Source organism: Clostridium thermopalmarium DSM 5974 (assembly GCF_002995795.1).
In the GTDB taxonomy this organism is placed as follows: Bacteria; Bacillota; Clostridia; order Clostridiales; family Clostridiaceae; genus Clostridium_H; species Clostridium_H thermopalmarium.
Genome location: NZ_PVXN01000011.1, coordinates 57,672 through 104,048 on the forward strand (window position 1 = coordinate 57,672; position 46,377 = coordinate 104,048).

Annotated in this window: 41 protein-coding genes (1 of these 41 cut by a window edge); 2 read left to right on the forward strand and 39 right to left on the reverse strand. The window is 29.5% G+C overall.

Going from position 1 to position 46,377, the window contains the following annotated elements; genetic code table 11:
• The 5 genes from CPAL_RS03075 to hflX form a co-directional block, all read right to left on the reverse strand.
• Positions 1 to 575: the 5' portion of a HEAT repeat domain-containing protein gene (locus CPAL_RS03075; RefSeq protein WP_106024079.1), read on the reverse strand. 103 nt of this gene lie to the left of the window's left edge; only the first 575 of its 678 coding nucleotides appear in the window; its start codon is at positions 573 to 575; its stop codon lies off the left edge, out of view.
• Between the two features lie 18 nt (positions 576 to 593).
• The gene (pdxR, locus tag CPAL_RS03080; protein ID WP_106024080.1) at positions 594 to 1,997 is read right to left on the reverse strand and encodes a MocR-like pyridoxine biosynthesis transcription factor PdxR; all 1,404 of its coding nucleotides are present in this window, start codon (positions 1,995 to 1,997) and stop codon (positions 594 to 596) included.
• Positions 1,998 to 2,071: 74 nt separating this feature from the next.
• A complete protein-coding gene (locus tag CPAL_RS03085; RefSeq protein ID WP_106024081.1) occupies positions 2,072 to 2,971 on the reverse strand; it encodes a nucleotidyltransferase domain-containing protein in 900 nt (299 codons plus the stop codon).
• A gap of 59 nt (positions 2,972 to 3,030) precedes the next feature.
• Positions 3,031 to 3,252 carry a hypothetical protein gene (locus tag CPAL_RS03090; protein ID WP_061857021.1) on the reverse strand — a complete coding sequence of 74 codons (222 nt, stop codon included), beginning with the start codon at positions 3,250 to 3,252 and terminating at the stop codon, positions 3,031 to 3,033.
• A 187-nt stretch (positions 3,253 to 3,439) separates the two neighbouring features.
• A complete protein-coding gene (hflX, locus tag CPAL_RS03095; protein WP_061857022.1) occupies positions 3,440 to 5,230 on the reverse strand; it encodes a GTPase HflX in 1,791 nt (596 codons plus the stop codon).
• 114 nt (positions 5,231 to 5,344) lie between these two features.
• Between hflX and hpt the strand changes: the two genes are divergently transcribed.
• Both hpt and CPAL_RS03105 read left to right on the forward strand, forming a co-directional pair.
• Positions 5,345 to 5,869, forward strand: coding sequence for a hypoxanthine phosphoribosyltransferase (hpt, locus tag CPAL_RS03100; RefSeq protein ID WP_061857023.1), 525 nt, complete (start codon positions 5,345 to 5,347; stop codon positions 5,867 to 5,869).
• A gap of 218 nt (positions 5,870 to 6,087) precedes the next feature.
• Positions 6,088 to 8,673 (forward strand): transglycosylase domain-containing protein, encoded by a 2,586-nt coding sequence (locus tag CPAL_RS03105; RefSeq protein WP_106024082.1) that lies wholly within the window; start codon positions 6,088 to 6,090, stop codon positions 8,671 to 8,673.
• Positions 8,674 to 8,711: 38 nt separating this feature from the next.
• Here CPAL_RS03105 and spoVAE read toward each other — a convergent pair whose 3' ends face one another.
• The 34 genes from spoVAE to CPAL_RS03275 form a co-directional block, all read right to left on the reverse strand.
• Positions 8,712 to 9,071 (reverse strand): stage V sporulation protein AE, encoded by a 360-nt coding sequence (gene spoVAE, locus CPAL_RS03110; protein WP_061857025.1) that lies wholly within the window; start codon positions 9,069 to 9,071, stop codon positions 8,712 to 8,714.
• A 1-nt stretch (position 9,072) separates the two neighbouring features.
• Positions 9,073 to 10,089, reverse strand: a complete 1,017-nt coding sequence (gene spoVAD / locus CPAL_RS03115) for a stage V sporulation protein AD (protein WP_061857026.1) — start codon at positions 10,087 to 10,089, stop codon at positions 9,073 to 9,075.
• Between the two features lie 131 nt (positions 10,090 to 10,220).
• Positions 10,221 to 10,676 (reverse strand): stage V sporulation protein AC, encoded by a 456-nt coding sequence (gene spoVAC, locus CPAL_RS03120; RefSeq protein ID WP_061857027.1) that lies wholly within the window; start codon positions 10,674 to 10,676, stop codon positions 10,221 to 10,223.
• A gap of 103 nt (positions 10,677 to 10,779) precedes the next feature.
• Positions 10,780 to 11,535, reverse strand: a complete 756-nt coding sequence (gene sigF / locus CPAL_RS03125; RefSeq protein WP_061857028.1) for an RNA polymerase sporulation sigma factor SigF — start codon at positions 11,533 to 11,535, stop codon at positions 10,780 to 10,782.
• 49 nt (positions 11,536 to 11,584) lie between these two features.
• Positions 11,585 to 12,013 (reverse strand): anti-sigma F factor, encoded by a 429-nt coding sequence (gene spoIIAB, locus CPAL_RS03130; RefSeq protein ID WP_061857029.1) that lies wholly within the window; start codon positions 12,011 to 12,013, stop codon positions 11,585 to 11,587.
• Positions 12,014 to 12,027: 14 nt separating this feature from the next.
• Positions 12,028 to 12,363 carry an anti-sigma F factor antagonist gene (gene spoIIAA / locus CPAL_RS03135; protein WP_061857030.1) on the reverse strand — a complete coding sequence of 112 codons (336 nt, stop codon included), beginning with the start codon at positions 12,361 to 12,363 and terminating at the stop codon, positions 12,028 to 12,030.
• Positions 12,364 to 12,530: 167 nt separating this feature from the next.
• A complete protein-coding gene (locus CPAL_RS03140) occupies positions 12,531 to 14,291 on the reverse strand; it encodes an N-6 DNA methylase family protein (RefSeq protein ID WP_061857031.1) in 1,761 nt (586 codons plus the stop codon).
• 50 nt (positions 14,292 to 14,341) lie between these two features.
• Positions 14,342 to 14,980 (reverse strand): cyclodeaminase/cyclohydrolase family protein, encoded by a 639-nt coding sequence (locus CPAL_RS03145; RefSeq protein WP_061857032.1) that lies wholly within the window; start codon positions 14,978 to 14,980, stop codon positions 14,342 to 14,344.
• Between the two features lie 115 nt (positions 14,981 to 15,095).
• The gene (locus tag CPAL_RS03150) at positions 15,096 to 15,674 is read right to left on the reverse strand and encodes a nitroreductase family protein (protein WP_061857033.1); all 579 of its coding nucleotides are present in this window, start codon (positions 15,672 to 15,674) and stop codon (positions 15,096 to 15,098) included.
• Between the two features lie 71 nt (positions 15,675 to 15,745).
• A complete protein-coding gene (locus CPAL_RS03155; protein WP_061857034.1) occupies positions 15,746 to 16,870 on the reverse strand; it encodes a glycosyltransferase family 4 protein in 1,125 nt (374 codons plus the stop codon).
• Positions 16,871 to 16,912: 42 nt separating this feature from the next.
• Positions 16,913 to 18,334 (reverse strand): flippase, encoded by a 1,422-nt coding sequence (locus CPAL_RS03160; protein WP_061857035.1) that lies wholly within the window; start codon positions 18,332 to 18,334, stop codon positions 16,913 to 16,915.
• A 64-nt stretch (positions 18,335 to 18,398) separates the two neighbouring features.
• Positions 18,399 to 19,109, reverse strand: coding sequence for a WecB/TagA/CpsF family glycosyltransferase (locus tag CPAL_RS03165; RefSeq protein WP_061857297.1), 711 nt, complete (start codon positions 19,107 to 19,109; stop codon positions 18,399 to 18,401).
• Positions 19,110 to 19,131: 22 nt separating this feature from the next.
• Positions 19,132 to 19,785 (reverse strand): sugar transferase, encoded by a 654-nt coding sequence (locus tag CPAL_RS03170; RefSeq protein WP_061857036.1) that lies wholly within the window; start codon positions 19,783 to 19,785, stop codon positions 19,132 to 19,134.
• Between the two features lie 53 nt (positions 19,786 to 19,838).
• Positions 19,839 to 21,095 carry an O-antigen ligase family protein gene (locus CPAL_RS03175; protein WP_061857037.1) on the reverse strand — a complete coding sequence of 419 codons (1,257 nt, stop codon included), beginning with the start codon at positions 21,093 to 21,095 and terminating at the stop codon, positions 19,839 to 19,841.
• Positions 21,096 to 21,201: 106 nt separating this feature from the next.
• Positions 21,202 to 22,419, reverse strand: coding sequence for a glycosyltransferase family 4 protein (locus tag CPAL_RS03180; protein ID WP_061857038.1), 1,218 nt, complete (start codon positions 22,417 to 22,419; stop codon positions 21,202 to 21,204).
• Positions 22,420 to 22,450: 31 nt separating this feature from the next.
• Entirely contained in the window at positions 22,451 to 23,515 is a 1,065-nt protein-coding gene (locus CPAL_RS03185; RefSeq protein WP_106024095.1) for a glycosyltransferase, read from the reverse strand.
• A 25-nt stretch (positions 23,516 to 23,540) separates the two neighbouring features.
• Positions 23,541 to 24,599: a non-hydrolyzing UDP-N-acetylglucosamine 2-epimerase gene (wecB, locus tag CPAL_RS03190; protein WP_061857039.1), complete on the reverse strand. Its 1,059-nt coding sequence runs from the start codon at positions 24,597 to 24,599 to the stop codon at positions 23,541 to 23,543.
• Positions 24,600 to 24,610: 11 nt separating this feature from the next.
• A complete protein-coding gene (locus tag CPAL_RS03195; protein ID WP_061857040.1) occupies positions 24,611 to 25,975 on the reverse strand; it encodes a glycosyltransferase family 4 protein in 1,365 nt (454 codons plus the stop codon).
• 1 nt (position 25,976) lies between these two features.
• On the reverse strand, positions 25,977 to 27,446 hold the full coding sequence (locus CPAL_RS03200; RefSeq protein WP_106024083.1) for an O-antigen ligase family protein: 1,470 nt from the start codon (positions 27,444 to 27,446) through the stop codon (positions 25,977 to 25,979).
• Positions 27,443 to 29,188, reverse strand: a complete 1,746-nt coding sequence (locus CPAL_RS03205; RefSeq protein WP_106024084.1) for a capsular polysaccharide export protein, LipB/KpsS family — start codon at positions 29,186 to 29,188, stop codon at positions 27,443 to 27,445. Before CPAL_RS03205 ends, CPAL_RS03200 begins: the two co-directional genes overlap by 4 nt.
• Positions 29,189 to 29,218: 30 nt before the next feature.
• Positions 29,219 to 30,625: a lipopolysaccharide biosynthesis protein gene (locus CPAL_RS03210; protein ID WP_061857043.1), complete on the reverse strand. Its 1,407-nt coding sequence runs from the start codon at positions 30,623 to 30,625 to the stop codon at positions 29,219 to 29,221.
• A 55-nt stretch (positions 30,626 to 30,680) separates the two neighbouring features.
• The gene (locus CPAL_RS03215) at positions 30,681 to 31,787 is read right to left on the reverse strand and encodes a LegC family aminotransferase (protein WP_061857044.1); all 1,107 of its coding nucleotides are present in this window, start codon (positions 31,785 to 31,787) and stop codon (positions 30,681 to 30,683) included.
• A gap of 148 nt (positions 31,788 to 31,935) precedes the next feature.
• The gene (locus tag CPAL_RS03220) at positions 31,936 to 32,931 is read right to left on the reverse strand and encodes an NAD-dependent 4,6-dehydratase LegB (RefSeq protein ID WP_106024085.1); all 996 of its coding nucleotides are present in this window, start codon (positions 32,929 to 32,931) and stop codon (positions 31,936 to 31,938) included.
• A 40-nt stretch (positions 32,932 to 32,971) separates the two neighbouring features.
• Positions 32,972 to 34,021: a nucleotidyltransferase family protein gene (locus tag CPAL_RS03225; RefSeq protein ID WP_106024086.1), complete on the reverse strand. Its 1,050-nt coding sequence runs from the start codon at positions 34,019 to 34,021 to the stop codon at positions 32,972 to 32,974.
• 4 nt (positions 34,022 to 34,025) lie between these two features.
• Positions 34,026 to 34,664, reverse strand: coding sequence for an acetyltransferase (locus CPAL_RS03230; RefSeq protein WP_106024087.1), 639 nt, complete (start codon positions 34,662 to 34,664; stop codon positions 34,026 to 34,028).
• 15 nt (positions 34,665 to 34,679) lie between these two features.
• Positions 34,680 to 35,828: a UDP-N-acetylglucosamine 2-epimerase gene (gene neuC, locus CPAL_RS03235; RefSeq protein WP_106024088.1), complete on the reverse strand. Its 1,149-nt coding sequence runs from the start codon at positions 35,826 to 35,828 to the stop codon at positions 34,680 to 34,682.
• Positions 35,829 to 35,846: 18 nt separating this feature from the next.
• Positions 35,847 to 36,893 (reverse strand): N-acetylneuraminate synthase, encoded by a 1,047-nt coding sequence (gene neuB, locus CPAL_RS03240; protein WP_061857049.1) that lies wholly within the window; start codon positions 36,891 to 36,893, stop codon positions 35,847 to 35,849.
• On the reverse strand, positions 36,886 to 37,590 hold the full coding sequence (locus CPAL_RS03245) for an acylneuraminate cytidylyltransferase family protein (protein WP_061857299.1): 705 nt from the start codon (positions 37,588 to 37,590) through the stop codon (positions 36,886 to 36,888). The genes neuB and CPAL_RS03245 overlap by 8 nt, the downstream gene beginning before the upstream one ends.
• Before the next feature lie 98 nt (positions 37,591 to 37,688).
• A complete protein-coding gene (locus CPAL_RS03250; protein WP_061857050.1) occupies positions 37,689 to 38,429 on the reverse strand; it encodes an acyltransferase in 741 nt (246 codons plus the stop codon).
• 20 nt (positions 38,430 to 38,449) lie between these two features.
• Positions 38,450 to 39,553: a Gfo/Idh/MocA family protein gene (locus tag CPAL_RS03255; protein ID WP_106024089.1), complete on the reverse strand. Its 1,104-nt coding sequence runs from the start codon at positions 39,551 to 39,553 to the stop codon at positions 38,450 to 38,452.
• Positions 39,554 to 39,624: 71 nt separating this feature from the next.
• Positions 39,625 to 40,941: a nucleotide sugar dehydrogenase gene (locus tag CPAL_RS03260; protein WP_061857052.1), complete on the reverse strand. Its 1,317-nt coding sequence runs from the start codon at positions 40,939 to 40,941 to the stop codon at positions 39,625 to 39,627.
• Between the two features lie 119 nt (positions 40,942 to 41,060).
• Positions 41,061 to 42,908 (reverse strand): polysaccharide biosynthesis protein, encoded by a 1,848-nt coding sequence (locus tag CPAL_RS03265; protein ID WP_061857053.1) that lies wholly within the window; start codon positions 42,906 to 42,908, stop codon positions 41,061 to 41,063.
• A 313-nt stretch (positions 42,909 to 43,221) separates the two neighbouring features.
• Positions 43,222 to 44,301: a tetratricopeptide repeat protein gene (locus CPAL_RS03270; RefSeq protein ID WP_106024090.1), complete on the reverse strand. Its 1,080-nt coding sequence runs from the start codon at positions 44,299 to 44,301 to the stop codon at positions 43,222 to 43,224.
• A gap of 128 nt (positions 44,302 to 44,429) precedes the next feature.
• Positions 44,430 to 46,166 (reverse strand): phospho-sugar mutase, encoded by a 1,737-nt coding sequence (locus CPAL_RS03275; RefSeq protein ID WP_106024091.1) that lies wholly within the window; start codon positions 46,164 to 46,166, stop codon positions 44,430 to 44,432.
• Positions 46,167 to 46,377: the final 211 nt, after the last annotated feature.

Consider the following 46,377-nt stretch of genomic DNA (forward strand, 5'->3'; position numbering starts at 1 on the left):
TTAGACTTTGCTTTTATGCTTTTAATCTTTTCTAAAGCCTTAATAGCGTACATAACTACTTGAGAATTTTCATCATCTAAAGCTCTTATTAAAGCTATTTCACACTTATTACTTCCTATTTTACCCATAGCAGATACTGCCATTCTCCTTATATTTACAAACTTATTCACGGATGCTTTAAGTATAATATCTATGCTTTCTATGTCTTTTAACTCACCTAATATCCAGACTGCAGCTTCTTTATCTTTAGGATACATATCAGCATAGTTATTCCTAATAAATTGTATTAACCTTTTCTTATTTCCTTCATCTATAGAATTTAAAACTTCAAGTTTATCCCTTTTCCCAGCAAGTTTTATTGCATCAAAAAATTCCTTAGTGTTGTTGCTTTTTGCTAAGAACCTATATTTTATTTTTCCTTCTATTATGTGGTTTTGTACAGTTGTTCTGTCCATATTTCTTATTCTACATATGGCATCTATACTTTTCCCCTCTGAAAATAGAAAATATGTAATATCTTCATCACTATAATCTTCTATTGCATTCCAATCAAATCTCATAAGCCCTTTTTTCATATTACATTGCTCATCCTTTTATTGTAACAATTTGTTTATTATTTTTATCCCATTTTCAATTTCATCCTTATCAGTTACAGAAAACCCCAATCTAAAGTGTTTTTCTCCTTCTATGCTGTTCTTATAAAATAAACCCCCAGGTGTTATTATTACTTTATTTCTTTTGCACTTATTAAATAGTTCAATGGAGCTTATATTTATTTTATCTTTTATCTTTAAGTAAAAACTCAGTCCTCCTCCTGGGCTGTGAAAATCTACTTTCGCACTAAGTATATCATTTATGCACTTTTCCATAACTAAATATCTGTTTTTATATGCCTCATTGAGAAATCTTATATGTTTTATCCAATATCCCTCATTTATATATAAATCCAATGCTCTCTGCATTAAACTTGAAGTTGTAATATCCGTATTGACTTTAGAATTCTGCATACTCTCACTAAATTTTATTGGAGGTAATAAATACCCAATTCTTATGCCTGGAAGAAAAATCTTTGAAAAACTTTTTATGTATATAACTCTATCATATATATCTAAACTTTTAAAACTCCTATATTCTATATTATCATCATATATAAGCTCTGACAAATAGTCATCCTCTATAATATAAAAATCATATTCTTCAGCTAAATTTAAAATCTCTTTTTTCTTTTCTATGCTATATGTGCTTCCCGTTGGATTTTGAAAATAACTCATTACATAAAAACATTTTACTTTATTCTTTTTTAATATTTTTTTTAACCTATTTATATCCGCTCCGTCTTCAAGCATATCTACTTCTAGGATGTTAGCTCTTCTGCTTTTAAAAACATTCAACGCTCCGCTATATGTAGGTTTTTCTACTAGCACGTTATCATTAATGTTGATTATTGCCTTTGCTGCTATATCTATACCTTGTTGTGCTCCAGAAACTATAAGTATATTATCACTATTAAGCTTATTTTTCCAAAAATACTTATTGATACTTTTTCTTAGGCCATCATAGCCTAAAGAATCTTGATAAGTAAAGGCTTCAGCACCATCTCTATCTAAAACCTTATTCAAGATTTTTTTAAAATTTTCTACTGGAAAAAACTTACTACAAGTCGCCTCTCCAGTAAAATCTATATAGCCTTTTAAAGTTCCTCCATTTATCTTTTTGTATATACTTGAATACTCCTTTAGTAAGTTCCTATTGGCTTCTCTTTCTTTTACATAGGTGCCACTTCCTATTTTTCTAACAGCCACACCCTCATGTTCCAATTTACTATAGGCATTAACTATAGTGACAGTGTTTACATTCAATATCTTTGACAAATCCCTAATAGATGGAAGTTTTTCTCCCTCTGCAATTTTTTTAATATGTATCAGTTTTTTTATATGATTTGCAACTTGAACGTACTTAGGCTCCTCTTCATCAAATTTAATATAATACTTATCCATAAATTCACTCCTCTATATTTAAAATAAATTTGGCATACCTTTTCTAGTTTCAGAAATGTGCATGCCAAGCGATTTTATATAAAATATACTTTTTCTTTAAATAATAAATTATTAAGCTCATCCTTATGTTCTCTGCTCTCCTTTTTAATAATGCCCTTTTCCCATAATTTCACTAAAATCCCCTCAAAGTCAATATCATATCCTTTAAAAAAATCATCTTTTCTAATATCCTCTGAGCTTAAAAAACAATCTTTTTCTTTCATATAATTTATTAATAGGCTTGCATATTTTTTTAAGTTTTCATCTATATTATCTTCAAAAAAAGTTAAAATGTTTTGTATAGCATCATAGCTTTCTTCTTTAGATGTGAAAAACAAATCATCTATAAGCCTTTTTAAATCATCATTTAAATTCATAGCCATAGTCACAACATCTTTGCCTATCATATATCCAGAAGAATTTATATATACCTTTGAGAATTCTTCAACACACTTTACTGCATAGCTGTATGCCATATAAATCCCATTATTATACAAATACTTTTTACATACACCAATACTTTTTATTAAATCTCCTAAATAAACCATATTCCATTTTTCCCTATCCACATCTGGATAATATCTCCCTAAATCATAATGGGCTGTAATCTCTTCATCCTTAGAAAATACTAATCTAGAAGATACGAATACTCTATGAATAAATCCTCCAATCAGCTCTTCTTTATGCATCTCTAGTAAACTCTTTTTGCTCATAAGCTTAATGTGTACTGGTATGCCTTTTTCTTCTGTATATATATTTCTTATATCTCTTATATTTTCTTTTGATATAACAAACAAATCTATGTCTGAACCTTCCCAAAGATCTCCTGTTACAATACTTCCAAACACCATAGCCGCAAGTATAGAATCATTAGATTTAAGTCTATCAACTAATGATTTAAAAGCTTTTTGATACTTCATAATAGTACTTAGCACTAAAATCTCCCCTTATTATTATTCTATTATAAACATAGGATGAGCCAAATACAACTTTCTTACATAATCACTCTTCTCACTAAAGTATCTTCCATAAAGTCACATTTACTGCATTTAAAAAGATGGAGGCAATAATCTCCAATATCATAGATAGGGTCATCTGCACTATAATCATTAAAATACTCTTGCTTCCTTCCCTTATCTACCATTTCACTTCCGCAATTTTTACATTTATACTTTATATCATTTATTTTATTGCACACCGGACAAACCTTTTCCATAATGATTCCTCCATATTAATAATCCAGAATATTTTTATTTTTTCTAACATTATCCCATAAACCTTACAAATTCAGTAGTAAAAATTATAATCTTTTTTGCAAAAAAGATTATAATAAAGATTATAATTTTTTATAGTGCATTATATATCTAGATATTTTCAATTTATTTGCTGCGATTTTATATATCTTAATATGATTTAATGTATTGTTTGCATTTATTGTAAATCTCTTCATCTACCATAGCTGTTATATGAGTTCCCATCTCTTCGTACTCCTCTTTCAAAACTTTAGCACTTCTATGAAGTAATGCTACTGCAGCGCTGTCAGTATAAGGAATTATATATTCTACTTTTCTTAATGGATTAGGAAGAACTTTTGATACACTATTAAGGAGTTCATCTAAATTAAAGCCTTCTTTAGCCGAAATTTTAACTATGTTTATATTATTATATTCATCTTCTAAGGCTTTTATATCTTCTTCTGATGCCATATCAATTTTATTTAATACTAGTATAGTGGGCTTATTATCAGCATGTAATTCTTTTAAAACTTCATTGACCGCATCTATTTGTTCTTTAGCTTTATGCGATGATGAATCTACAACATGAATAAGCAAATCTGAACTAACAACTTCTTCTAATGTGGATTTAAATGCTTCTATTAAATCATGAGGCAGTTTTCTTATAAATCCTACTGTATCAGTTAAAGTTATAAGTCTATTATCAGGTAGTACTAAAGCTCTAGTAGTTACATCTAAGGTTGCAAATAACATATCTGCCTCAAATACTTCATCCTTTTGAACTAAATCTTTTGGACATGCTATTTGACATAACTTATTTCTTAGTGTAGACTTTCCTGCATTAGTATACCCAACTAAAGAAACTCTAGGTATGTTTTCCCTGCTCCTTTTATCTCTTTGTATTTCTCTATTCTTTTTAATTTTAGCAAGTTCTCTGTTAAGATCATAAATTCTTTCTTTTATATGTCTCTTATCCGTTTCTAATTTTTTCTCTCCTGGTCCTCTAGTTCCAATTCCTCCACCAGTTCTAGATAATACTGTACCCATACCTGTAAGCCTTGGAAGCCTGTATTTTAATTGAGCAAGTTCAACTTGAATTTTTGCTTCTTTACTTCTTGCTCTGCGTGCAAATATTTCAAGAATTAAAGTAGTTCTATCTATTACTTTTGACCCAATAGCATCCTCTAAGTTTCTAATTTGTGCTGCAGATAATTCATCATCGAAAATTACTACATTAGCATTCCTTGCCTGCCTCTCCATAGCTACTTCATCTACTTTACCTTCTCCTATATAAAAAGCTGTATCTATTTTATTTCTTTTTTGAAGTATCTTACCTACAGTAGTTACATTGCATGCCTTTGCTAATTCCTCTAATTCCTCTAAACTTTCCTCATCTTCTATTCCGACTAAAATAGCTCTTTCACCTTTATCTTCATGAATTTCGTTTTCAATTATATTTTTCTCTATGTTTTCAATTACATTAAGAATATTAACCTTTAAAGCTTCTTCAATTTTTAATGGTTTTGTAACTTCAGCTATTAACTTATCGTCTTTTATTCCACAAAATCCTAAGGTTATTTCTTTAGCTTTTCCATTCTCTACCCCAATAGCAGCCATACAATCCAGTTTCAATTTCACCAGAGCTGAAATATCTAAACCTGACAGAGTCGAATATCCATTAGGATGAGTATGTAGTATCCTCACTCCTGATAATTTTTTATTTTTCAAATCTACTATAGGCATCTCAACAGTAGAACTATCTCCTATAGCTACATATTCCACATTTCCTTTTCTATCTATTGCAACACTTATCTCTTTATTTATATCTTCAGTGATGCTGCTTATAACCTCTATAATTTCAAGGTTAGATATCATGTCCTTATCTACTTTAAAATCGTATAATGAATCGAGTTTTCGTAAAATTGTTTTCTTTATTCCTTCAATATTTCCATATATCATTTTTTTCCCTCTTTTCTAGAGTTTTTTCTCATAATATAATATTCCCCTTGACAACTTTCATATTATTTTATACTATAAAACCAATGTTGTAAATACTGAGTGGAGAGGGTTTAAATGGAGAATGGAAAAAGAAATATACTAATAACTGAAGAACAAATTCAAAACAAGGTTAAAGAGTTAGGAGCTTTAATTTCAAAAGATTATGAAGGAAAAAATCTTTATGTACTTTCACTTCTTAGAGGTAGCTTTATATACACAGCTGACTTAGTAAGGCAAATAACTGTTCCTACTAAAATTGGTTTTATGACAACTTCAAGCTATGAACACAATGAAAGCTCTTCTGGTCATGTAAAAGTTGTAAATGATGTTCCAGATGATATTACTGGATATGATGTACTTATAGTTGATGACATTGTTGATACAGGTATAACAATGAAATTTGTAATAGAACATGTCAAATCTTTAGGTGCAAATAGCGTGAAAAGTTGTGTTCTACTAGATAAACCAGATAGAAGAAAGGTTGAAATTGAGCCTGACTATTGTTGTTTTAAAATTCCTGATGTATTTGTAGTTGGATATGGTTTAAACTATGGTGATTATTTCAGAAATGTACCATATGTATTTAATTGGGAAAAATAAAAATTACTATGTAATTACATAGTAATTTTTATTTTTTTATTCTATTTTGTCGGAATAAGTTACACCTTGTCGTATTTGCATACATAATTGTATTATCAAAAACATAAAAATAGTGTATAATTTCATTGTATACTATTTTTATATTTATGCTATTTAATTTGTGCTATTTAATATTTTATTTTCATAGCCTATCCATCAGTTTTTAAGGAGGAACATATATGATTGAAAATAAAAATAACACACCTTCTGCTAAACCGGAAAAGAGCAAAAAAAAGAAAAAGAAAAATGGATTTAAAGTTTTTAAAATTATATTATTATCATTATTAGTTATATGTGTGTTGATTGGAGTGGCCGCTGGAGGACTCGCACTTGCAGTCATAAAAACTGCGCCTGATTTAGACATAAATGAAATTATTGCTGCTAGTGAAGCCTCTAAGATTTATGATGACAAAGGTAATTATGTGGACAGCATAATTACTCCTCACAAAAAAACAGTAATTAAGTATGAAGATATGCCTAAAAATCTTATTAATGCTTTTGTAAGCATTGAAGATGAACGTTTTTTTAAGCACAAAGGTATAGATTTAAAAAGAATTGCTGGTGTTACATTAACACATATTAAAAATACACTTCAGGGGAAATCTGCTCTTGAAGGCGGTGGAGGTTCCACTATTACACAACAGCTATTAAAAACTACGCTTTATGAATTCCAGAATGAAACCTTTGCACAAAAAATAAAAAGAAAAGTTCAAGAATGGTATTTAGCTCCTAAGCTTGAAAAAAAGATAGGTAAAAAAGCTATATTAGAAGCTTATTTAAATACTATATTTTTAGGTGGTAGAGCCATAGGTGTTGAGGCCGCTGCTCAACAATATTTTGGAACTTCTGCTAAGAACTTAAATCTTATACAATGCGCCTTTATTGCTGGTTTAACTCAAAGTCCATCTGTATATTATCCATATTCTAAAACCTCAACAAAGGATCCTTCTAAATATATAAATAGAACAAAAACAGTTCTTAGCAAAATGAAAGAAAATGGTTATATTTCTGATAAGGAATATGAAGATGCCATAGCTGAATTAAATATAGAAAAGAGTTCAGTAACACAGGATAAAGATGTCCAAACTCTAGGAAAAACTGTACTTGGAAGAGCTACTTCTAAAGACGATAGATATAATTTTGAATGGTTCTCAAGAGCAGTTGTGAGTGATGTAAAAAAAGACTTAAAAGAAGTCTATAATTATACCGATGATGAAATTGAAAACTTATTAATGAATGGTAATTTGAAAATTTACAGTACAATGAATAAAGATCTTCAAACTAAAGCACAGCAGATTTTAGATGAAGATTCTAAGTTGAACAGTTTTTCTCGTACTGATAAAAACAATATAGTTCACCCTCAAGCTTCTTTAGTAATTACAGATTATCATACTGGTGAAGTCAAAGTAATAATAGGTGGTAGAGGAAAACAGCCTGCTATGTCTTATAATAGAGCATTAGACGCTAAGGTACCACCTGGTTCTAGTATAAAACCATTAACTGTTTATGCCCCTGCAATTGATACGAAACTTGCTACAGCTGCTACTGTAATAGAGGATTCACCTCTTTCACCGGAACTGGCAAACAAGTATGGCTCCAACGGAAAACCTTGGCAACCAAAGAACTCTAATGGAGTATATTCTGGGTACTTGAACATGAGAAACGCTATAAAGGATTCTGTGAATTTATATGCAATAAAATTGGAAGACATGATTGGCTTAGATACAGGTGTTAGATATGGAGAAAAATTTGGTATAAAATTTGATGATGCAGATAAACATAGTATAGCTGCTTTAGCTCTTGGCGAGCTAAGTTATGGTACAAATACTTTTACCATGGCTAATGCTTATGGAGTTTTTGGTAATAATGGTCTATATACAGAGCCTAGACTATATACACGAGTTGTAGATAGAACAGGTAATACTATACTGGAAACTAAAATTGAAACTCGAAAAGTAATATCTCCTCAAGCAGCTTATATAATGTATGACTTACTAAAAGAACCTGTAAGAGGTGGTACTGCTTATCGAGCTAATGACAGTTATACTAGTGATATACCACTAGCTGGAAAAACCGGTTCTTCTACTAATTTTAAGAATGTATGGTTTTCTGGACTTACTCCTTACTACTCAGGTTCTATATGGATAGAAAATAAATATCAACAGGCTATTTACAGCAGTCATGCAGCTTACTTATTTGGTAAAATAATGAACGAAGCAGTTAAAGACCTTCCTGTTAAGGATATTACTCCTCCTTCAGGTATAACAAGTTCAGCAGTAGATAGAGTATCTGGATTGCTCCCTTCTGAACTATCCTATAGAGATCCTAGAGGAAGTCAGGTTTATACTGAATTATTTATAAAAGGTACCGTTCCTACTACTGTAGATAATATTCACGTTGAGGCTCTAGTAAACAAATTTAATGGTAAATTAGCTACTCCTTTTACACCTTCAAGCTTAACTGAATCTAGAGTGTTTATAAGAAGAGATTATATTCCTAGTGTTCCATTAGCAGATCAACAATATGTACTGCCTAGGTCAGAAGATAATAGCACTCAATATTCTACAGATAAGCTAGAAAATGAAGTTCCTGATGATGATTTAATAGATGAAGATTTAGAGGATACAGATGATGAAGAAGACGAAAAAAATATAGGTGATGATACCGATAATTTTAAAGGTAATTCAAACAATGAAAAAAATGATAGACCTGTAAACAATACTAATGATTTTATTTCCAAATTTAAAAATAAAAATAATGATTAAAATTAAATGGAAACCAAAATTTTGGTTTCCATTTAATTTTATGTTTTTGATTTAGGATTAAAAATTAATGCCATTAAATATCCAAAAAGAATTGCTGCACTTATTCCAGCTGCAGTACCTTTTATTCCTCCTGTAAAAGCTCCTAAAAATCCTCTTTCATCTACTTCCTTTATTACAGATTTGGCTAGGTTATATCCGAAACCAGGAAGAGGTATACTAGCTCCTGCTTTCCCGTATTTTATTATAGGATCATATATTTTTAATGCTCCAAGTATTACACCACTTGTAACAAATATCACTAATATTCTTCCAGGCGTTAGCTTTGTCTTATCCATGAGAATCTGTGCTATAACACAAATTATTCCTCCTACTAGAAAAGCCATAATATAATCATTCATATTATTTACCTCCAAACTCTATGGATATTGCATGAGCAATACCTGGTATACTTTCACCTTGAAGTGATGTTGTAGGGCTCATCAATGCTCCTGTAGATACTAGCAATACTTTTTTGAAGTTCCCTTTTAGCATATTTTTATATATATAACCACAACTTACTACAGCAGAACAACCGCATCCACTTCCTCCACACTGGACATTCTGCCTTTCTTTATCAAATATTTCATCTCCGCAATCGATGTAATTTTCACTCAAATCATAATCATATTCTTTTATAAGTTCTATTGTGATTTTTTTACCTAGCATTCCTAAATCACCAGTAGCAATTAAATCATAATCTTGAGGACTTCTACCTGTATCTAAAAAGTGCTGTTTTAATGTATCTACTGCAGCTGGAGCCATAGCTGATCCCATATCATTAGCATCAGTTTGGCCATAGTCTTTTATCTTTCCTAAAGTCACATAAGTAATATAAGGAAAGTTTCCATTCTTCCCCAAAAGCATTGCTCCAGAACCAGTTACAGTCCATTGAGCTGTAGGTGTTCTTTGGCTTCCCATTTCTAATGGAAATCTAAACTGTCTTTCTGCAGATGAAAAATGTGATGAGGTTGCTGCAATTGTATAGTCAGCATAATCTGCATCTATTAATAAAGACGCAACAGCTAAAGACTCTGACATAGTAGAACATGCTCCATAAAGGCCTAAAAAAGGTATGTCTATGTCTCTAGCTGCAAAATTTGATGCAGCGGTTTGATTTAATAAGTCACCAGCCACTAAGTAATGAATATCCTGTTCTTTTAAACCAGCTTTCTTTATTGTTTCTTTTATTGCTTTATACATTATACTGCTTTCCGCCTTTTCAAAGCTATCCTCTCCATTTAAATCATCTTCCAGTATAATATCAAAATAATCTTTTAAAGGTCCATCACCTTCCTTAGGACCTACAATACTTGTTGTAGCAATTATTTTAGGCTTATTATCTAACCTTATTGTTTGACTTCCTGCCCTTTTTGTCATATAAACACCCCTTTTTTATAATAAGCAATATTCTTAAGTGTAAAATTATTTTGAAGTAAAAAAACTTAAATCAAACTTAGCTCAAATAGTTTAGTTTTTAAGTAAAATGGCTAAATTTTATCCTTTAATCATTAAAATAATGTCATAAAATAATAAATAATTCCCACTATAATTGATGAGCCAATGCCATATACAAGGACTGGACCTGCTATGGTAAACATTTTTGCTGCTACTCCAAAAACAAAACCTTCCTTTTTAAACTCCATAGCAGGAGCTACAATAGAGTTTGCAAATCCTGTTATTGGTACTACGGATCCTGCTCCTGCAAAATCTCCTATTTTATCATAGACACCAATTCCAGTTAGTAATGAGCCTAAAAAAATCATGGTAATAGATACAAAAGCTCCTGTTTCCTCTACTCCAAGACCAAGATTACCATAGATTTCATTAAATACTTGACCTATATCACAAATAAGTCCTCCTACTACAAAAGCTTTTATACAATCTTTTGCTAAGTTTGATTTAGGCATCTCTTTATTTGTTATGTCTTTAAATCTTTTCATTAAATGCTCTTCTTTAACCTTCATATCCATACCTTCCTATTATAATTTTTGTTTATACTTATTTTTCGCAATAAAAAATTTTTTAAACAAAAATTTATATAAAAAAATAGGATACACGTTTTGTATCCTATCCACTAAGCTTTTCTTTCATAATTTTAAGCACTTTTTTTTCTATTCGTGAAACCTGTACCTGACTTATTCCTAACATTTTTGCTACTTTCACTTGAGTTATATCTTTAAAATATCTAAGTATTATAATTTGTCTTGACCTTGTATCTAATTTACTTAAAGCCTCTTTTAAAGCTATTTTGTCCAAAGTTTCTGTGCCTTCATTTTCACATTGTTTTATTTTGTCAATAAGATAAACTGGTGAGCCATCATCTTGATGTATAGTATCATATAAATATTTAGGTTCGTTAACAGCTTCTATAGAAAAGACAACTTCTTCTGAAGTCATACCTGAAAACTTTGCCAGTTCTTCAACAGTAGGTTCTCTATTCAATTGCTTTGTAAGTTTTTCTTTATCATAATGCAATTTTCTTGCAGCGTATTTTATACTTCTACTAACTTTAATTAATCCATCATCTCTTAAAAAACGCTTTATTTCTCCCATAATCATTGGTACTGCATAGGTTGAAAACTGTACATTGTATTTTTCATCAAAATTATTTACTGCTTTTACTAGACCCATGCACCCTATCTGAAATATATCATCATATTCATATCCTCTATTTAAAAATTTTTTGCTTATGGAAGAAACCAAAGGAAGATTATTTTCAATGAGTTTGTCTAAAGCTTCTTTATCTCCAGACTTGGCTTTTTTTATCAAGTCTAAATTTTCCTCGTATTTGTATGTATTATTTTTAGCTATATCTTCACTCATAATTTATCCAAACCAAATTCAAGGTTTTTCCTCCTTCCTTTAAAGACATTTAATTCAGAGATTTAAACTTTTTCTTCATAGTAACCCTAGTCCCATTTCCTTCACTTGACTCAACCTGTAAATTATCCATGAATGTTTCCATTACAGTAAATCCCATTCCGGATCTTTCCAAGTCTGGCCTTGAAGTGTATAGAGGCTGCATGGCTAGTTCTAAATCTTTTATTCCTATTCCTTTATCTTCTATTTTTATAGTGATTTCATCGTCATTTATTTCTGATTCAATTGTAACTATTCCGTTTTCATGTCCATAGCCATGGATTATCGCATTAGTAACAGCTTCTGATACTGCAGTTTTCACATCTGAAAGCTCCTCTATTGTAGGGTCTAATTGAGATATAAAAGCTGCTACCGCTACTCTGGCAAAGCTTTCATTTTCTGACTTGCTTAAAAACTCTATTTTCATTTTATTATGACTCATTATTTCTCCCCCCACTACATATTATCCAAAGCTCGTTCTACACTGTCGTATAAAGGAATAATCTTAAACATCCCTGATAGTTCAAATACTCTCCTAACTGAACCAGTTACCCTTGTTATATATACTTTACCATTTTTTGACGATAATTTTCTGTATCTTCCTATGACAACACCTATGCCTGAGCTATCCATAAATGTTACTCCAGAAAAATCCATTATAAGCTTATTGCATCCTTCCCTTTCTAGTCTATCATCTACTTTATTTCTTACTTCTTCTGCACTATGATGATCTAATTCTCCCATCATATGCACAATTAGCTTATCCCCTTTGTTTTCAAAATTAAGATTCATTTTACCCCTCCCGTGATTATAAAAATAACTGTCTTTATAATTAATTCTATATTTTTTACTAATTTCCTTCATTATTACAAATATTTTTACTCATATTTGTATTATTTCCATATTTTTATTAATTATGCAAAAAATAAAGATATCCGCAAAAACTTTGCTAAATATCTTTATCTAGTATATTCTTCGATTATATTTATTTCTTCTTCACTTAAATTAAATATTATATGTAAATCTTCTTCCTCTAAACATTCTTTTTCACCCATGGTAGGTATACAAAGCTTCAATAAATTATTAGGATAATACTCATATAAATCATCTCCTAATTTTTTAGCAAAGCTTTGAAAATAAAATTGATATACTTTACTGTTTAATAATGAAATTAAATATTTATATGTAAATGGAACATTTTCACGTAATACTAAAGCATACACATCAGCACTAAAATAATTCCCTTTATCTAAGGCAAATCTATTGCTGCTGGACTTATATGGAAATATTATTTTTTCTCCATCAAAAATTTCTCTTTTTCTTCCCCACTGAAGTTCATACCACTTGCGCACCCCTCTTTTACACTCTCTTCTTTCCATAAGCTTGTGCTTTAGCCTTCCTATGTGCTTCATTACATTTTCATATTCCTGTGGATTTTCTATTAAATCGGAATAAATTAAATATGTATCTTGTTTGTCTACATTTCCTCTATTTATGTAACTGCTTTTTATCCAAGGTTTTATAATGTCTTTTTCTAAGTCTTCTTCATCTATTGTTTTTTTATCTACTATAAAAGCTTTATCACATCCTGTAATAATCCCTTGATAACTTTCACATATATTATATAAGTTAGTAAAACTTCTTTCTTCTATTTTAGATATTATATCCCTTTCTTTTTTATCTCTTAATATCCATCCCTTATTGTTTAAAAGATTTTTATTTATAAAAAATCTTTTATAATAATTCCCTTCATTCAAAAATAAAGACTCATAAAATTTATCCTTATTTTTTCTTCTACTGTCTATAGGCTTTATTATTTCTATATTCTCTTCTCTCTCTTGCTCATTGATTAAAAATATAATAACAGGGTCTATACCCACCTTTTTAAAAGGTCTTATCCCATAAAAATCAACTATTTTATATAAGGAGCAAACTTCTTTTAATACCTTTCTAAGTTCTTCTCCACTTGGAGCTTCTATAAAATATCTTGAAGTTATAAAAGACAATCTTCCTTTTTTATTAAGCCTATTTAAAGCTTCTTTAAAAAAACAATAAGATATATCTCCTTTATCCTTATAAATTTCCTTAAACTTTCTTTTTAATTTCTTACTATAATCTTTGTCTATAGACTTATGTCCAACATATGGTGGGTTTCCTATTATAATATCATATTTCTCTTCTATATCATCTATTAAAAAATCTAAATTTTTAAAATTACTGCTATTATAGTGTCCACTAATTGAAAACAAATCTACAGCCAAAATTTTAAGCGCTTTTCCATCTATATCAATACCAAACAAATTATTATCAATAATATGTTTAGGTATATCCTCTTTTGTTAGCATAATATTATTTCTTTTATTTATTTCTTCTAAATTATTCTCATATAAGTAATTCAACCTTCTATAGCATGATAGTAAAATATCTCCACACCCACAGGATGGGTCTATGACTTTGATAAAAGGGTTATTTATTAAATCTTCTTTTAATATTACTTCCCTTGCCATATAATCAGCTATTTCTTTTGGCGTGTATACAACTCCTTCAGCTTTTCCTCTTTCTTTTTCTATAAGCTTTATATACATAGTTGAAAAATTATCATCCCATATATTAAAAACTTTTTTCTGCTTTTCTATGGCCATTATTTTGAATACGTAGTCTATAGGTGCATTTATTATGTTGTATAGTTCATCTATTTCTTTTAAAAAAAGTTCAAGCATTTTCATCTCTCCAATTACAATAAGGCCTGTAATAAAATACAATTTAAGCATTATTTGATTTTTGAATACACTATATCTAGTATTTTTGATCTATAATCTGATGCTTCTTTTTTTATTTTTTCACATTCCTTTATTATTTGCTCTTTATAATTTTCATCTTTAATTCCAGCTAAATTTACATTTACGTTTAGAATAGAACTTTCAATAGCAGCATATAAAAGTATAGCTCCTACCCCTGCATCGGATACTACATTTGTATTTCCATACTCTGATGCTATATGTATATATTTATAAAGTTCTATACATGATTTTGCTAGATTAAGAGGAACCTCTAAGGCTCTTTTATATCCTTTCTGTATCTCCTCATTTCTTATTAATTTTTCCTCCTCTGTATGTTTAGGAAGCTTAAAAACCTCCATAAAGCTTCCAAAGGCCTCTTCATCTTTTTTCATAAATTGCAACAATATTTTATTATATTCTTCACATGCTCTTAACGCATATGTAATCTTGCCTTTTATTTCATCATTATAGTTTTCATATGCCTTTTTTCCTATGGTTAGGTTAAAGACCATAGATGTTAATGCGCTTGATAAACCTGCGCTTAACGCTGCTGCACTTCCTCCTCCCGGAGTAGGCTTACTTGAAGACAAATCATTAATGTAGCCTTCTATAGAAATATTTTTCTCCATATATTATCTCCTTTCCAACTGCACATAAATTTATTCTAAATATACATATTGTCTATGTCAAGAAAAAAAGCCATGTCAGAGCAATTCTTCCATGGCATAAAAAAGTATTGTTTTCTTAGTGATGTATTAAAACCTTCACATTCTGGTCCATATAAGATTTCTCCCACTTGTTTGCATAAAGATAATCTCTTATATCCTTCTTAGGTTTATGAGGTTTTTCTTCCTCTTCTTCAGCACTTTCTCCTATTGGAGTTAAAGCTACTACTTTATAGTTATCAGGTATTTCTAAGGCTTCTTTTATCTTTTTCTCATCAAAGGATGCTATCCAACATGTTCCATATCCTTCTTCTGTAGCTGCAAGTATCAAATGTTCCATTGCTATAGCACTGTCAACTAAGTATAAATCTTTTTCTTCAATGGAACCAGAAGCATTAGGATCTGCAACTATTATAATGGTAGCGGGAGCATTAGATACAGCCTCTGCCGTTTCATAAGATTTATTTATTATAGACCTTGCTATAATATCCTTTAAATCTTCTCTATCTACAAGAATAAATTTATACGGAGTTGAATTTTTCCATGATGGTGCTCTCATAGCTGCATCTATTATCTTTAATAACTTGTCTCTGTCCAATTGACCAGTCTTAAACTTTTTTATACTTTTTCTTTTTTTTACCACATCATAAAATTCCATGATATCGCCCTCCTTCTACCTTATTATTGCTAGTAGAAGGTTCTATTATACTAATAGTATAACGAATTTTATTATTGAGAAATCCTATTTAAATTATCATTTAAATATTTTATTATTTTGTTCCAATCAAAATTTTCTTTACATAATTCACAAGTTTTTAGGGAATATTCTTCCATATGGTTACTGGTCATAAATTTTTCCAACTGCACAGATAACTCTTCTGTGTCGTCTATATTAACCACTGCTCCATTTCCATCTGCTACAATCTCTTTTGCAATTCCTACATCTGTAGATACAATAACATTCCCTAAAGCTGCAGCTTCAATAAAAGCTATACCAAAACTTTCAAATTTTGAAGTAAGAGAAAATATTTTAGACTTTTCATATTCTTTAAACAACTCTTCTCTATTGCTTATTTCTCCCGTAAACTCTACTAGTTCCTTTATATTAGGATATTCTTTAAAAAATTTATCTATATATTCTTGAAATCCAACTTCTATAGGTCCAACTATTCTGAGTTTCCATCCTAAATCTTGTATATTTTTTATTTTAGCAAATGCATTTAAAAGCATCTGTGTGTTTTTTTCTTCCGCACCTACTCTAGCCACACTAAGAATTATGTTTCTTTTCTTACTATAATCATATTTTATATTTTTTTTAATTAAGTAATCATAGTCAATTCCATTAGGTATATTGATAATTTTATGTTTTTGTTTTGGTAAAAGTTCTTTTAATTTTTCAAATAGCACTTTTTGTTCTGCACTTATTAAATCAACTTTATCTAAATATTTATTTAATAACATATATTGTATCTTATTTAGAGATTCTATTCTCTCTATTAGTTTATGACTGCAGTCTAGTTTAAGATAAATCTTGCCTCTTGGATTTAGCTTTTTGAATCTAAAAGCATATAAGAGGGAATACAATGTTACATGAAATATTTGTAGAATATCTATATTTTTTGCTTCTCTATTTAAATATCTAAGTCCATCCAAGCTATAGTTATTATACTTTCTATCAATAAAATCTATTTTTAGTCCTTTAACTTCTTCATTTAAATATGTATATTTATCTAGATTGTAACAAGCAATCTTTGAATCATATCCAAAATTCTTATATAGTTTATAAGGAATCATTCCCATCTCTTTTACCAAATTTACATTCTTAGTATTGGGATACAAAACGCAATATCTCATATATCCCACCCTCCTTATGTTGGTTAGTGCATTATGCATTAGTTATTTCCTTTTCATTAACTCTACTATTTCATCCTTAGATATATATTTAAAACTCATCAATGATATAAAGTATATAATAACTGCAGTAATTATATTTATTATTACATTAATATGAGTATATTTAAATATAAGTATTTGAGCGCACATTAATATTATTGCAGGGGAAAGCTTTACAAAATACTTAAGATAAGACACTCTTATAACCTTTTCTGCTTCCTTTTTCATTAAAGCAAAGTTAATTATTTCCGATAAAACCGTAGTAATGGCCGCTGCATTAATTCCGTAAAAAGGAATTAAAATTAAATTAAGTATAGCATTTACTACAGCTGAAATAGTGACTATTTTTAAATATGATTTTTCTCTATCCCAGGCATTCAAGCTATATCCATAGTTTTCCCTTAAAAATAATATAAAAGCATATATTAATAGTATACAAAAAACAATATGCCCTTCTTTAAATTCCTCACCAAAAAGCAATATAATAATTTGCTTAGATAAAAGTATTCCTCCTACCAACATAGGATATGCTATCATCGTTATTATCTTCCATAGATCGTCAACAGTGTTTTTCAATTTTCTTAAATTATTATTGTGAAATAGTTCTATAAGTATAGGAAAAAATGGAGTAAATATTATAGCTATTAGATTAATTAAAAAGTATATAACTTTATAAGCTGATGAATATAAACCTAGTTCTCTATCAGTTCTCACAAATCCTATTATAATTGAATCAATATTTCCATTTATAAGAGATAATAGGGCTGAAAGTAAAAATGGTAATGAATTTAATATGAGAAATTTTACTTTATCTACAGTTATTGCAGGTTTGTATTTTAATTTTTTTACTTTATAAAATACATAGGCATGAAAAGCTGAAGCTGCTGCCATACCTATAACCATAAATGCAGGAATTAAATATATTTGATTCTTATTTTTCAAAAATATTATGGTCAAAATAAAAGGAAAGGCTGACTTTAATACATTGTATATTGCATTATACTGCATTTCCTTTGTGCCAAAATAAAACCAGTCAATATTAAAAGCTAAAGGAAAAAGAGTCAATCCGTATATAGCCATAAGACCTTTAAAATCTATTCCCTTATTAGTAAAACATCCTATTAGTACCATAATTAAAAAACCTATTAAAGCACAAATCAATCTGATAAATATTATATTCCCAGCTAAGTTTTCCTTGGATATTTGATTTTTAGATACTTCTTTAATTCCTAGGGTTTGAAATCCAAACAAAGTAAACATAGTGAAATAAGTTAATATAGATTGTGCTAAACTTATTTGCCCAAATTTATCTACACCTAGAATCCTTGCATAGTAAGCTATAACTAAAAAAGTTAGGAATTGTGATACTATGTTAGCTGTGCCTATGGATAAAAAGTTCTTAGCTATATTTTTTATTTCTTTCACCACCCTAAACTGATTTATGTATTTCACTGAAATCTATATTTACTGTCTTATTTTTATTTTTGTATTAATTTGTTGATCGAATAACTTTTATTAGGAACTTAGGTATAACCATCAATCTTTTAATTCTAAGAGGTTCTTTTACGACTCTGTAAAGCCATTCCAATCCTAAATTAATCATCCATCTTGGAGCCCTATTTACTTTTCCAGCAAAAACATCAAAGCTTCCTCCCACTCCCATGAATACTCTACATGGAAGAACATTAAAATATTTTTGTATAAATTTTTCTTGTCTTGGACACCCCATTGCTACAAATAAAGCAAAAGGCTTTTTTTCCTGTATATCTTGTATTATATCATTGCAATTATCTAAATCAAAATAACCATTATGACTTCCTACAATCTTTAATTCAGGATATTTTGATATTATATTTATAATGCATTCCTTCAAAATCTCTTCCTTTGCTCCAACCAAGTATATGCTTTTATTTTCTCTTTCGCATTTCTTAATTATGTCTTCCATAACCTCAATTCCCGGTATTTTCTCCTTTACTGGATCTTTTACAATTTTAGATGCTATGACAGTACCTATACCGTCAGGTATTATTACTGAGTTTGGATGAGTGTATAGTTTAAATAAAGCATCATCTTTAAGTCCACTATATAAAATCTCTGGATTCCCAGAGATAATGTTAATCTTTTCAAAGTTCTGTATATAACTCATAAATTCAGATTTTGACTTATTAAAAACATTATACCTTAGTATTTTTGTAAACATGTTTTCACCTACTATTCCTATTTTAGAAGGCACCTTCTCTTTTAAATACACTTAGTACTGTTTTAAATAATATCTTTATATCATATAAAATAGAAAAGTTCTTAATATAAGTTAAATCATAATATATAGTTTTCCCAAGCTCTATTTCTCCTCTTCCACTGATCTGAGCAAGACCAGTGATTCCTGGCAAAACTAATAATCTTTGTTTATATTCTTCTGGATAGAATTTTACTACATCTGGAATTTCAGGTCTTGGTCCTACTAAACTCATATTTCCAATAAGAACATTAAACAGTTGAGGTATTTCATCTAAACTTGTCTTTCTAAGAAAGCTTCCAACCCTTGTTATTCTATTATCACTTTTGCTTTGGAATATAAAATTCTCAATATTGTCGGCATCAATAGCAAGCTCTCTTTTCTTTTCAGCATCTGGAACCATGGTTCTGAACTTATATATTTTAAAAGGAACGTTATCTTTACCAACTCTTGTTTGTTTAAATATAACTGGACCTTTAGAATCCAACTTAATAGCTATAGCAATTAATATGTAAAATGGAATAAGAATGATAATTCCAATAAGAGATAAAACTATGTCCATAAATCTTTTTACAGCGAATTGAAATTTTTTTGCTTCTATATCCTTTTCTACATCTATTATTATATTTTTGGCATTCATCAAAATCCTCTCCTACTCTTACATTTAGAAATATTTTACACCATAAAATATTTTTAATGTACATTATTTTGACAGTTACTATTATAAATAATTCCTTCAAAAATAGCTACTAAAATCCAAAAATACATACTTACTTTTGGTACAAAGAATAAGTTATCAAATATATTCATAAATAGAAAAACTATGGCTGAAATAAAAAAACCTTTAAAAAATATTTTATGTTGCAACTCTTTTTCTATATATAAAAACTTTTTTAATTTAATAAAGATGGCTATAAGTATTATAATAAACAACATAGTTCCCAATATACCTAATTCACTCTGCACCTTTAGATAAGAATTATGAGAAGGAAATCTTGTATTATGGTTATACATTAGTTCAGGAAATCTGGATACATATTCACCGTATAAGCTGACGTAATTTCCATTTCCAACTCCTAAAATAGGGTGATCCTTTATCATTTTAATTGCAATTTTCCATGTACTAATCCTAGGATCTTGAAATATTATACTAAAATCTCCTAATCTGTTTCTAATAGCCGGAACTATTAAAGCTAATACTACACCTAATATTGGAAGTAATATAGCCTTCCAATTATAAAGTACAATTAAAAGAAAAGCTCCTAAAGCTAAGGCTAACCATGCGCTTCTAGAAAAACTTAATCCAATATTTATAAACATTAAAATTGAGGCTACTGAATATATAAGTTTATTTGATTTCTTTTCCGCATATATAGCTAACATTATCGTAGGAAATATAACTAAAATTAAAAATGCTCCTAGAGTATTTGGATTATCTAAAGTTGAAGTAATTCTTACGGGTACAGAGTATTTCTTAGGATCATATATAAATTTTTCATCTAGTCCTATCTTAGTAAAGTATTGCACTATTCCAAAAGCACTTATTATAGAAGATACTGCAATATAGACTTTTAAAATAGAATTAAATATAGATCTGCTTCTAGTTTCATATTTAATTATAAAATAAAGAATAATATAGTATAGAAATCTTAAGCTTTCACTGAAAGCAAGAGTTTTTTCTTTTGCATAACTTATAGATGAAAGCATTAATACTAATAATAAAAACATAGGTAGGCTTAAATAGTCATTGAAAAAGTCTCTTATCCCTTTAATAAACCTACCTCTGCTTTGTTTCTTGCTTATTATTAATAATAAATAGAATAATACTATAATGAAAAAAATAAAATCTCCTAATGAAAAACCTTTGATTTTTAAATTAACAGGAAGTAAAGGAAACATAATTACGTATATCAATATCATGCAGTTAAAAATTTTATTTAGTGCACTCATTTTCTCACCTTCTTAAAAATTCTATACATGCCTGTAGTTACACAAAATTAGCACGCAAATCAGCGTGCCAAATGTTAATTTTATTAGATATGGAGAGATCTATATATTATAAATTTAACAGTATCTTTTCCAGCTTTTTTGTTATACTTTCTCTTGAAAAATTCTCCATAACATACTTTCTTCCATTTCTACCCAACTCTTTTCTAAGCTCTATATCATTATATAATTTTAAAGCTGCTTCTGCAATAGCTTCTGGGTTTTCTGGCTCTACTACTATTCCAGCTTGTGCATCATTTATTAATTTTGCTGCTTCTCCTTCCACAGCAAGAATTATTGGAAGTTGTGAAGCTAAAGCCTCAAACATTTTTGAAGGTAAAGCTCCTTTAAATAAATCCAGCTTTTTTAAAGGAATAACTGTTGCATCCATAGATGCAATTATTCTAGGCATATTGGATTTTGGTTGTACAGGCAAAAATTTTACATTTTCTAAATTTTTCTCTTTACTCATGTTTATAAGTTTGCCTTTCTCAGGCCCATCTCCAATGAAAATAAACTGTATATCTTTATAATCTTTCAAAATCTCCGCAGCTTCTATTACCACTTCCAATCCTTGAGCAAGACCATGAATTCCTGCATAAACTATAGAAAACTTATTCTCTATACCTATCTCTTTTCTAAAGTTTTCATCTCTGTTTTCCTTCTTAAAGAATTCCGTATTTACACCATTGGTTATTAGATGAACCTTTGACTTATCAAATCCTCTATTTACTATATTATCAACAATCCCTTTAGTTTGTCCTGTTACTGCATCTGCTTTTCTATAGCAAAATTCTTCAAGCCATGTGGACATCTTAATAAACAATTTATTATTTAATACTCCCAGCTTTATTGCTGATTCAGGCCACAAGTCTGATACGTTAAATACAAATTTAGCACCCTTTAACTTCGATAGTACATATCCAGACCATCCTAAAAATAGTGGAGGAGATTCTGTTATTATTACATCTTGTTTTTCTATGTACTTAGCTCCTTGAAACACTGAGGAGAATGTAAATGAAAGGTAATTCCTCATTCTTTTAGTAAAGCTTTTTTCTTTAGTAGCATAAATACTAGTTCTAACTATTTTTATACCTTCTAGTTCTTCCTTTAAAACTTTTTTACCCTTATATTCATCAAAAATTTCTCCTTTAGGATAGTTTGGCATAGCAGTTAAAATAGTAATATCATGTCCCAATTTCTTTAGCTCTTTTGCAAATTCAAAAATTCTATTTTGTGGTGCTCCTACCTCTGGTGGGCAATACTGTGTTAAGAATAGAATCTTCATTCTTTCACCTCTAACCTTATTCAATTTTTATCTAAATGTATCTGCTGTAAACTTCTATCATAATTTTAGCATTATTCTTCCAATTATAATTTTCTTCCACATGCTTTCTAGCATTTTCACCTAACACAAGAAGGTTATTTTTATTTGAAAGCATAAATTTTAGCTTTTCCTTTATCATCTTACTATTTTCTTTTTCAACTAGATAACCATTATATCCTTCGATTATTACTTCTTTTAACCCACCTACATTAGATGCTAATACAGGTCTTTTACACGACCCAGCTTCAACTGCTGCAACTCCAAAGCTTTCACTTAAAGATGGAAAGCAAACTATATCCATTTGATTTAGATAATGTGGAATTTCTTCATTTCTTACTCTTCCTGTAAATGTAACCTTGGACTCTATGCCTTTATCCTTACAAAGCAATTTAAGATTTTCCTTTTCGCTGCCATCTCCTACAATGAGAAGTCTTATATTATCTTTTATCCATTCTTTACTTAGTTCTGAAAAAGCCTCTATTAGATAATTTATACCATATATTTTTTCTAGTCCTTTTGTTATACCAATAGTAATGTAATTATTAGCCAAAATAGGAGTAGTACATTTAAACTTTTCAATATCAACTCCAAAGGGAGTGAGTATTATTTCCCCTTCATAATATTTTTCTATTTCCCTTGCCATGTCCTTGCTAGTTGAACATACTACTCTAGCACTTTTTAGTATTTTTTCTAACAATACTTTGTTAAATATATTGCTTTTAGGAAATTCATATATATCACTTCCCCAAGCTGAAACAATATATGATTTATGTCTACATGCCATGCCTAGCATTCCATAGCTTGATGCATAAAAGCTATGCAAAATGTCTGGATTAATCTTCTTTACTAATTTTTTCACTTTAGGAATTAATAAAAAATAACTAAGTTTGGAACTAAAAGGAGGATTTAAAACATATAAACTTACATTGTTTGCATATTTATATTTAGTATCTCTTAAAGAAATTAAATGTATTTCATAGTTTAGTTCTGAAAAATAATCAATCCATTTCTTTGTATGAATGCTGTCAGCATCACCCAAAATACATATCCTCGTCATATTATACTCCTCTTTTATCCTTTTCTTAATTATTTTTCTCAAGTATTTCCACTATCTTATCTGACGCTCTTCCATCTCCAAAGCTATTGACTTTTTCCTTATCTGGAATGAATGTGATAATTGCATCCTTTATCTTATTTTTGTCAGCTCCCACAAGTACATTCCAACCATTTTCAACAGTTTCTACCCATTCTGTCTCATCTCTTAAGGTTATACATGGAACATCTAAAAAGAAAGCTTCTTTTTGAACTCCTCCGCTATCTGAAACTATTTTCTTGCTATTTGATTCTAGCATTACCATGTCAAGATATCCGACTGGATCAATTACCTTAACATTTTCCTCAAAAATAAGATTATAATCTTGCATATATTTCCTAGTTCTTGGGTGAAGAGGTAATATTATAAGCTCTTTACTTTCATTTAATGCTTCAACTATATTTTTTAATCTATTAATGTCATTAGTATTTTCAGCTCTATGTATAGTAGCTAGTATATATTCCTTTTTATTTACTCCAATTTTATATAATATATTGCTCTTTTCCTCTGCTATTTTTCTAAAATGTAAAATAGCATCAAACATAACATCTCCTACATTAAACACATTTTTATCTATACCTTCTTTATATAAATTTTTTACTGCGGTTTCAGTAGGTGCAAAGAGGTATTTTGAAATGTGATCAGTTAATATTCTATTCTGTTCTTCTGGCATAGCCATATTGAAACTTCTAAGTCCTGCTTCTACATGAGCTACAGGTACAAGCAGTTTGCTTGCAGCTAAAGCTCCTGCAATGGTAGAATTAGTATCTCCATATGTTAGTAAGCAATCTGGCTTTTCTTTTATAATTATCTCTTCAATTTTTTCAAGCATTCTTCCTGTTTGCGCTCCATGTCCACCTGAACCTACATTTAAGTTGTAATCAGGATAAGGTATATTCAGTTCTTCAAAAAAAATTTTTGACATATTATCATCATAGTGCTGTCCTGTATGAATTATTATCTCTTTATTATTTTTTCTTATCTTTCTAGATACTGCTGCCGCTTTGATAAATTGCGGTCTTGCTCCTATAACTGTAACTATTTTCATATTGTTCACCTCTAGTCTTTTATTTCAGACATTACTCTAATAAGTTCCTTTGTTAAATTTTCTCGGCTATACTTTTTTACCTGTTCCCAATTAGGACTTATAGGATTTACATGATTTATATAATTATTATAGACTTTATACAATACTTTTTCTATCTCACCTAAATCAGAGGGATGTGCAACATATCCTGTGTTAGTTTCTAGTATTAGTTCTTTTGCAACTCCATCTGGCACAATTCCTATTATAGGTTTTCCAGCTCTTATATATTCAAACAACTTCCCCGTATATATGCCCTCTACTCCTTTCATATCACTTAATATGAGTAAAAGAGCATCGCAATCTGAGAATTGTTTGATACTTTCACTGTGTGGAAGATATTTTTTCTGCTCTATAATTCCTCTATATTTTGCTTCATATTTATCTAATATTTTCTGCTGTTCATATCCTACATTTCCAGTAAACTTAAATAAAATTTTATTCTTATCTATTTTTCCTTCTTTAATCAATTTATCTAGAGCCTTTAGTAAACTTTCTGGCGATTCTATTCCATATAAAGTTCCATTATAAAGTATTATTAACCTATCTTGATTTTTTCTATTAGCCAAGTCTAAATTTGTAAAATCATCTTCATCATATCCATTTGGAATTACAATAAATTTATTTTTATTTTCTTCAGGATACCTATTAATAAAATCATTAATAATAGGTTTACTTACACTAATAATTCTATCTGAATTTTTTACTATCTTCTTTTCAAAATATTTATATATAACCTTTAGAAAAGTACCATGATCTGCAAAGGCATTACTAACCCATGGATCTCTAAAATCTGCTATCCATTTAATATTATATTTTTTTGATAGTTTTTCTGCAATAATATGACAAGAATAAGGGGCAGAGCTGGAAATAATCATATCTATTTTGTCATTTTCGATAATCTTAGAACCTTCGGTTACAGCATATTTAATCCATCCCTTTTTGTCATCTGGAATATTTATAAGATTATAATATTGTAAAAATATTTTTTTTGCTATTTGAATTAACTTGCTTTTAAATTTTGAAAGCTTTGTTGGAACCTGTATAGCAACAGTACTATCCTTAGTATCATTATCCTTACTGCTACTTCCTTCACGTCTAAAGCTTAAAAGCTTCTCCAATACATTTACTTCTTTTATATAGGTTCTATAAACCTTTATAGAACCATTTATATCTCTTTTTAAGGACTTATCCACAATTCCTGACGCTTCTTCTTTTACAGTTAATACGCTTACATTGTATCCTTCCTTACTTAGATACTTAGCGAATTTAGAAACTCTCTGAACTCCTGCTCCACCTTTAGGCGGATAATAATAGGCTATAATTAAAATATTTTTCATATTATTCCCTTTCCTTATGTTTTATAACCTTTACCATTATACTTATTATTACTACAAATACAAAAGCTGGAGTAATGCTTATTGGATATGTAGATGTAAAGAAAGCTTGTCCCGTGATATTTCCATATATAAACAAAGTCATTATTCCTATGATAGCAGGACATAGAATTTGTATATACCTTCTATTTTTTACACAGCATATTATTGATTTTATTACCAATATAAGGATTGATATAAAAAATACAGCAGTGAAAATCAGTCCTACTTCAGTGGCTATATCAAATATTATATTATGGGCATCCATATATATTTTTTTGGGACTTCCTCCATAAGTAACATAGAAATTTTTAAATTGCCCTAACCCTACACCAAAATAAGGGTGATCAAAAATTATTGCAAGAGCTACATTCCATATAGGTCTTCTGCTTTTAGCCTGTTCTATAAATCTACCTATCAAACCGCCATTATCTAATAAAGCTTCAGAACCTTTTATCTCTATTTCTTCCTTTATCTCATTAAATTCCCATCTATGACTTACGTTATAACCTAAACATGCAAAAATAATTAGTGAAATAAATAGGTACTTCTTATAATTTTTTATATCTAAAATTGTTACAAGTATTATGCAAAAGGCTACTGCTACTAATATTCCTCTAGACTTTTGAGTAGATAAATTAACTATTTGTATCACCATAAGAATCTTATACACCCAATTATATCTAGGAAGAATATCCTTGTTTACCGAAAACATGAGTATGTATGGTAATACTATGATAGTATATCCCAACATAAAATTACTTCCTAATGCTCCATAGAGGTGTTGGTTAACTCCTCTAAAAACTAGGTTAAATATGGCTACAACAATATCTGGTATTGAGGATATTGTAACTCCAATTGCTAAATAAGTTATAATTTTTTCTATAAACATTCTATCTAATTTTTTATAACTTAGTATGGTTAAACTAAGTAAAATCATTGAAATTAGCACCATAAACATTAGCTTTAAGGACTCTAATCTATTATAACTAAATATAGTAGATATTAAAGCTAAAACTATAAGGATAATATAAACAAAAATCAACCCTTTATATTTTCCCTTTACGCTAACTTTAAATAAATCTATTTCATTTCTATTTTTATATACATTTATTATGAATATGGCAAAATATATAAAGTATATTGGAGTCCCTATAAATTTTAGTCCTAATCTAGCTAATATATACAAGCTTAGTGGTATTAATGGTACTCCTGCTAAGTAAACTATCAAATTAGTTTCAAAATCCTTAAACATCAAAAACATGCTGCATATTACAAATAAAGTAACAAAGAAGCTGCTTGCAAAGGTAAATATATTGGTTGTTCCTATTTTTAAAAAGATAGCTATCTCTATTAAGACATACAACGCTATTATTAAAAACTTATATTTTTTTAAATAATCTACATACCCCTTCATTTCTTCAATAAATGTCATGTTTTTTCACCGCCCATATTATCATTCTTTAGTATAATGCTCACTATCCTATCTGTTACCTTTCCATCTACTTTATAAAAGTTATTTTTTATATATTCTGAAAATCTATTTTCAAAGCTCATATTTTTAATGCCTTCTAAGTAATTTTTTAAATCATATTCATCCTTAGCACCAAGAGATACACCATCTCTAACAAATCCTCCAGCATCATTATACTTAGGAAGAAGAATACATATGGAAGGTTTGTCTAATAAAGCTCCCTCAATAACTACCGTAGAATGAACACTAACTACTACATCACACCAATTTATAATCTCATATATATCTCCATCCTCAAGAATTTTTACATTTTTAATATTATACTGCTCTATAAGAGATTCATAAATATGATAATATTTATCTGCTGGATGAAGTTTTATGATTAGTTCATATTCCTTTTCCATTAAACACAATGCTTTAAACAAAATATTTGTCGCAGGCTCTAGTATATCTTTATAGTACTGAGTTGCATATAATATCTTAATTTTACTATCTTCTTTTTTTTCTTTATTAATATATTGCTGAAGCAAATCTGTTCTACTCTGGCCTACAACTTTTACATTATCATCATCATATATATTTGTGTTTTCAGTTAATATCTTCTTATATTTTTCTCCCCATACAAAAGTACAATTTGGTATTATTTTATCTTTATATCTTGAGTTCATAATATAAGCTGGAGACATAGGACTTATTATGCCATGCTGCAAAGCATAGGTCCTTACGTTTTCCATGTTGGCAGCCATTATAAATTCTCTAGGTCTGTCACCTTCATCTACAACAATACAATTTTTTATATTAAATTTTTTTATTACATTTCTAGCACAAACCAGCTCTTTTATATCATCTAAATATCTATTTTTAATATCTTTAAATATGTATTTATTAATAATGCTCCTCAAATCATACTGTTTATATGTATAATTTATAAAATTTAATTTTTCTAAATTATCTTCTATTAATTTTTTGTCTATATATTTATTCCCAACTAGCTTTTTGTATAAAACAAAAAGTTCAAAAGTTACATAATCTTTCTTATATTTTAAAGATTTGTCAATTGCATTAAAATTATATAGGGCCTGAAAATTAAACATATTATACTTTTTACTTAATGCATCTATAGTAATACCTAATTGAGTATCAACTAATTCACTACGTCCTTCAATATTTATCATATTTATATTCATAACATTAGATATGGATAGGAAATTATATCTATCCTTTTTATTATTAATTAAAAACTTAAGATAGCCCTTTATCCCAATAATATTCCTTAAAATCAGTTTAAGCCCTACTTTAATTTTCAACTTTTTCTGTGCTTTTAAAGGCTGTGCATAAAAGCATTGTTCTCCTTCTTTAAGATTGAATATATCTGTGCATATACTCAACATTATTATCTGATCTGTATGAACTATTATTTCATCTCCAAATTCTTTTTTTATACGTTCTATTACAAAAAAACAGTAAAAAATATTTTTTAATTTCTCATATATTGCATGCCTTTCAAAGCAGTACATTCCTACATGATTATACAAGAAAAAATCTTCTAATCTTAATCCTTCAATCTCTTGATTTTCAAGAAATTGAAGATAATTAAAGACCTCTTTATCAATATCTATATCTTTAATATAGCTATCTATACTAATTTCTACATTACCTGCAATAACACACTTTTTAGAATTAGTATAAATCAGTTTAGTCATAATTATCTTCTCCTAAATTACTTTTATTATTTATTTTTTACTCAAAATTCCTTTAACTTTATATGCTAATATAATTAACACGCCCATAACACAGATATATCGAACTAAAAAACTTTCTTTATAGAAATAGAAAATTCCGCTTGTAGCAAACATAAATGCTGAACCATATAAAAAGTATTTAAATTTAAATACTCTTACATTAGATATCTTAATAGATATAATATAATGGTATAAAAACAATAGCATATAAGATATTACTGTTGTCCAAGCTGCTGCAATAGCTCCATATATAGGAATCAATATATAATTAAGTATAACATTGGTAGCGGCTGCCATAAATGTACCTGCAGATATATATTGAGTTTTCTTAGTGTAAAACTCTAAATTACTAGGTATACTGTATAAAAATACAAAATAATAACCTAACATTATTAAAGGTACGAGTCCAAGCCCTTTTAGGAATCCCTTGCTTCCCATGACTTTACCTATCTCTGGTGATATGAAAACCAGCATAAACGCAATTAAAGAAAATAGTATTATATAATATTTTACTTTTTCCTCAATTTCTTCGTAATTTTCCTTGTTCATATTTTCGAAAAACCAAGGGACCCATGCCTTATTGGTAGCAACCCAAATTATCTGCAAAATCATTCCTATTTTATAAGCAAAACTATAAATTCCCGCTGCACTGGCATCTACAAATTTTTTTATCATAATTGTATCTGCAGAAGTTAATAGTATAGATGATAATGTGTGAAGTATTAAAGGTAATGAAATTGTAAGAGCATATTTCCAATACTTCTTAGAAATAAGCTTCTTGCCATTAATCATAGTGATTATATATAGTACAACTCCATAAGCTATAGTAACTATAGCTCCTCCCTCTATTCTACCATAATATCTATTACTGCTTAATCTGTTTACCATTATAATAGATAACACTATATTTAAAATAGCACTGCTTATAGATACAGATAAAAACTTCTTATACTCATACTTTGTAGTGAATTTTTGATTAGAATATTCTACTACAAAATTAAAAAAGCACTGTACAATTAGCAAAATTACTAAACTTTCACTTATTCCAAGAAGGTTTCCTATAGACTTCTTAAAAATAATAACAATTAAAAACCATATCCCAGATGAAATTGTGCCGAGAAAAAGGACTGAGGATAAGTATTGATCATAATCCTCCTTAAAATCAAATTTTGCTCTCTGCACAGAGGAAATAAGCCCCAAAGTTACAATAGTCATGAAAATTGAAAGGTAATTTGCATAAATTGAAACAATACCAAAATCACTTTCATTCAAAAGTCTTGTAAATATTGGTGTACTGATAAAGGAAATTCCCTGAAGAAACAAAGTTCCAACAGTATACCAAATCCCACTTCTTACTAGCTTATTTCCATATATCCTTTTTATAAAAGCCTTACTCATATCTTCCCTCTTTTTAAACAATAAAATCTATATTAAAACTTATAAAAGTTTTATTTTACTGTTTACTGCACCTTTTTATAATGTGGCATACCTTTTCTATTTCACTTTTCTTTATTCCAACTGAGCTCGGAAGGTTAATTCCCTTTTTACAAATTTCATCAGTTACACTCATATCTCCATGTTTACAATCTTTATATGGAGGCATTTCATGCACAGCCATAAAGAATGGTCTAGACTCTACTCCTTCTTCTTTAAGCACATTTATAAGTTCATCTCTTGTTATTCCATAATCATCTTCAATTAATATAGAGTATAGCCAATAGCAGTTTTCTGCCCATTCTTTTTCTGTTGGAAGAGTTACTCCCTTTACATCCTTTAAAAGCTCATTATAATATTTCGCATTTTCTCTTTTTATGTTTAAAAATTCTTCTACTTTCTCAAGTTGGGCAACTCCAAATGCTGCTAAAAGGTTAGGCATTCTAAAATTATATCCTACCTCTGGATGATAAAATGCCTTATTGTCTAAAATAACCTTAGTCTGAGTTGATAAAAACTTAGCCCTTTCTCCAAGCTTTTTATCGTTAGTTACAAGCATTCCACCAGCTCCAGTTGTTATAAGCTTGTTTCCATTAAAACTAAAAGCTCCTATATGTCCAATAGTCCCTGTCATTTTTCCATTATACTTAGAACCTAAAGCTTCAGTTGCATCTTCTATAATATATAGATTATACTTTTTTGCTATCTCCATTATTTTATTCATATCTACAGGATGACCATAAATATGTACAGGCATTATAGCCTTAGTTTTTGGAGTCACTAATTCCTCTACTTTGTCTGCATCCATAACAAAAGTATCTCTGCACACATCGCAAAATACAGGTTCTGCTCCTACATATCTTATAGTGTTCACAGGAGATATAAAAGTCATAGAAGGCACAATAACTTCATCTCCATGCCCAATTCCTAGAGTTATAAGAGCTAATTGAAGCGCTGCTGTGCCATTCATCGTTACAACTGCTGAACTTGCCTTAACATATTCAGCAAATCTTTTTTCAAATAAATCTACATAGCTTCCCACAGAAGAAACCCAGTTTGTATCTATACATTCTTTAACATACTTCCACTCATTACCACCCATTTCTGGTATACATAAAGGTATCATAAAACTCACTCCCATTAAATTTTTAATTGGAGGAATGAATAGCTTACATACGCTTTCACTCCCCAATTATGTTTATTTATTTTATCTAAAACTACGGTACATTGATGTAATGTTACGCACAATAAAAATACACAGCATTTTTATTGTATTACACATTATAAATGTCTGTTTTAAAGTACTGCATATTATTTTTGATCCATTCAATTGTTTCCTTTAGTCCCTCATCAAGAGTATACCTAGGCGCCCAATTCGTCAACTTCTTAATTTTCGTATTATCGGCCCATAATCTATTAACTTCGCTCTTTTCTGGCCTTATCCTTTCCTCATCACAAACTATTTTAACATCCGCCCCTATAATATCTATTATTTTTTGTGCTGTATCTCCTATACTTATTTCATAATTTGAACCTGCATTTATAACTTCTCCAATAGTTTTATCACTTTCTGCAACCTTTATAAAAGCTTCAGCTGTATCTTTAACATAGTTAAAATCTCTTGTTGGAGTTAGACTACCTAATTTGATTTCTTTCTTTCCAGCAAGCACTTGAGAAATTATTGTTGGAATTACTGCTCTTGCAGATTGTCTAGGACCATAAGTATTAAAAGGCCTTAATGTAACTATTGGTAAATTAAAAGACCTATAAAAACTTTCCGCCATCTTATCAGCACCTATTTTTGACGCAGAATAAGGTGACTGGCCCTGCATTGGATGCTTTTCATCTATTGGAACATAAAGAGCAGTTCCATAAGTTTCACTAGTAGAAGTATGTACTATTCTCTCAATATTATCTTCTTCTCTACAAGCTTCTAATATATTTGTAGTTCCTTCTACATTAGTTCTTACATATGCCATTGGAGATAGATATGAATAAGGTATTGCTATTAAAGCAGCTAAATGCATTATAACTTGTTGCCCTTTAACCATTCTCTTAACATTGTCGTATTCTCTTATATCTCCTGTTATAACATTTATACTATCCTTCACATTTTTATCAAAGGTATCAATCCATCCCCAATTATTAAAGGAATTATACTGTACAAGAGCTGTAACATTAGCACCTAACTCTACTAATCTTTCAGTTAAATGGCTTCCTATAAATCCTTCTGCTCCTGTTACTAAAACTTTTTTTCCTTTCCAATTCATGCTTTTACACTCCTTATGTTAATTTAGTCTTGTAGTACATTTAGAAAAATTTCTTTATATCTTCATTTGCCTTTTTAAAGTCATCCATTTGACCTATATCGGACCAATATTCTGTAATCTTATAAATTCCTGCTCTTCCATTATTTCGTACGACATCTTCTATAAGATCTGTCATATTATACATTTCGTTTTCTGGAATATATTTAGTGACTCTTTCACTTACAACATAAACTCCACTATTTATATGAAAGCTGTATGTAGGCTTTTCCTCTAAAGAAGTTATAAGATTTTCTTTTGTAACCATAACCCCATAAGGTACCTTTATCTCGTAATTTCTTGCACCTACAGTAATATCAAAATCATTGATCATGTGATGACTTAAAAGAGCATCAAAATCTATGCTTGTAAGTATATCACCATTTATCACAATAAAAGGCTTAGTTAATTTATTTTTAGCAAGGGCAATAGAACCAGCAGTACCTAATTTCTTAGTTTCTTTCACATATTCAATTTTTACATCAAACTCTTTTCCATCTCCAAAGTAGTCTTCTATAATGTCACCCTTATAGTTTAATGAAATAATGAAATTCCTATATCCATACTCTTTAAATTGTTCTATTATATGTTCTAATATAGGCTTTTCTCCTACTTTTAACATTGGCTTAGGCATATTTTCTGTAAGTGGTCTTAATCTGGTTCCAAGTCCACCAGCAAGAATAAATACATAATTATCTTTTTTATCGTAAGATAATATATCATCTAAAAAATATAAATCTATAATTCGTCCCTCATCATCTAAAACTGGAACCTGTCTTATTTTATATTTTAACATCATTTCTTTTACTTTTTTCTTACTTACAAATTTATTAACATATTTGTAATTTTCATTATATATTCCATGAATGCTATCATTTAAATTATGTCCTTTTAATAGAGCCCTTCTTATATTTCCATCTGTTATTACTCCTTTAACTTTGGTATTTTCATCAACAACAAAGGCTCCACCTATTAAATTTCTGTCTATGGCTTCCATTGCCTCTTTAATAGTTTCATTTTCACTTATACAGTATTTATCTAATGAAAACTTCATCAAATCACCTACGTTTTATTATTTTTCCAGGAATCCCTACTGCCGTTACGTTGCTTTCTATATCATTTAAAATAACAGCTCCTGCTCCTATGACTGCGTTATTTCCTACAGTTATTCCTTGAATAACTGAACTTCCTATGCCTATGTGACAATTATATCCTATCTTAACTCCACCTGCTATAGAGCTCCTTGGAGAAATATGAGTATTCCTTCCTATTATACAATCATGTTCTATTACACTTGATGTATTTATTATGCAATTTTCACCAATAACTGCTCCTGGATTTACAACTGCTCCTGCCATAACACAAGTTCCATCTTTAATCTCTGCATATGGTGATACTATTGCTTTGTTATGTATTAATTTAGGAATCTTAAATCCAATATTTTTTAATTTAAAATAGATTTTATCTCTAATTTCTATATTATCTAATGCTCCTATAGATACAAAAGCATTTTTCACTCCGCTCTCATATAGACTTTCTAATATGCTGTCATCTCCTATGACAGGTATATCAAGAATCTTTTTTTCTGCTCCTTCCTTATCCGTAACCCCTACAATTTCATATTTTTTTATGCTATTCAATATATCTATTATAACTTTGCAGTGGCCTCCGCCGCCTACGAGTACAATCTTTTCCACTAAAAACACCTTCTTTTAATAGGTTATTCTCTTTTGAATAAGATCTCTATTAATTTCTACTTTACTGAGAACATCAGCTATTTTTTCTCCTGCTTTTCCATCTCCGTATGGATTAATGCATTTTTTAAGTTTTTCTCTATATTCCTCATCATATAATGCTATTTTAATTCCTTTAAGTATTTCTTCCTTTTCATATCCTACATCTATTACATTTACAGCTCTAAGTCTGCCTTCCTGCCTAGTACCTATATTTATAACAGGCAATTTAAAGCTAGGAGCTTCTATTATACCTGAAGATGAGTTTCCAATCATAGCGTCTGCCACGTTTAAAAGGCTTAAATACTCAACCTGACTCAGATTTTTAAACACCTTAAGAAAATCATATTTATTTCTATACTCTTCTATGGCTCTGATTATTTCCCTTCCTCCATTGTCGCTATTAGGATAAGAAATAACTGTTTGAACTCCTGTTTCTACTATGGCTTCTAAAGTCTGACGTATTTGCCATTCTACTAACTCTCTCTCCGTAGTTACTGGATGTTGAGTCATTATAAAAATTTTATCATCTTTTAGATTAAATCTATTTAATATTTCTTCTCTAGACAAATACTCAGTATTTTTTATGTAGTCAATTCCTGGTGCTCCTACTACATAAATGTTTTCTTCTTTTTCACCCATTTTTATTATCCTTTTTTTGCTATCCTCTGTAGCTGGAAGATGTATGTGAGAAAGTTTAGTTATAGCATGTCTTATTGATTCATCTACAGTTCCAGTAACCTCTCCACCATGGATATGAGCCACTGGAATATTCATATGGATAGCTGCAAGAGCACCTGCTATCATCTCTCCTCTGTCTCCTAAAATTACCAATATATCTGGTTTTATTCTTTCTAGGCTCTGAGTTAAACTTATAAGAGTTATACCTATAGATTTTGCCATAGAAGCCCCTGTATCTGAGGCTAGTATGGTGTCTAACTTATCTTCAATGCGAAATCCATCTTTTTCAATTTCATTCACTGTCATACCAAACTCTGGGCAAAGATGCATTCCACAAACTATTAAGCTCAAATCTAAATCTGGATGATTTTCTATGGCTCTAAGCACTGAATAATATATTCCGTAGTCTGCTCTAGTTCCTGTAATTACAGCAATTTTTCTTTTCAAAGCTATTCAATCCTTCCACTAATCTTCTAGTAAGGTTAAATTTATCTGTTCATCTCTTTTTATATCTACTTTTGCCCGTTTTCCAACAAGCTCTTTATAATATTTAGGCGATAGACCATTACCAGGTCTTTTATAATCTAAGTCTTTAATTTGTATTATTTCTCCTCTTTTTATATCTCTTGATGCTACTATACTTTTTCTAGCTACTTTCATAGTATCCATTTCACTTCTAGTAAACATCTTAATTCCTGTGCCCATGGAAATTTCAACTTTCCTAACTTCTTCTACCATTCTTTTTAATTCATGAGGTTCTAATGAAGCCTTATGATCTGGTCCTTCCATGTTCTTATCTAACGTAAAATGTTTCTCTATTATATCAGCTCCTAGAGCTGCAGCAGCAATAGGAATAGTTATTCCATTTGTATGATCAGAATAACCTCCTACTACTTTAAAAGTATTTTTAATAGTGTTCATAGCCTTTAAGTTTACTGAGTCCAATGGTGCAGGATAGTTAGATGTACAGTGAAGCACAGCTATATCCTCTAATCCTAAATTTCTTAAAGCCATAACAGCGTCTTCGATTTCTCCTAAAACTGCCATTCCAGAGGATAATATAATAGGTTTATTAAACTTAGCTATATGTTCTAGCATAGGTATATTAGTCAAATCTCCAGAACTTATTTTAAATGCTTCCATACCTATAGAATTTAAAAAATCTGCGCTTTCAAAATCAAATGGAGTTGACATGAATATTATACCTTTCATGTCACAATACTCTTTTAAATCAGCAAATTCATCATAAGATAATTCAAGCTTTTTTAACATACTAAACTGGCTATCTTCTATTCCCATATTATCCTTTTGATACTTTGCCATTGCTGCATATTTTGTAACTAATTTTTCACTTTTAAAAGTCTGAAATTTTATAGCATCTGCACCTGCTTCAACGGCTTTATCCACCATTTTTTTTGCAAGATTTATATCTCCATTATGATTTACTCCACCCTCTGCAATTATAAAGCAAGGGTTACCATTGCCTAAGACTTTTTCTTTTATCTTAATCATCCATATTCTCCTCTAATATATATTCTGCTATTTTTACATCCAACATATTATCAATATCCACAGATTTATGTCTTTCCATAATATAAGGTATGGTATGCTCATCTACAAAGGTTCTATTTTCTATTAACATATCTACTGTATTTATATATATAGCTCCATTAAATATATAAAACTCCGGAAGATCCTGCCTCCTTAAATTGTCTCCATCAAATTTCAAGATAGGCTTAAGTTTTCCATATTCAATAGTCCTCATTAAAATCGGATTTTCATCTACCTTGCAGAGACTTACTAGTGATCTTCCTTCTTTTTCTATTATAGTTTCTATAGCAGCATCAATATCCTTCTCTGTTCTAAGAGGTGACGTTGGTTGAAGAAGTATTACATAGTCAAAAATCTCATCATTATCTTTAAGATAATTTATGCTATGAAGAACCACATCTATAGATTTAGACTTATCATCCGATATTTCTTTTGGTCTTAAAAATGGGGCTTTAGCTCCATATCTTAAGGAAACCCCTTGTATTTCTCTATCATCCGTCGATACTAATATATAATCTATATATTTTGATTTTTTAGCTGCTTCTATAGAATATGCTATAAGCGGCTTACCACAAAAGTTTATTATATTTTTATGTGGTATGCCTTTAGAACCACCTCGTGCAGGAATTACCGCTAAAATCCTCTTATTTTTATACATGTTTATCACCACGCCCTCTTATTAATAGCCAGTAACCAGATTATTTTATGCACTTATGTTTAAAGTATAAAGTTTTAATAATCTTTTTAAATTACTTATTATTGATTTTTTAGAAGTTGATCTTCTGGAACTTTTCTAAATATTTTTGCTGGATTTCCTGCAACTATTAGGGCTTCTTCTACATCTTTTGTTACAACACTGCCTGCTGCTGCAAAGCCATCTTCATTTATGGTTTTTCCAGGAAGAACTACTGCTCCTGCTCCTAGTCTACCACCTTTTTTTATAGTCACACCTTTAAACTTGCCAAAACGTTCTTTAGAACGAGCAGCATAATTATCATTAGAAGTTACAACACAAGGAGCAATAAATACATTATCCTCCACATTAGAATAAGCTGTAAGATATACATTAGTTTGGATTTTACAATTAGAACCTACTTTGCAGAAGTTTTCAATAGTAGCTCCCCTTCCAATTATGGTTGCAGTTCCTATAGTTACATCCTCTCTTATAGTAGCTAAATCTGCAATCAAAGTTTTTTCTCCAATCTCACACCCACAATATATAATCGCTCCTGCCCCTATTAAGCATTCGTCAGCTATTCTGCAAGGTTTATATTCTTTATCATCTTTAAATATACTGTTTACAGCTCTCATAGGAGTTTTACCAATTACGGTATTATCATCTATTCTTACATTATTTCCAATTATACTTCCTTCATGTATAACTACATTATGGCCTATTATGCAATTATCTCCTATCTGTACATTATTTTCTATAACTGCAAAGTGACCAATCTTTATATTGCTTCCTAACTTTGCACTATCAGAAATATAATTCATAAGTTTATCCTCTCTTATATTTATTTTTTTAAATAATATTTTTCCATATCTAAAGTTGAAAAATCCTCCATAGGGAATTTCACTGGCATTCCTGTTAATCTTGACTTATATGCTGCAAGAATTATTGACATAGCCTTTTTACCTTCTTCTCCATTTATTAGGGGCTCACTATTATTATTTATAGCATCTATAACGTTTTTAAATAAAGGAGTATGCCCTTTACCGTATACTGAATCTGGATCTTCTTCTTGAGCTTTTAGTATATCATCTTCATTATCCTTATTATCTGCAAATCTCCAAGTCTCAATTCTATTTACAGCAAGCCCTCCTATACAAGCAGTTCCATTTTCTCCGAAAATACTTAAAGTTTCTTCTAGATTTTTAGGATATACGCAAGCACTTCCTTCAATTATACCTATTGCACCATTTTTAAATCTTATTAATACTGCACCAAAATCCTCTGCTTCTATATCTCTTAAGAAAGTATCACACTGCGCATATACAGTATCTACTTCTCCCCCCATCATCCATTGAAGCAAATCTATATTGTGAATACATTGATTCATTAAAGTACCACCATCTTGTCTCCAAGTACCTCTCCATGGTGCTTGCTTATAGTATTCCATATTTCTATTCCATAGTATCCTTGCAGTACCATTTACAAGTTTTCCAAATCTGTTTTCGTCTATAGCCTTTCTTAGTTGTTGTATAGACTTATTAAATCTGTTTTGATGACAGATTGATAACTTTACATTATTTTCTTTAGCAACCTTTATCATTTCGTCAGCATCTTTAATTGATAAAGCCATAGGTTTTTCAACCATTGTATGTTTTCCTTTTTTCATGCAATAAATAGCTATTTCTGGATGATATCCACTTTCCGTAGCTATTGTTACTACATCTATATCTTCTTTCTCTAACATTTCCTTGTAATCGCTGTATGTATTTACTGTAAGATTTTCTCCCATCTTCTCTATATATTCATTTTTCTTATCAATAGCCTTATTTAAATTTACATCGCAAGTAGCCACCAAAATGGCCTCTTCTCTATTATTTACAAGTCCTTCAACGTGTTTATATGATATTCTTCCGCATCCTATTATAGCAAACTTTAATTTTTTCATATTTCATCACTCCTTAATCTTAATAAAGGATAAACCCTAAAGTCTTTATTTTAGGGTCTATCCTGCAATTTTTATAATTTGTGTATTTTTTCTCTATTGTTTTTAACTTCTTTTGAAGCATTTCTTGTGTCATAGAATATTTTAGCTCTATCAACTATAGCTTGATAGTCATAGCAGCTGTGATCTGTTGTTATTATAACAATGTCTGCTTCATCAATTGCTTTCTCCCACTCTACAGACACATATTCTTTCCCATTATGTTTAAATTTAGGGATATATGGGTCATTATACATTACTTCTGCTCCATTTTTTTCTAGATGTTCAATAACTTTTAATGCTGGAGATTCTCTCATATCGTCAATATCCTTTTTATAGGCAACTCCCATTAAAAGAACTTTGGAGCCATTTAAGGCTTTTTTCTCTTCATTTAAAAGTTTCATAGCATTTTCTACAACGAACTCTGGCATAAAATCATTTATTTCTCCTGCAGTTTCAATAAGTCTTGTGTGATAATCAAATTCTCTAGCCTTATATGTTAGATAGAAAGGATCTAGAGGTATGCAATGTCCACCAAGACCTGGACCTGGATAAAATGCCATATATCCATATGGTTTTGTTTTGGCTGCATCAATAACTTCCCAAATATCTATACCCATTTTTTTGCATAGTATAGCCATTTCATTTACAAGGCCTATATTTATATGTCTAAAAGTATTCTCAAGTATTTTTTCCATTTCAGCTACAGCTGGTGATGAAACCTTGTGAATATCACCTTCTAATACACTACCATATAGAGCTGCTGCAACTTCTGTGCAATCTGGAGTCACTCCTCCAACAACCTTTGGAGTGTTCTTAGTTTTAAACTGCTTATTACCCGGGTCAACTCTTTCTGGTGAAAAAGCTAAGAAGAAATCTTCTCCACATTTTAAACCTGATTCTTCTAAAATAGGCTTAACTATTTCTTCTGTAGTTCCTGGATAAGTTGTACTCTCTAAAACTACAAGCATTCCTCTATGAATGTACTTTGCAACATCTTTAGTTGAGTTTACAACGTAAGATACATCTGGCTGTTTAAATTTATCAAGTGGAGTTGGAACAGCTATTGCTACTGCATCTACATCCTTTACGAAAGAAAAGTCAGTAGTCGCCTTTAACTTGCCTTCCTTTACTAAATTAGCTAGATCTTCATCTAATATATCTCCAATATAATTATGACCTTCATTAACTAGTTGTACTTTTTTTTCTTGAACATCAAATCCTATTACATTATACCCTGCTTTAGCCTTTTCTACCGCAAGAGGTAATCCTACATATCCAAGTCCTACAACTCCTAATTTTGCAGTTTTGTTTTTTAGTTTTAATAATAATTCTTCTTTTAATGTTGCCATTATAATTCCTCCTAAATATTAAGGTTTTCTAAATTTACTCTTTCAGTGTATCTATATAACTTTATTTATAGTCTTTTCCACACCTAACAGGCATATACATAAACTATAATTGATTAAACCTACATATATTGTTTTGTTTTATACGTAGGAACTTTTTCTTGAAGAAGTTTAATTATGTCTTCCTTGTCTTTATAGATAACCTCTTTAAACTCTTCTATAGACTTTTCTACATAATCTATATCAAATTCCATAGGCTTTTCTACAAATATCTTTTCATGTTCTGTAGAGGTTAAAGCTACCTCATCCATTAAAAGCTCCTCATATAGTTTTTCTCCCGGCCTTAATCCAGTATATTCTATTTTTATATCTTCATCAGGTTTTAACCCTGATAATCTTATTAAATCTCTTGCTAAGTCTACTATTTTAACTGGTTCACCCATATCAAGAACAAATATTTCTCCCCCTTTAGCCATAGCTCCTGCTTGGATTACAAGCTGTGCTGCTTCTGGAATAGTCATAAAGAATCTGTTTATCTCAGGATGAGTAACAGTTACCGGTCCTCCTTCTTTTATTTGCTTTTTGAAAAGAGGGATTACAGAACCGTTACTTCCAAGAACATTTCCAAATCTAACTGCTACATATTCTGTTTCACTTGCCTTGTCAAAAGCTTGAATAATTTTTTCACAAAATCTTTTTGTGGCTCCCATGACATTTGTAGGATTTACAGCCTTATCCGTACTTATTTGTACAAACCTCTTAACTTTATAAATATTACTGCATTTTACTACATTATAGGTTCCAATTATATTATTTTTTATGGCCTCTGCTGGATTACTCTCCATAAGAGGCACATGTTTATGAGCTGCTGCATGGAATACCACATAAGGATTGTATTCACCAAATATATCCTTTAATCTATTAAAATCTCTAATAGATGCTATAACTACCTCTAAATCTAACTCTGGATACTTAGATTTTAGCTCCATTTGTAGCTCATATGCATTATTTTCATATATGTCCAATATTATTAATTTTTTTGGATTGAATTTAACTATTTGTCTACAGAGTTCAGAACCGATAGAGCCTCCTCCACCTGTAACCAATACAACCTTATCATTTATATACTTATTTATATTTTCATTATTAAGTTTTATTGGATCCCTTCCTAACAAATCGTTAATGTCCACATCTCTCAGTTGACTTATACTTACATTCCCATTGATTATTTCATAAATCCCTGGAAGAGTTTTTAATTTGCATCCTGTTTTTTTACATATATTATATATCTCTTTTCTCTCTTGGAAGCTAGCAGAAGGAAGAGCTATAAATATTTCTTCTACTTTACTATCTTTACATATTTTAAGAATATCATTTCTTGTTCCGATGATTCTAATTCCATTTATAACCTGACCTATCTTTGATAAATCATCATCGATAAGTCCAATTATATCATAATTTAAAGTTCTATGCTTTTTAATCTCTTTTATGAGCATAGAGCCAGCATCTCCTGCTCCTACTATTAAAACCCTAGATTTTTTATTATCATTATCACCTATAGCATTGGTACTTCTTCCAATAATTCTGTAAATAAATCTGGTTCCACCTAAAGCTCCTATAGATAACAGCCAAAAGATAATATGCACAGTAGCAGGAAATCTATAGTACATATTTTCTATCAATTTATAATTTACAAAATAACTGTATACTATAAAAATGACATTAGATAAAGATACCGAATATACAATAGAAATTAATTCATCCACAGAAGCATACTTCCATATATAATCATATAGATGAAATATTTTATTACAAAGCAAAGTTATTAAAATAACAGGAACAATAGACACTTTAAAAAATACTATATATTCCTTAGGTATATTAAAATCAAACCTCAATAACAGAGCAAAGTATAAAAATATAGTCACTAGTATAATGTCATAAACTACGAATTTCTTATTGTCCTTCAAGTTACCACTTCCTTAACGCTCTTTATTTACTCTAAATCATTTTACATCCCTAAATCATTTTACATCATTTTTTAAATTATTCAATGTTTTTATATAATATTTAGATTATGTGTATTAAAAAAACATGTTTTACGCATAAATATAACATTATGCATAAGACATGTTTATTATATCATAAATAGAGATTTAAAATATGTTAAATTTTATCTATTTCTTCATATAATTGAACAAATTTTAGATTATTTTTTATTAATATTACATATTATTATATATTTTATAAATTCACTTCTTAAATCTTTGTTTTTCAATTTATTTATACATTATTTAACATAACTTCTAGTTCCTTAACTATTTCATCATCTTTATTTATCTTTTTTGCAATTTCAAGATGAAGTTTAGCCTGCTTATAATCTCCCATATTTATATAACACATTATTAAATTAGTGCATACCTCAATAGACTTAGTAGCTTCAAATACTTTTCTTAAATATTTTACTGCTGTTTCAAAATCTCCAAGAGAAGCATAATTAATTCCCATTTCATTAAAAACTTCAGGATAGGAATTATCTATTTCAAGAGAACTTTGCAAATAATAAATAGCCTTTTCAAAATTTTTTAACACTCTATATGCAATAGCTATATAATAATAAATTTCCGCACTATCACCTAACTGATCAAGCATAGGTAGCAGTATCTTAAGTGCCTCTTTAGGTTCTTCATATACAAGCTTTTTAGCTTTATCATATTCATTTATTATCTTTAATGATTCTTTAAATTCAAGGATTTCTGCTGTTTCTTCTCCTCCTCTAGAAATGTAGTTATTTATAGAAAATAAGGCCCCATAATAGTCTCCTTTATCTCTTTCTATCATTGCTTCATATAAATACGGAAGTGCATAACCTTCTATAGATTTAGCTTTATCAATTATCTCTAATTCCTCTTCCAAATACATATCGCTAGAAGCTCTTAAATTATCTGAAAGCATTATTAACTTATCAAAAACTTCCTTACTTTTATCGATTTGCAAAAATCCTTTTAACATAATATAAGCTTCTTCATATTTTTTACTTTTTACCTTCTCTGCTATCTTTCCCTTTATAAACTCTGAGGATTTAGGAATACTATTTATGAGCTTTTTATAAATATTATTAAATCTAAAACCCTCGTCAGCTCCTAGTACATATATCATACCTTCAACAAAAAATGCTATAGGTATACTTTCTACGTTTTTCCCTTCCTTTACTTTATTTATTATATCTTCTGTGGCTATTGGCATATAGATTTCTTCATTTTCTTCAAATTTAGTATTAAATATAGACTCAACTCTTTCTTTTTTCATTTCTAAGAATAATAGCTTTGATAGTTTATCCTTAAAATGAGCTTTTATATCCATTAATTTTCACCAACCTAATCTAGTTTATAATTATGTATTTTATCAGTATCATTATAATATTAAATGGCTTTATTTGCAAAATATCATAAAAATAGATTAACTGCGAAAAATATCGCAGTTAATTGAAATTATTGATTGCAAGAATTATTGATTATTTCCATAACAGACTCTTTTAAAGTATTCATTTTTATCTTAGCATCTGTTATACTGTTTCCCTTAACCGATAAATATATTTTCATCTTTGGTTCTGTTCCAGAAGGTCTTACTACAAAAGATGAATCATCTTCTAAAATGAACTTAAGAACGTTAGATTCTGGCAAATCTATAACATATTCTGCTAATGTTATTAAATTCTTTTCTATTCTTTTTTTGTAATCTAGCTTTCTTACTATTTTTGTACCATTTAAATCTGATTTCATAGAATGTCTTAGATGTTCTAAAATTTTCCATATCTTTTCTTGTCCATCTTTTCCTTCTAGCTTTATTGATACTAACTCCTCTTTAAAGAAGCCGTACTTATCATATAAATTCATAAGACCGTCATAAAGACTCATTCCCTTTTGCTTATAATATAATGCCATTTCGCATATAAGCATTGATGCTATTACTGCATCCTTATCTCTTACGAAGGTTCCTGCTAAATAGCCATAGCTTTCTTCAAACCCAAATATATAGGACTTCTCCCCAGTCCTCTCAAATTCTTTTATTTTTTCACCTATGTATTTAAATCCAGTTAATACATCTATGACTTCTACATTAAAAGACTTTGCAATCTCAGCTGTCATATCAGTAGTAACAATGGTCTTTATTACTACTCCGTTTTTAGGAAGACTTCCTTTTTCTTTTAAAGAGGATAATATATACTCAGTTAATAGAGCTCCCATCATATTACCTGTTAAAACTTTATATTCTCCTCTATTATCTTTAACAACTGCTCCTATCCTATCACAGTCAGGATCTGTTCCAAATATAATATCCGGCTCAATCTCTTCTGCCATCTTTAATGCCAAATTAAACACCTTTGATTCTTCCGGATTAGGATATTCTGCTGTAGGGAAGTTTCCATCAGGCATTTCCTGTTCTTTTACAACATGAACATTTTCATAACCTAATTCTTTTAACACTCTTCTAACAGGTATATTTCCAGTACCATGAAGAGGAGTGTATATTATCTTTAATTCTTTAGCTTTTTCCTTGACCAAGTCTTTTCTTATGCTTAAATTTTTTACCTTATCTATATATGCATTATCAACTTCCTCTCCTATAATTCTTAGAAGGCCACTTTTTTTAGCTTCATCCATATCTATAAATTTAATTTTAGAAAAATCATCGATATTATTTATAAATGATAAAATTTCTTTAGCTGTATCATCAGTTACTTGTCCACCATCTTCTCCATATACCTTATATCCATTATATTCCTTAGGATTGTGAGATGCTGTTATAACAATTCCTGCCTTACTTTTTAAATACCTCACTGTGTAAGATAAAATTGGCGTAGGTCTTAGAGATTCAAACAAATTAACTTTTATTCCATTTGCACATAAAGTTAACGCTGCAAACTCTGCAAATTCTTTGGACATATTTCTAGAATCATAGGCTATACTTACTGATATATCCTCATCATAATACTTATTTAGTAGATATTCGGCTAAGCCTTGAGTTGCTTTTCCTACAGTATAAACATTCATTCTATTAGAACCTGCACCTATAATTCCTCTAAGTCCTCCAGTACCAAATTCTAAATCCTTATAGAATCTATCTTCTAATTCCTTTTCTTCACTTATATTTCTTAATTCTTCTTTAGTTTTTTCATCAATTATTTTTGAATTTAGCCATGTGTTATATTTCTCTAAATAATCCATTTTATACCTCCCAATGTTACATACTAAAATAATTATACAATAAAATAATAAATTAGCAAAAGATTTTTTACAAAAAAAGTAAAACTTAAATTGCAATATTAAATGCAACACCCCTGTGAAAAAATCATGTAGAATAGGACTGACAATAGTCAAAATCAGCCTTAAGCCCATCTTAATAATAACAGGAGATGGCGTACATGGGTTTGTCAAG

Excerpts from the sequence above, each read along its gene's own strand:
- pdxR (WP_106024080.1), bottom strand. The coding sequence starts at position 1,997 with ATGGATAAGTATTATATTAAATTTGATGAAGAGGAGCCTAAGTACGTT.
- CPAL_RS03090 (WP_061857021.1), bottom strand. The coding sequence starts at position 3,252 with ATGGAAAAGGTTTGTCCGGTGTGCAATAAAATAAATGATATAAAGTAT.
- hflX (WP_061857022.1), bottom strand. The coding sequence starts at position 5,230 with ATGATATATGGAAATATTGAAGGAATAAAGAAAACAATTTTACGAAAA.
- hpt (WP_061857023.1), top strand. The coding sequence starts at position 5,345 with ATGGAGAATGGAAAAAGAAATATACTAATAACTGAAGAACAAATTCAA.
- CPAL_RS03105 (WP_106024082.1), top strand. The coding sequence starts at position 6,088 with ATGATTGAAAATAAAAATAACACACCTTCTGCTAAACCGGAAAAGAGC.
- spoVAE (WP_061857025.1), bottom strand. The coding sequence starts at position 9,071 with ATGAATGATTATATTATGGCTTTTCTAGTAGGAGGAATAATTTGTGTT.
- spoVAD (WP_061857026.1), bottom strand. The coding sequence starts at position 10,089 with ATGACAAAAAGGGCAGGAAGTCAAACAATAAGGTTAGATAATAAGCCT.
- spoVAC (WP_061857027.1), bottom strand. The coding sequence starts at position 10,676 with ATGAAGGTTAAAGAAGAGCATTTAATGAAAAGATTTAAAGACATAACA.
- sigF (WP_061857028.1), bottom strand. The coding sequence starts at position 11,535 with ATGAGTGAAGATATAGCTAAAAATAATACATACAAATACGAGGAAAAT.
- spoIIAB (WP_061857029.1), bottom strand. The coding sequence starts at position 12,013 with ATGAGTCATAATAAAATGAAAATAGAGTTTTTAAGCAAGTCAGAAAAT.
- spoIIAA (WP_061857030.1), bottom strand. The coding sequence starts at position 12,363 with ATGAATCTTAATTTTGAAAACAAAGGGGATAAGCTAATTGTGCATATG.
- CPAL_RS03140 (WP_061857031.1), bottom strand. The coding sequence starts at position 14,291 with ATGCTTGAACTTTTTTTAAAAGAAATAGATGAACTATACAACATAATA.
- CPAL_RS03145 (WP_061857032.1), bottom strand. The coding sequence starts at position 14,980 with ATGGAGAAAAATATTTCTATAGAAGGCTACATTAATGATTTGTCTTCA.
- CPAL_RS03150 (WP_061857033.1), bottom strand. The coding sequence starts at position 15,674 with ATGGAATTTTATGATGTGGTAAAAAAAAGAAAAAGTATAAAAAAGTTT.
- CPAL_RS03155 (WP_061857034.1), bottom strand. The coding sequence starts at position 16,870 with ATGAGATATTGCGTTTTGTATCCCAATACTAAGAATGTAAATTTGGTA.
- CPAL_RS03165 (WP_061857297.1), bottom strand. The coding sequence starts at position 19,109 with ATGTTTACAAAAATACTAAGGTATAATGTTTTTAATAAGTCAAAATCT.
- CPAL_RS03170 (WP_061857036.1), bottom strand. The coding sequence starts at position 19,785 with ATGAATGCCAAAAATATAATAATAGATGTAGAAAAGGATATAGAAGCA.
- CPAL_RS03175 (WP_061857037.1), bottom strand. The coding sequence starts at position 21,095 with ATGAGTGCACTAAATAAAATTTTTAACTGCATGATATTGATATACGTA.
- CPAL_RS03180 (WP_061857038.1), bottom strand. The coding sequence starts at position 22,419 with ATGAAGATTCTATTCTTAACACAGTATTGCCCACCAGAGGTAGGAGCA.
- CPAL_RS03185 (WP_106024095.1), bottom strand. The coding sequence starts at position 23,515 with ATGACGAGGATATGTATTTTGGGTGATGCTGACAGCATTCATACAAAG.
- wecB (WP_061857039.1), bottom strand. The coding sequence starts at position 24,599 with ATGAAAATAGTTACAGTTATAGGAGCAAGACCGCAATTTATCAAAGCG.
- CPAL_RS03195 (WP_061857040.1), bottom strand. The coding sequence starts at position 25,975 with ATGAAAAATATTTTAATTATAGCCTATTATTATCCGCCTAAAGGTGGA.
- CPAL_RS03200 (WP_106024083.1), bottom strand. The coding sequence starts at position 27,446 with ATGACATTTATTGAAGAAATGAAGGGGTATGTAGATTATTTAAAAAAA.
- CPAL_RS03205 (WP_106024084.1), bottom strand. The coding sequence starts at position 29,188 with ATGACTAAACTGATTTATACTAATTCTAAAAAGTGTGTTATTGCAGGT.
- CPAL_RS03210 (WP_061857043.1), bottom strand. The coding sequence starts at position 30,625 with ATGAGTAAGGCTTTTATAAAAAGGATATATGGAAATAAGCTAGTAAGA.
- CPAL_RS03215 (WP_061857044.1), bottom strand. The coding sequence starts at position 31,787 with ATGATACCTTTATGTATACCAGAAATGGGTGGTAATGAGTGGAAGTAT.
- CPAL_RS03220 (WP_106024085.1), bottom strand. The coding sequence starts at position 32,931 with ATGAATTGGAAAGGAAAAAAAGTTTTAGTAACAGGAGCAGAAGGATTT.
- CPAL_RS03225 (WP_106024086.1), bottom strand. The coding sequence starts at position 34,021 with ATGAAGTTTTCATTAGATAAATACTGTATAAGTGAAAATGAAACTATT.
- neuB (WP_061857049.1), bottom strand. The coding sequence starts at position 36,893 with ATGATTAAGATAAAAGAAAAAGTCTTAGGCAATGGTAACCCTTGCTTT.
- CPAL_RS03245 (WP_061857299.1), bottom strand. The coding sequence starts at position 37,590 with ATGTATAAAAATAAGAGGATTTTAGCGGTAATTCCTGCACGAGGTGGT.
- CPAL_RS03250 (WP_061857050.1), bottom strand. The coding sequence starts at position 38,429 with ATGAATTATATTTCTGATAGTGCAAAGTTAGGAAGCAATATAAAGATT.
- CPAL_RS03255 (WP_106024089.1), bottom strand. The coding sequence starts at position 39,553 with ATGAAAAAATTAAAGTTTGCTATAATAGGATGCGGAAGAATATCATAT.
- CPAL_RS03260 (WP_061857052.1), bottom strand. The coding sequence starts at position 40,941 with ATGGCAACATTAAAAGAAGAATTATTATTAAAACTAAAAAACAAAACT.
- CPAL_RS03270 (WP_106024090.1), bottom strand. The coding sequence starts at position 44,301 with ATGGATATAAAAGCTCATTTTAAGGATAAACTATCAAAGCTATTATTC.
- CPAL_RS03275 (WP_106024091.1), bottom strand. The coding sequence starts at position 46,166 with ATGGATTATTTAGAGAAATATAACACATGGCTAAATTCAAAAATAATT.